The organism is uncultured Rothia sp. (assembly GCF_963507905.1).
In the GTDB taxonomy this organism is placed as follows: domain Bacteria; phylum Actinomycetota; class Actinomycetes; order Actinomycetales; family Micrococcaceae; genus Rothia.
In genome coordinates this window covers 1-57,671 of record NZ_CAUOUU010000001.1, presented here as the reverse complement: position 1 = coordinate 57,671, position 57,671 = coordinate 1, and the positions used below count along the sequence as shown (strand labels likewise).

Annotated in this window: 45 protein-coding genes (1 of these 45 running past the window's edge); 19 read left to right on the top strand and 26 right to left on the bottom strand. The window is 60.2% G+C overall.

Annotation, left to right across the window (positions count from 1 at the left end):
* The 4 genes from RQ593_RS00225 to RQ593_RS00210 all read left to right on the top strand — a co-directional run.
* Positions 1-2,977, top strand: partial view of an AAA domain-containing protein gene (locus RQ593_RS00225; RefSeq protein WP_311449480.1) — the 3' portion only. The gene continues 107 nt to the left of window position 1, outside the view; 2,977 of the gene's 3,084 nt are visible here — the last part of the coding sequence; its start codon lies beyond the left edge, outside the window; the stop codon is at positions 2,975-2,977.
* 565 nt (positions 2,978-3,542) lie between these two features.
* Positions 3,543-4,784, top strand: a complete 1,242-nt coding sequence (locus RQ593_RS00220; protein ID WP_049346255.1) for an MFS transporter — start codon at positions 3,543-3,545, stop codon at positions 4,782-4,784.
* Positions 4,785-5,025: 241 nt separating this feature from the next.
* A complete protein-coding gene (locus RQ593_RS00215) occupies positions 5,026-5,646 on the top strand; it encodes a recombinase RecJ (RefSeq protein ID WP_311449479.1) in 621 nt (206 codons plus the stop codon).
* 205 nt (positions 5,647-5,851) lie between these two features.
* Positions 5,852-6,583, top strand: coding sequence for a metal-dependent transcriptional regulator (locus RQ593_RS00210; protein ID WP_311449478.1), 732 nt, complete (start codon positions 5,852-5,854; stop codon positions 6,581-6,583).
* Positions 6,584-6,724: 141 nt separating this feature from the next.
* Here the strand turns inward: RQ593_RS00210 and RQ593_RS00205 are convergent, their stop codons facing one another.
* The 6 genes from RQ593_RS00205 to RQ593_RS00180 all read right to left on the bottom strand — a co-directional run bounded on the left by RQ593_RS00205 (position 6,725) and on the right by RQ593_RS00180 (position 13,524).
* Positions 6,725-7,603 carry a metal ABC transporter permease gene (locus RQ593_RS00205; protein ID WP_311449477.1) on the bottom strand — a complete coding sequence of 293 codons (879 nt, stop codon included), beginning with the start codon at positions 7,601-7,603 and terminating at the stop codon, positions 6,725-6,727.
* Complete coding sequence (locus RQ593_RS00200) at positions 7,604-8,425, bottom strand: metal ABC transporter ATP-binding protein (protein ID WP_311449476.1); 822 nt, start codon at positions 8,423-8,425, stop codon at positions 7,604-7,606.
* Positions 8,426-8,624: 199 nt separating this feature from the next.
* The gene (locus RQ593_RS00195; protein ID WP_311449475.1) at positions 8,625-9,587 is read right to left on the bottom strand and encodes a metal ABC transporter substrate-binding protein; all 963 of its coding nucleotides are present in this window, start codon (positions 9,585-9,587) and stop codon (positions 8,625-8,627) included.
* A 328-nt stretch (positions 9,588-9,915) separates the two neighbouring features.
* Complete coding sequence (locus RQ593_RS00190) at positions 9,916-10,716, bottom strand: exodeoxyribonuclease III (RefSeq protein WP_294639957.1); 801 nt, start codon at positions 10,714-10,716, stop codon at positions 9,916-9,918.
* 175 nt (positions 10,717-10,891) lie between these two features.
* Positions 10,892-11,695 carry an S-layer homology domain-containing protein gene (locus RQ593_RS00185; RefSeq protein WP_311449474.1) on the bottom strand — a complete coding sequence of 268 codons (804 nt, stop codon included), beginning with the start codon at positions 11,693-11,695 and terminating at the stop codon, positions 10,892-10,894.
* A gap of 500 nt (positions 11,696-12,195) precedes the next feature.
* Positions 12,196-13,524 (bottom strand): glycosyl hydrolase family 28-related protein, encoded by a 1,329-nt coding sequence (locus RQ593_RS00180; protein WP_311449473.1) that lies wholly within the window; start codon positions 13,522-13,524, stop codon positions 12,196-12,198.
* A 613-nt stretch (positions 13,525-14,137) separates the two neighbouring features.
* On the opposite strand from RQ593_RS00180, the gene RQ593_RS00175 reads away from it, so the two are divergent.
* From RQ593_RS00175 to RQ593_RS00165, 3 genes are read left to right on the top strand one after another with little or no spacing between them, the layout of a single operon-like run.
* Complete coding sequence (locus tag RQ593_RS00175) at positions 14,138-14,857, top strand: ABC transporter ATP-binding protein (RefSeq protein ID WP_311449472.1); 720 nt, start codon at positions 14,138-14,140, stop codon at positions 14,855-14,857.
* Positions 14,854-16,299 carry a hypothetical protein gene (locus RQ593_RS00170; RefSeq protein WP_311449471.1) on the top strand — a complete coding sequence of 482 codons (1,446 nt, stop codon included), beginning with the start codon at positions 14,854-14,856 and terminating at the stop codon, positions 16,297-16,299. The genes RQ593_RS00175 and RQ593_RS00170 overlap by 4 nt, the downstream gene beginning before the upstream one ends.
* On the top strand, positions 16,280-16,585 hold the full coding sequence (locus RQ593_RS00165) for a hypothetical protein (RefSeq protein ID WP_303978687.1): 306 nt from the start codon (positions 16,280-16,282) through the stop codon (positions 16,583-16,585). Before RQ593_RS00170 ends, RQ593_RS00165 begins: the two co-directional genes overlap by 20 nt.
* Before the next feature lie 119 nt (positions 16,586-16,704).
* Here RQ593_RS00165 and RQ593_RS00160 read toward each other — a convergent pair whose 3' ends face one another.
* From RQ593_RS00160 to RQ593_RS00090, 15 genes are all read right to left on the bottom strand, one after another.
* Positions 16,705-18,051, bottom strand: a complete 1,347-nt coding sequence (locus RQ593_RS00160; RefSeq protein WP_311449470.1) for a glycosyl hydrolase family 28-related protein — start codon at positions 18,049-18,051, stop codon at positions 16,705-16,707.
* Positions 18,052-18,638: 587 nt separating this feature from the next.
* Positions 18,639-19,637, bottom strand: a complete 999-nt coding sequence (locus tag RQ593_RS00155) for a bile acid:sodium symporter family protein (protein ID WP_371326370.1) — start codon at positions 19,635-19,637, stop codon at positions 18,639-18,641.
* Between the two features lie 192 nt (positions 19,638-19,829).
* Positions 19,830-21,446 carry a M48 family metallopeptidase gene (locus RQ593_RS00150; protein WP_049354057.1) on the bottom strand — a complete coding sequence of 539 codons (1,617 nt, stop codon included), beginning with the start codon at positions 21,444-21,446 and terminating at the stop codon, positions 19,830-19,832.
* 320 nt (positions 21,447-21,766) lie between these two features.
* A complete protein-coding gene (locus RQ593_RS00145; protein WP_311449469.1) occupies positions 21,767-22,903 on the bottom strand; it encodes an acetate kinase in 1,137 nt (378 codons plus the stop codon).
* An 822-nt stretch (positions 22,904-23,725) separates the two neighbouring features.
* Positions 23,726-26,656: a hypothetical protein gene (locus RQ593_RS00140; protein ID WP_311449468.1), complete on the bottom strand. Its 2,931-nt coding sequence runs from the start codon at positions 26,654-26,656 to the stop codon at positions 23,726-23,728.
* Positions 26,657-27,258: 602 nt separating this feature from the next.
* Positions 27,259-27,894, bottom strand: a complete 636-nt coding sequence (locus RQ593_RS00135) for a Fic family protein (RefSeq protein ID WP_311449467.1) — start codon at positions 27,892-27,894, stop codon at positions 27,259-27,261.
* Positions 27,895-27,896: 2 nt separating this feature from the next.
* The gene (locus tag RQ593_RS00130) at positions 27,897-28,163 is read right to left on the bottom strand and encodes an alpha-mannosidase (protein ID WP_311449466.1); all 267 of its coding nucleotides are present in this window, start codon (positions 28,161-28,163) and stop codon (positions 27,897-27,899) included.
* 67 nt (positions 28,164-28,230) lie between these two features.
* Positions 28,231-28,791 (bottom strand): zeta toxin family protein, encoded by a 561-nt coding sequence (locus tag RQ593_RS00125; protein ID WP_311449465.1) that lies wholly within the window; start codon positions 28,789-28,791, stop codon positions 28,231-28,233.
* 28 nt (positions 28,792-28,819) lie between these two features.
* On the bottom strand, positions 28,820-29,008 hold the full coding sequence (locus tag RQ593_RS00120) for a transcriptional regulator (protein WP_311449464.1): 189 nt from the start codon (positions 29,006-29,008) through the stop codon (positions 28,820-28,822).
* 89 nt (positions 29,009-29,097) lie between these two features.
* Positions 29,098-29,340: a hypothetical protein gene (locus RQ593_RS00115; protein ID WP_070643610.1), complete on the bottom strand. Its 243-nt coding sequence runs from the start codon at positions 29,338-29,340 to the stop codon at positions 29,098-29,100.
* Between the two features lie 930 nt (positions 29,341-30,270).
* Positions 30,271-31,551, bottom strand: coding sequence for a Fic family protein (locus tag RQ593_RS00110; RefSeq protein WP_311449463.1), 1,281 nt, complete (start codon positions 31,549-31,551; stop codon positions 30,271-30,273).
* Between the two features lie 160 nt (positions 31,552-31,711).
* Positions 31,712-32,800: a diacylglycerol kinase family protein gene (locus RQ593_RS00105; protein WP_311449462.1), complete on the bottom strand. Its 1,089-nt coding sequence runs from the start codon at positions 32,798-32,800 to the stop codon at positions 31,712-31,714.
* Between the two features lie 101 nt (positions 32,801-32,901).
* Complete coding sequence (gene serS, locus RQ593_RS00100; RefSeq protein ID WP_311449461.1) at positions 32,902-34,212, bottom strand: serine--tRNA ligase; 1,311 nt, start codon at positions 34,210-34,212, stop codon at positions 32,902-32,904.
* A 126-nt stretch (positions 34,213-34,338) separates the two neighbouring features.
* The gene (pheA, locus tag RQ593_RS00095) at positions 34,339-35,286 is read right to left on the bottom strand and encodes a prephenate dehydratase (RefSeq protein WP_311449460.1); all 948 of its coding nucleotides are present in this window, start codon (positions 35,284-35,286) and stop codon (positions 34,339-34,341) included.
* 170 nt (positions 35,287-35,456) lie between these two features.
* Positions 35,457-36,362 (bottom strand): fused MFS/spermidine synthase, encoded by a 906-nt coding sequence (locus RQ593_RS00090; RefSeq protein ID WP_311449459.1) that lies wholly within the window; start codon positions 36,360-36,362, stop codon positions 35,457-35,459.
* Between the two features lie 154 nt (positions 36,363-36,516).
* Here RQ593_RS00090 and RQ593_RS00085 point away from each other — a divergent pair, with 154 nt between their 5' ends.
* Both RQ593_RS00085 and pta read left to right on the top strand, forming a co-directional pair.
* Positions 36,517-37,140, top strand: coding sequence for a GNAT family N-acetyltransferase (locus RQ593_RS00085; protein WP_311449458.1), 624 nt, complete (start codon positions 36,517-36,519; stop codon positions 37,138-37,140).
* A gap of 194 nt (positions 37,141-37,334) precedes the next feature.
* Positions 37,335-39,425, top strand: a complete 2,091-nt coding sequence (gene pta / locus RQ593_RS00080; RefSeq protein ID WP_311449457.1) for a phosphate acetyltransferase — start codon at positions 37,335-37,337, stop codon at positions 39,423-39,425.
* Between the two features lie 146 nt (positions 39,426-39,571).
* Here pta and RQ593_RS00075 read toward each other — a convergent pair whose 3' ends face one another.
* Positions 39,572-40,009: a hypothetical protein gene (locus tag RQ593_RS00075; RefSeq protein ID WP_303950103.1), complete on the bottom strand. Its 438-nt coding sequence runs from the start codon at positions 40,007-40,009 to the stop codon at positions 39,572-39,574.
* Between the two features lie 337 nt (positions 40,010-40,346).
* Here RQ593_RS00075 and RQ593_RS00070 point away from each other — a divergent pair, with 337 nt between their 5' ends.
* The 7 genes from RQ593_RS00070 (at position 40,347) to RQ593_RS00040 (ending at position 50,095) form a co-directional block, all read left to right on the top strand.
* Positions 40,347-43,574 (top strand): DUF3427 domain-containing protein, encoded by a 3,228-nt coding sequence (locus RQ593_RS00070; protein WP_311449456.1) that lies wholly within the window; start codon positions 40,347-40,349, stop codon positions 43,572-43,574.
* 558 nt (positions 43,575-44,132) lie between these two features.
* Positions 44,133-44,843 carry a DUF6318 family protein gene (locus tag RQ593_RS00065; RefSeq protein WP_311449455.1) on the top strand — a complete coding sequence of 237 codons (711 nt, stop codon included), beginning with the start codon at positions 44,133-44,135 and terminating at the stop codon, positions 44,841-44,843.
* Positions 44,844-45,198: 355 nt separating this feature from the next.
* Positions 45,199-46,008: a hypothetical protein gene (locus RQ593_RS00060; RefSeq protein ID WP_311449454.1), complete on the top strand. Its 810-nt coding sequence runs from the start codon at positions 45,199-45,201 to the stop codon at positions 46,006-46,008.
* A gap of 278 nt (positions 46,009-46,286) precedes the next feature.
* On the top strand, positions 46,287-46,712 hold the full coding sequence (locus RQ593_RS00055; protein WP_311449453.1) for a metal-sensitive transcriptional regulator: 426 nt from the start codon (positions 46,287-46,289) through the stop codon (positions 46,710-46,712).
* A 63-nt stretch (positions 46,713-46,775) separates the two neighbouring features.
* Positions 46,776-46,991 carry a heavy-metal-associated domain-containing protein gene (locus tag RQ593_RS00050; protein ID WP_311449452.1) on the top strand — a complete coding sequence of 72 codons (216 nt, stop codon included), beginning with the start codon at positions 46,776-46,778 and terminating at the stop codon, positions 46,989-46,991.
* Positions 46,992-47,020: 29 nt separating this feature from the next.
* Positions 47,021-47,407, top strand: a complete 387-nt coding sequence (locus RQ593_RS00045; protein WP_005507683.1) for a hypothetical protein — start codon at positions 47,021-47,023, stop codon at positions 47,405-47,407.
* A 282-nt stretch (positions 47,408-47,689) separates the two neighbouring features.
* Entirely contained in the window at positions 47,690-50,095 is a 2,406-nt protein-coding gene (locus RQ593_RS00040) for a heavy metal translocating P-type ATPase (RefSeq protein WP_311449625.1), read from the top strand.
* 250 nt (positions 50,096-50,345) lie between these two features.
* Here the strand turns inward: RQ593_RS00040 and RQ593_RS00035 are convergent, their stop codons facing one another.
* The 3 genes from RQ593_RS00035 to RQ593_RS00025 form a co-directional block, all read right to left on the bottom strand.
* Positions 50,346-51,002 carry an NAD(P)H-dependent oxidoreductase gene (locus RQ593_RS00035; RefSeq protein ID WP_311449451.1) on the bottom strand — a complete coding sequence of 219 codons (657 nt, stop codon included), beginning with the start codon at positions 51,000-51,002 and terminating at the stop codon, positions 50,346-50,348.
* Between the two features lie 193 nt (positions 51,003-51,195).
* Positions 51,196-52,620: an MATE family efflux transporter gene (locus RQ593_RS00030; protein ID WP_311449450.1), complete on the bottom strand. Its 1,425-nt coding sequence runs from the start codon at positions 52,618-52,620 to the stop codon at positions 51,196-51,198.
* An 85-nt stretch (positions 52,621-52,705) separates the two neighbouring features.
* Complete coding sequence (locus RQ593_RS00025; protein ID WP_311449449.1) at positions 52,706-53,098, bottom strand: RNA-binding S4 domain-containing protein; 393 nt, start codon at positions 53,096-53,098, stop codon at positions 52,706-52,708.
* 292 nt (positions 53,099-53,390) lie between these two features.
* Between RQ593_RS00025 and RQ593_RS00020 the strand changes: the two genes are divergently transcribed.
* Entirely contained in the window at positions 53,391-54,218 is an 828-nt protein-coding gene (locus RQ593_RS00020; RefSeq protein WP_311449448.1) for a UDP pyrophosphate synthase, read from the top strand.
* A 109-nt stretch (positions 54,219-54,327) separates the two neighbouring features.
* Here the strand turns inward: RQ593_RS00020 and RQ593_RS00015 are convergent, their stop codons facing one another.
* The gene (locus tag RQ593_RS00015; protein WP_311449447.1) at positions 54,328-55,518 is read right to left on the bottom strand and encodes an ABC transporter permease; all 1,191 of its coding nucleotides are present in this window, start codon (positions 55,516-55,518) and stop codon (positions 54,328-54,330) included.
* A gap of 156 nt (positions 55,519-55,674) precedes the next feature.
* Between RQ593_RS00015 and RQ593_RS00010 the strand changes: the two genes are divergently transcribed.
* Both RQ593_RS00010 and RQ593_RS00005 read left to right on the top strand, forming a co-directional pair.
* Positions 55,675-56,298, top strand: a complete 624-nt coding sequence (locus tag RQ593_RS00010) for a TetR/AcrR family transcriptional regulator (protein WP_102033606.1) — start codon at positions 55,675-55,677, stop codon at positions 56,296-56,298.
* Positions 56,299-56,411: 113 nt separating this feature from the next.
* Complete coding sequence (locus RQ593_RS00005; protein WP_311449446.1) at positions 56,412-57,572, top strand: sucrase ferredoxin; 1,161 nt, start codon at positions 56,412-56,414, stop codon at positions 57,570-57,572.
* Positions 57,573-57,671: the final 99 nt, after the last annotated feature.

The window sequence follows — 57,671 nt, the reverse complement described above, 5'->3', positions numbered from 1 at the left end:
CGCCGAGAAGTCCGAGCGCGCCCGCGAGGCGTACCGCGAGTGCCTGCGAGTGCTGGCCGAAGATGGAGTGATCGGCGGTGAGCACGCGGGCGGCACAGCGCGCCCGGTACCCCTGGTAGCGACCTCCGCGGCGGGGCTGACCTACACGGTGGAGCTTGACCGTCTGGAGCACCCGACTGCGGACAGTACCGCACAAATCATCTGCACCCCGCACCTGGGTGAGGCGGCGCATCGGGCGCTGTTGCGCGGTGCCCTGGCGGCGCATCTGCTGACCGCCGGTGCCGCCGAGACTGCCACCGAGAGTGCCAAGAACGCGGTGCGCCTCGACCTCTGCCTGGAACACGGCGCGGAACCCGATTCGGAGCATACTGAGCATTCCTCCCCCACTGGTCAACCTCACCGGGTTGATTCGGCGCTTATTCTGCCGCTCATCCGCCTGCAGGAGCAGCGCCTCCTCTCGCTCACCCAGGCACTGAACGAGGGTGTGGAACCGGCGGAACTTGCCGAGCGCATCCCGTATTTTCTGACCTGCGGCGAGTGCCCGGCGTGCCTGAACGCATGCCTGAACATAGCGGCACCTCTTGCCCTCGCAACGGATGCCCCGGAACTCGTCACCGAATACGCTGCTGGAGACGACCCCGAAACCGAAGAGCATCTGGTCATGTACCGGGTGCCCGCCGCCGTGGAGAACGACAGCGAACAGTACCGCCTGCAATGCCTGCTAGATGCCCAGCTCGCCTCCCTCGAAGAGCACGCGGCGGAGCACGGCTGGGGCGCCGGTGAGCTTGAGGCGGCGATGCTACTGTCCATGACGAATTACCACCGCCGTGAGCGCGCCCCGTTCTGGCGTGAGCACATTCGCCGCCTGGAGGACGGCCCGACGGCGTGGGTGGCGAGCCGCGATTACGCGTACCTTGATCGGGTGCAGGTGCTTTCGGCGGAGCATGCCCATGCCCTTCTGAACACCCCCGCAGACCTGGAGGCGCTTGCCGCCGCCATGAAAGAGCCCACCGAGGTTGAGGACGCCCCCGGCTGGTATCGTGTGCGCGGCGCGCAGGTGCGCCTGTTGCGTGCGCGAATTGAGGCTGACCCGAGCCTGGTGATTGCGCCCTCTGACCGTGCGGTGTTTTGTGCGTATGAGGCGGGTCTGAGCCCGCAGATTGCGCTGGACCGTATGGAGTCGCAGCTGAATTATTTCCGTGCGTCGAATCCGGGTGAGCGTGTACCCGCCGAGTTGGCGGCGACGGGTTTCTTTGGCATGCGTGTGCTGGCGGTGGCGCAGGGCGGTTTCCGTGCTGGATCCGTGGATTCTGCGGATCCCGAAGAGGCTGCCGCTGAGTCCGGCAAGTCGACCGGCGAGTCGGCTGGCGCAGAGTCGGCTGGCGAGTTCTTGGAGGTGCTTCTGCAGGAGCGCATCCGTGTGAAGGATGAGCCGCACGGTGCCCTACCTTCGGGTATTGGTCCTGGCGATCCGGTGTCTACGGCGACGATTGAGGCGGCTCTGCAGGCCGATGTGCACGGGCTACTTTTCGATGGCGCCCTCATGCCGAGCGACCCCGTGCTTAATGGCCCCGTGCCCGGCGAGGATTCCGGGGCTTCCGATGCTCCCTCCTCGTCCCGCGCCCTGCCGAGCGTGCTCGATGCGGCGGCTTCGCTGACGGGGGTGGAGAGTGCCTCCACGGATTTGTTGTTCCGCCGCGCGCCGCGCCTGAAGAAGGGCGCCTCGAACGCCAAGAATGCAGAAAATCTACCCCTTGAGGTTGATTTTTCCGCCTCTGACCTGCCCACGGTGGATGCCGTGCACGCGGCGGTTCGCGCTCTCGACCATTCCTATGTGGCGGTTCAGGGCCCTCCGGGTGCGGGTAAGACCTTCCTCGCCTCGCATGTGATTGCGCGTCTGGTGGCTGAGGGTGCGAAGGTGGGCGTGGTGGCTCAGTCGCATGCGGTGATTGAGAATCTCATGTTGGCGTGCTGTGCCCGTGATGGTTTTGATGTTTCGCGTGCGGTGCGTCTGCGCGGTAAGTCGGTGACTCCGGACGCCCCGTGGTCTGAGGTGTCTGATTCTGAGCTGGTGGAGCTGATTTCTGGTGCGGGCGGCCTGCTGTTTGGCGGTACGGTGTGGGATTACGTGAGTGAGCGTCGCGTGCCTGCCGGGTCGCTAGATGTTCTGGTGGTTGATGAGGCGGGCCAGTTCTCGCTCACGAATACGGTGGCGGCGGCTCGTGCGGCTCGTTCGGTGCTGCTGTTGGGCGATCCGCAGCAGTTGCCGCAGGTGTCGACGGGTGTGCACCCGTACCCGGTGGACGTTTCGGCGTTGGGCTGGTTGTCTGACGGGGCGGCGGCGCTGGATCCTCGTTTTGGCTATTTCTTGGGTGAGTCGTGGCGTATGGATTCGGCGTTGTGCGAGCGGGTTTCGTGGCTGTCGTATGATGGCGCGTTGGCGAGCGCGGCGGCGACGGCTGGTCGCGCCCTGCGGGGTGTTGCGCCGGGTGTGGTGTCGTATCCGGTGGAGCATGCGGGTTGTTCGGTGCGTTCTGTACAGGAGGCGCAGGCGGTGGTGGATTGCGTGCGCGAGTTGTTGGGTCGTGAGTGGGTTCCGGCGGCTGGTGCTGAGCCGCGCCCGTTGGCGGCGGAGGATTGCATTGTGGTGGCGGCGTATAACGCGCAGGTTGATTGTGTGCGTGAGGCGCTGATTGCTGCTGGTTTGGCGGATTCTTCGGGTGCTGGTGTGCGTGTGGGCACGGTGGATAAGTTCCAGGGTCAGGAGGCTGCGGTGGTGTTGGTGTCGTTGGCGTCGTCGCGGGTTGATTCTGGGCGCGGTGCCGGGTTTGTGCTGTCGCCGAATCGTTTGAATGTGGCGGTGTCGCGCGGTCAGTGGCGGGCGGTGTTGGTGCATTCGCCGTGGGTGGCGCGTTCGGTGCCGCAGGATGTTGAGGAGGTGCTGGCCCTGTCGGGTTTCGCGGGCCTGGTGGAGTAGCGCCCCTAGCGCGGCCCTTATTCTGCGCTCTTCTACGCTCCCCCGCCCGCTGCGTTGCGGGGCTGACTGTAACAGGGTCTGACTGTAACAGAGTCTGGCAGTGTGGATTGGCGGAGCCTGGTTGCGGGTGTCTTTGGCGTGCCCTGATTCGGGTTCAGCCGGGTTTAGTCAGGGCTCAGCCGGGCGGAAGCACCAAGAATAAATTATAGTCAAACTAACCCTAATGTCAATACTCAAAATGGGGAAAGTTTTTCAACCAGTGTTCATGTATATGATTACCGTCTCTTATAGAATCTAAAGTATCGCGCGACACACTATTTGTGCGGGGGGGGGTGGCTCCCGATGAGCCGCCCCGTGCATCCTCAACCACCCCGTGATGACCGGCGGGCCCGTCATGACCGGCGGGCACAGGCGAAAACAAGTGAAAACAGACGAATACAGGCAGGCACAGCCGACTGTCGGGGTATTCACTCATACGATTGCGCGCTACGAATTGCGCACAACGAACTACGCACGACGGATTGCACACCGCGCGACACCATAAACCCCATCGTGGAGGTCCCCCATGAGTGTCAACACCGAACTACTCAAGAATAGAGATTTTCGAAATACTCTCTTCGCCATTGGAGCCAACCAGCTCTCAGACTCGATGAGCTATATCACCACGCCCATCATTATTTTGGCGCTGACCGGCTCCCCCGAGGCCGCGAGCATCACCCTCTTTGTCGCGGGTGTTCTCGCTACCTGCGCCGGAGCGATATCCGGAACGTGGGTTGACCGAATCGGTCCCTCAAAGTGCCTGGCACTGTCCTGTATCGGCCAGGCGCTGTCCTGGGTGGCGATTCTTCTCTACCTCGTTTTCAATGTCACCAATATTTACGTTTTGGTGATTACGATTTCTCTCGCCGCCATCATTTCCACCTTTGACTACCCGAGCGAGCAGTCCATCATCACCCGCGTGGTGCCCAAGGAACACCTGGGATACGCCTCCGGCATGGGTGAGACGCGCGAGTCCACCGCCAACCTGCTGGGCGGCCCGGTCGCCGGCATCATTATCGGTTTCTCGACCGTGCTCATGACCGCAGTTCACGCGGTCGTCAACCTGCTGGCATTCATCGTCGCACCCAAGAGCTACGGCGCTAGTCGGCAGCCCGCAGAAGAGGAGGAAGGTGAGAAAACCAGCTTCTGGCAGGACTCAAAAGCCGGTTTCGAGTACATCCTGAAGAACAAGGTACTGGTGTCCATCGCGTTCGTTTCAACGCTTGCGAACTTTGGAACGGTCGGTATTCCACTCACCTTCATCTACTACTACACCCTGGAGGGCGCACACCCGCTCTTCATCGGCATCTTTGCGAGCGCCTTCGGTGTGGGCGTGCTGCTCGGTTCATTCTTGGTCGGCCCGCTGACCGAGAAGTTCGCGCTCGGCCCACTCGGCATCACCTCCCTGGCCATCATGTCGGCATGCTACCTGTTGCTACCGGTGGTTCATTCGATGCTGTGGGCGGTGTGCCTGCTGATTGTGCTGGCGGGTATTGTGCTTCCCTCCTTCAATTCGAGCATCATTGCGTACATCAACGCATCCACCCCGGAGCACATGATCGGTCGCGTGCACTCGGTGCAGGGCATCCCGAATATGGCGCTGACCCCGCTGGCTGTTCTGCTGGCAGGCTTCCTCATTGTTGATTGGGGTATTACGTACACGGCGCTGTTCTACGCGGTGTTCATTTTCCTGTCGCTGGTGGTGATGGTATTCCAGAAGCCACTGCGTCAACTGCCTCATATCTCGCAGGTAACGAACGCACAGTAGTTCCACGGTAGCCCCGTCTATCAACTCCACTCAACGCCCCCGAAAGCGAATAATTCAACGTGCACTTGCATGAAAATTATTTTCCTTTCGGGGGTGTTCTACGTCCTTTCGAGGATTTCTACACACAGTGCACACTCACGATAATTCCCCTTATCAATGCGTATTTTTGGGGCTTTAAATGTTGCCGGTATTACGGCGAACCTTACGCCGCTTGTTGAAGGTTTTACGGCATAATAGGAAGGTGTTCGTTCTAACCTTTATTCAACGTTCCGCACAGCACTCACTCACTGCACTGTCGGACGAACTCGCAAAGCTCAACCCGCGTATTGCCTTCGCCCAGACATACCCTGACGAAATTCAGGGCGCCTTCGACCGCGCCAGCGACGCACTACACGCGGCGCTCATTGCCGCGCGCGATAACGGCTTCTGGGTCGGCATCGGAATCGGCGAGCTCAACATCCCCCGCTTCGCAGGCGCACTCGGCGCCGTCAGCACCACCGACTGCACCGGCGACGCCCTCGAATTCTCACGCCTCGCCGTCGAAGAAGCACAGGGAGGCGCACCCGTACGCTGCATCAGCGTCAGCGCCGACAACCGCCACCTCGCAGACCTCGCCGCAGGCTCCGCACGCCTGCTCTACCGCGTATGCGCCGACCGCACCGACGCCGAATGGCGCGTGGTCAACCTGCTCGTACCCGGCGTGCGCGGCCAGCAGAAAGCCGCCGCAACCGCACTCGGCATCACCACCCAGGCGGTCAGCCGCACCCTCGTCCGCTCCCTCTGGCATGAGGAGCAGGCGGCACGCGGTGCACTCATCGAGCTGCTGACCCGTATTGACCGTTCGCGCCGCCGCGCCACCTAAAGGCCGCCGCGCATCCCTCAATTCTTTCGCGCCTGCCAGCCTTTCGTACCTGCCAGCGCGGAACCGAACACACGATCCCGCCCGTGATGGTCGCCCCCTGCCAGGGGTGAACCGCCGGGCGGGACGCTCTTTAAGCCTGGATTTTCACCGCTTCCGCAACCATCATCCCGGCGGGCAAAACCCGAGAAAAGGTAAACTTATCTTTATGCCCCTTTCAGAACTTTCCGTCAGCACCCAGAACTACCTCAAGGAAATCTGGAGCCTCGAAGAATGGACCAAAACCCCTGCCACCGCATCCGCCCTGGCAGAGCGCATGGGCCTGCGCATTTCTTCGGTATCTGACGGCCTCAAGCGCCTCGCCGCCGCCGACCTGATCGAGCATCAGCCCTACGGCGCTATTGAGCTCACCGAAACCGGCCGCTCCTACGCGCTGGCAATGATTCGCCGCCACCGCCTCATTGAGACGTTCCTCGTGGAGACTCTCGGCTACACCTGGGACCGTGTGCACGACGAGGCGGAGGTTCTGGAGCACGCGGTATCCGACTTCATGGTGGACCGCATCGACACCCTGCTGGGGCACCCGGCCCGCGACCCGCACGGCGACCCAATCCCCGACTCTTCGGGGCACATTAGTTTTCCGCAGACCGTGCCGCTGAGCCAGTGCGAACCCGGCGAAACGGTCGTGCTCGAACGCATTAACGATGACGACCCGCGCCTGCTGCGTTACCTGCAGGGCCACGGTTTTGTGCCCGGTGTGCGCCTGCACATTGAGGAGGGAGCACCCTTCTCTGAGGCGGTGAACGTGAGCGTGGTTGGTGCCGGTTCCGGCAACCTGCACGAGACGGACGCAGCCGGTGCGGTAAAGCCCGGCGGCACGATTATTCCGTTGGGTGCGGAGGCGACCGCCTCCCTGTTCGTGTCCCGCACGGTACGTTAGAGGTGCTCCTAGAAACTTCAGATGATAGCAATAGGCGGAAAGCCCCACGGTGGGGCTTTCCGCCTATTGCTGTATGTGGTGAGTGTATTCAGTGAGCTTACTTAGGAAGCTGAGGGCTCAGCTTCCGTCGCTACCGGGGTTTCAGGCGCCGTCACGCTCTGTTGCCGTCACGCTGAGCCGGCGGGCGCGCATCCTGCCCAGCAGACCGTAGCGCGGGGCGAACACGTACGCCAGGGCAAACAGCAGACCCTGCGTGACGACCACAGCACCGCCGGGGGATACATCCGCGTGGTAGCTGGCGTACAGGCCGGTCAGCGTGCCCACCAGGGACACGCCCACGCTCACCGCGAGCATGGGTACGAACCGGTCAGTGATCAGGCGCGCGGTGGAGCCGGGGATGACGAGCATCGCCACGACCAGCACCACACCCACAATCTGCAACGCCACCACGGAAGTCAGCGCCAGCATAATCAGCAGCAGCGCGCCGAGCAGACGCGGACGCAACCCAACCGCCTGCGCAAAGCCCGGGTCGAAGGCGTACAGCACGAAGTCACGGCGCTTCACCAGCAACACAGCGGCAACAATCACCGCGAGGATAGCGACCTGCCAGACGTCCAACCAGGACACACCCAGCACGTTACCGAAGAGAATGTGGTTCAGGTCGGTATTCGACGGCGTCACCGAAATCAGCACCAGACCAAACGCGAACATGGTCGTAAACACGATGCCGATCGCGGCGTCCTCGCGCACGCGGCCGCTGCGCCGCACCCCGCCGATGAGCGCCACCGCCACGAGCGCGGCAATGACCGCACCCACCGCGAAGGGCGCACCGAAAATGTAGGCGAGCACCACGCCGGGCAGCACCGCGTGCGAGATTGCGTCGCCCATGAGCGACCAGCCGAGCAGCACGAGCCAACACGAGAGCAGGGCGCAGACGGCGGCGGCAATCACGGTGACCACGAATGCGCGGAGCATGAAGGGCAGGGTCAGCGGCTCCACCAGAAAGTTGAGGATGTCCATTTAGTTCTTCCCTTCCGCAGAGCTGTTCGCAGTAGAGCCGGAGGTAGTAGCGCTGGCGGCAGTCGGCGCACCGGCGTTCACTTCCATGCCGAAGGCACGCACCAGGTTCTCGGGGGCGAGCACCTTCTCGGGGGTGTCGTGCATCAGAATCTCACCGCGTAGCAGTAGCGCCTCGTCGGCAAACTGGCGCAGGGTCGCCAAGTCGTGCGTGGACACCAGCACGGTCGCGCCCTCGTCGCGCAGCTGTTCGATAACCTGAATGAGCATCGCCTCGCTACGCTTGTCCACACCGGCGAAGGGCTCATCCAGCAGCAGCAACTGGGCACCCTGGGCGATAGCGCGTGCCACGAAGGCGCGCTTACGCTGGCCGCCCGAGAGCGCCCCAATCTGACGGTCGGCAAGGTCGGTCAGTTCCACGCGGGCGAGCGCCTCATCCACGGCGGCACGGTCTGCGGCACGCAGGCGGCGGGTGATGCCGAGGTTGCGGTAGCGCCCCATGCTGACGACCTCGCGCACGGAGATGGGGAAGGTCCAGTCGATCTCTTCGCTCTGCGGCACGTAGCTGACGAGTCCGGCGCGGTGGTGCGCGTTCTTGCCGCGACCGCCACGGTGACCGCCGACGGGCTGCCCGTCGAGGGTGATGCTGCCGGCGTGCACGGGCACGACCCCCATGATGGCTTTGAAGAGGGTGGATTTGCCGGAGCCGTTCATACCGATCAGGCCGCAGATACGCCCGGTGTCCAGGGTGAAGGATGCGCCGGTGAGGGCACGGACTGGCCCGTAGTTCACGTGCACATTTTCGCAGCTGAGAAGAGTGCTCATTCCTGTGTTCTTTCTGGTGGTCACCGTATGCGTGCGGCGGGTGTACTTGCTTGTGTGGTGGTGAGTGGGTGGGTGTGAGTGGGCGCTGTGTGAACGAGTGTTAACGGCGTGGGAGGAGCGGAGCCGTGAAGGCGACCGCCCCTCCTATCCTATCGGGGGTTTGGGGTTTACCCGGGTTTATGCCGGGCTTATTCGGGGTTTAGGAGTTGCCCTTGAGGCCCGCCACGATGGTGCGTGCGTCGTAGCGGATCATGTCCAGGTAGGTGGGCACGGGGCCGTTCGCCTCCGAGAGCGAGTCCACGTAGAGTACGCCGCCGAATCGTGCGCCGGTGGCGTCGGCTACCTGGCGCATCGGGTTGTCAGAGACAGTGGATTCGCAGAAGACTGCGGGCACCTGATTCTGGCGCACGTAGTCAATTGCGGAGGAAATCTGCGAGGGGGTCGCCTGCTGTTCGGAGTTGACCGCCCAAATGTACTTTTCCTTCAGGCCCGCGTCTGCCGCCAGGTAGGAGAAGGCGCCTTCGCAGGTGACCAGTGCGCGCTGGTTCTCGGGCAGGGTGGAGATTTCCTTGACGAGCTCGTCACGCACGTCCTGCAGCTGCTTCTTGTAGGCTTCGCCGCGGGACTTGTAGTCGGCGGCGTGGGCCGGGTCGAGGGCGCTAAATTCGCGAATCATCACGTCCACGTACTTCTGCACGTTGCTGGGGCTCATCCAGGCGTGGGGGTTGGGCTTGCCCGCGTAGGCGTCCTCGGTAATGGAGATGGGCGTGACGCCCTCGGAGACGGTCACGTGCTTGGCGTGGGATTCTTCAACGAACTTGGCGAACCAGGATTCGAGGTTCAGGCCGTTGTCAAGCACCAGGTCGGCAGCGTGCGCCTTCTTCAAGTCGGAGGGGGTGGGCTCGTACTCGTGAATCTCTGCGCCGGGCTTGGTGAGGGATTCCACGTTCAGGTCGTCGCCTGCCACATTGCGGGCGATGTCTGCGAGCACGGTGAAAGTGGTGAGCACGGTCTTCTTGCCGCTACTGCTCTTAGCGCCATCGGTGGTGCTGGCAGTGGTGCCGCAACCGGTAAGCACGAGTAGCAAGGTGAGTGCGAGGGCGGCGCAGAGCGCCTGGACGAGGCGGCGTGCGTTGCTGCCTGCGGGGGTGAAAGCGTTCATGAGGCATCCTTCATTGGAAGTCACGGGTTTGAGCATGTGGTTGATGTGTGGAATTTGCCGCGCCGGGGCAACAGGGACACGGTGTGTCTGCGCAGGCATCATAATGCGCTTTTGCCTGTCGTCCCGGGCGGAATTTAACAATAGTTCGGCAAGCCGAACTTTTCAACTAAGCCACACAGAAAACCCGAAATATCGACAGAAACACAGGGACAGACACACAAGGGCAGGCGCACAGGGACAGAAGCACCGGCAGATACAGCAAGGAGGCGAGGGTCCCCTCCCCCGCCTCCCTACTACACGCGGTTTTACGGCAAGCTATGCGCTCGGCTTAGTCGGCAATCTCAACCACGACCGGCGTGTGGTCGCTTGCGCCTTCACCGGCGCGCTCCACCTTATCGATCCAGGCGCGTTCCACCCGTGCGGCGAGCGCGGGCGAGAACAGCTGGAAGTCAATACGCATGCCCTCGTCCTTGGTGAAGCGGCCCGCCTGGTAGTCCCAGTAGGTGTACTCGCCCGGGGTGTGCGGGCGCACTACATCCACCATGCCCTCATCGAGTAGGGCGGCGAAGGCGCGGCGTTCAGGTTCGGACACGTGGGTCATTTCGTTGCGCAGGAAGAAGTCAATATCCCACACGTCGGTGTCTTCGGGGGCGACGTTCCAGTCACCGACCAGGGCGAGCTGCGCCTGCGGGTTGGCAGCCAGTTCGTTGTGCACGTTCTGGCGGAGCGCCTCCATCCAGCGGAGCTTGTAGTCCATGTGCGGATCGGTCAGGCCGCGGCCATTGGGCACGTAGAGGCTCCAGATGCGCACGCCGCCGCAGGTCGCACCGATAGCGCGCGCCTCCAGCACCTCAGGCTCGCCAGGCTTGCCGAAGTGCGGCTGGTTATCGAAGCCGCGCTGCACGTCTTCGAGGCCAACTCGGGAGGCGATTGCCACGCCATTCCACTGATTCAGGCCGAAGTGCGCAACCTCGTAGCCCATGAATTCGAAGAGGTCGAAGGGGAAGGTTTCGTCTTTGGTTTTGGTTTCTTGCAGGGCGAGCACGTCAACGTCGTGTTCGTCGAGCCAGTCTTCAACGCGGTTTTCGCGGGCGCGGATTGAGTTGATGTTCCAGGTGGCAATCTTCATGCCTTCTAGCTTAGCGGGTATCGCGTTCCCGCCTTGTAAGAGCGTCCCGATACAGCACACCGCCCGCCTGCGCAACCCATTGGGTCGCACCGGCGGGCGGTGAATATGTGTGCTAGTCAGCACTGAATCTAGTCAGCACTAAAGCTAGTCGGCATTACTCCTAGTCAACGGCTTCCTAGTCAACGGCGGGAGTACCCACAACCTTCAGGCCCTTATCGCCGTACGCCTTGAGCATGTACAGGGCGTCGGAGAAGTACAGGGGGCTGGCGGGGTCCACCACGTCTACTGCGCCGTCACCGTCGCGGTCGACTTCGGGGTAGGCGCCGAGCGTGCGGGCTGCCCAACGGTTTTCGGTCTTGAACTGCTCAACCTTCTTAGCTTCGGCACGTAGCGGGCGGCGGATCTGGCGCAGGCGTGCGGCACCGTCGGGGCTACCTGCGGCGCGGTAGAGGAACGCGGCGAGGGTGTTGCGGGTGGCGTAGTCATCCGGGTGGAAGAGCCCGTCATCCCAGCCGGAGGTGATGCCCGCGTCCGCCGCCCAAATGTACGCGGCGTAGTCGGGGTCGGTGGTTGCCACGTCCTTGTAGGGGGAGGTCTTGGGCAGGTTCTTGACGGTCGGGGATCCCGCCATCCGGTAGAGCATGCGCACGAGTTGGCCGCGGGTGACGGTTGCGGTGCTGTGGCGGCGGGTGACGGTGTATTCTTCGCTGTCGAGGTAGCCGTGGCAGACCGCCCACACGCCGGGGGTGGCGTTCATGGTGCCGACAAAGGTGGCGACGCATTCTAGGTATGCGGGGTCGTCCTTGGGCTGCTGTGCCTTGATGACGAGCTGCAGGTTCACTGCGGGTTCTGCGGCGGCAGGCTGTGCGCTCACCGCGGAGGTGACTGGTACGGCACCGAGGGCGAGTGCGAGGGTGAGGGCAAGGGTGCGGCGTGCGCGGGGAGCGGGTGTGAGTGCTCGGGAGATAACCGAAAACATGGGTTGTCCTTATGTAATTGTGGTTGGGAACCGGCCGGAAGGAACCGGTTTTTAGGGTCGATTTTGGGGTCGCCAACATGGAGCGAATAAGAGAAGGGGAAAGGGGTGCGTTGAGGAATAGTGAGAAGCGGCAATGAATAGGGTCTGACGTGCGGCGATGCGGCTTTGTCCTACACTGAGGGGACTGTCACCGAGGGGACTGTTCCGCGTCGTGAGGACACGTCTGTGGTGGTGCACAGTGAATGGACTGTTTTACACCGCCATAGAAAGTTTAAAGTACATATTGATATTTTATTCAATATTTAATTGAGACTTTTATCAACTAAAAATTAAACATTGTTCTAAACAACAAAGCAGCTGCGAATGGTATGTATTCCATTCGCAGCTGCTTTGATTTTTAGCTGATATATCGCGGTATAACGCGCCCACTAGGGCACACGCCCCTGCATTACGATTCACAGAAAAGTCCCGAACCGGTTCGGGCGTGTCTACCAGCCCCGCTAACCGCGCATCACGTTGTAGGCTTCCTTGGTGAGCTGACCGGCGGGCGAGGTGGAGTGACGCAGCTCTTCGACCTCAATAACCACATTCGCGCCGATTGCGCCGGTAATGTACACGCGGCGGCCAAGCATATTGCCGTCACCGATACGGTCGTCCTTGGCGGTGCCTTCGGTGATGCGCAGGTCGTAAATCTTGTTTTCAATGTAGAAGCCGTACAGGGAGGCGGGCTTCTCCGGCGGGTTGTAGGAGACGGGCGCGACCATGCGGGTACCGCGCGCGTTGCGGCCGATGTACCAGTTGGCTGCCTCGTCGGCGCGGGCGGCACCGCTGACGGTGCCTGCCCAGCTGGAGCCTTCTGCTTCGCATCCGATGAAGATGTTGTGCGCCCACTCAATAATCCAGCCGTGACCCGCGTTGGAGCGGGCGGTGCAGCCGATGAACATGTTGCGTTCGCCCTGCACGATCCAGCCTGCGCCGGCGTGGCGGGTGGCGGGCTCGTAGAGGGCGTCCTTGTTGCTGGTGCGGTGGTTGCTGTTGCTGGAGCAGTTCTCGAATTTCGCCTGCGCCGCGTACACCTCGATACCGGCGTAGGAGCCGCCGCTGAGGTTCGCTTCGGCAACGTCTACGCCGCGTAGCTTGTTGTCTGCTGCACCGGAGTTCAGGCCTTCGTTGGGGCGGCGAGGGTGGCCGGCGGGCTTGCCGAGCAGCAGGCCCTGGTTGAGGGTGCGGCGGATGGTCACATCGTCAATTTTCATGCCCTGGTCGTCCAGACCGAGCACGGCAACGCCGATGGCGGTGTCCCAGACTTCCACGCCGGCGATAACGGGCACGATGTCCGGCTCGTTGAGCTGGTCGCCGGTCAGGTGGGTGTGGAAGATGACGCCGGCGACGTTGTTCAGCGGGGCGGTGTGCGCGTCGAGCGGGTAGCTGTTGATGGGGGTGTTGGCGGCGTTGGTGCGGATGTGCAGGTTGCGCACGCCCATGCGCATGGGCTTGTTGGCGTTGTAGTTGCCGTAAACGGGGGTGGTGTAGCTGCCGACGTGGAACACGCCGGTGTATTCGGTGTGGCCGTTGGCGGTGGCGGGGATGGCGCGGTCGGAGTGCGCGATGACGACGGTTGAGGAGCCGTAGCCGAAGATTTCGACGCGGTGTTTGATGTCGATGAAGGGGTAGGAGACGCGGTAGATGCCGCGGGGTAGTTCTACGGATCCGCCGCCGCGTGCGGCGACGTCGTCGACGGCTCGCTGGATGGCTGCGGTGGAGTCTTTGGCACCGGTGGGGTCTGCGCCGTAGTTGATGGCGTTGATGCTCATGGGCGTATCGGGCATGAGGGTCTCAATTCTTTCGATGGGTACCGCGTTCGGTGCTGAAGGCGGCGTGGTGAGTGAATCGAGTGAATACGGCTGTATGCGGTGAATACGGTGTTGAAGTTGAGTGTGTCTTCGCAGGTGCGTTGGTGTGTTCGGGTCTGTGCACCGGTAGACCTGTTCCTGCTCAAGGGTACCGCATTGGGCGTGTGGAGGCGACGACCGGGCGCTGTGATACCCGCTCCCCTGCCCCGTTTTTCTACGGTTTTTCAACGGTTTTTCGGCTGTTTTGTGGGCGGGTTAAACGCCGAGGGGCGGGGATTACTCCCCCCTCAGACGTTTAACGCCTCATGAGAAAATTTTTTAGTTAGATAGTGTCGTGATACACACCTAAATATATTACACTTAAGTGCATGAGCCCAGCCTGGCGTACGACCAGACTGGACCTATCTGTATTCGGGCCGATCACGGCAGACAACACGGTCTGAAGCAGTAAAAATGTCGACAGCATCCACTGTTCAGGTTCCGTGCGGGCATCGTTGATTGCACGACCGCAGGCGCATTGAGCACCCCGGCATAACTTGGCAATCACCGAATAATTTCTGATCAACACACAACGAAGGGTGTGACAAAAATGCTTCTTGACGCGCACGATATTACCTACGCGTACGGGGCTGGGAAACCCGCCCTCACCGACGTTCAGCTCCAAGTCTCTTCCGGAGAGATTCATGGATTGATTGGACCTAACGGCTCTGGAAAATCCACGCTCATGAAACTGATAAGTAACCTTCTACACTCCAAGAAGGGCAATATTCAGATTAGCGGTCATGAACACCAGAGCCTTGCTGCTCGCACCTCCTTGATGTACCTGGCAAGCAACGACTACCTGCCGGAATTTCTGACCGGTCTGGAATACCTGCGTTTTATCCACTCTCTGTACAAGGAGAAAGTGGATGAGAATGCTGTAGAGGAGTACTTTAAGCGTTACCAGATGATAGGTCGACAGCACGACCTGATGGAAGATTACTCCCACGGTATGCGCAAGAAAACTCAGCTCATTGCAGCGTTGCTATTGCGTCGACCTCTCACTCTCATTGATGAGACGCTTAACGGAATCGACATCGATGCAATTTACACCTTTGAACGCGATATGCGTACATTACGCAATGAAGGATGCGGAATCCTGCTGTGCAGCCACGACTTCACGCTTCTAGAAAGGTGCGCAGACCGTGTTACCTTCCTCCACCGCGGAGTAGTGCTCGAGGACGACGCTACCGATGTTCTTCTAGAACGCTATGGAACTCTCGATGCTATGGTCCGAAAAACTGTGGATGAAATCGAGGGGGACCTATGAGGTTCAGTGCGGTTCATCAGCTCGTCCATTTTTATTTCCTCTTCCTGCGCCGCCGTGTTTTAGGAAGGGGAGTTCTGGCAAATCGACCAATTCGTTACACCGCGTTTTTTGGTGTCTTAGCACTATACGCAGGATATGTTCTGCTGAGTATCAGTGTTGTTAGGCAAACATTTAATAACCCGGAAATAATAGCGCCGATTCTGGAAGGAATGGGTATCTCATCTGTTTTTTGGGTTGCCGCATTTTACACAATTGTGCGAATCCTATTCCTGAAAGCAGATGAGCTAACAGAACTGACATACACTCTTCCCGCGACCAATAAGGAACGCCTGATTGCGAGTGTTGTATTCGAGATGCTTCTTGTCGGAACAGCTACTATTGCTCTTTCAAGTGCGCTGGCTATTGCTTGTAGCATTGTCGTGGGGTGGAAAGCTGCGGAGCTCTTCCTGTTGGGTGTTGTGTCACCAGCTCTTGTTACTTACCTGATCCTGCTAGTAATTCATTTGGGAGTAGAGCGACTCCTTGCCCTCGTGGGAATGGCACGTTTGCGCGGTCTTGTGATTCCTGCTCTTCTTGTGGGTCTTATGGCTATTGCATTTAGCATGATGCGTGACCAAAGTGTGGAGTACATGCGGATTCGTTTGCTTGAAGATACTGCCCCATGGGTGCCCCAGCTGGCGTTTCTCCGTATTGAGGAAGCTATCGGAGGGGTACTAGGAGCAGCGGGTGCTGTACTCGCCTTGCTAGGAGTATGTGGACTGCTACTAGCTTTAGCTATAGCAATTGCGCCGAAGGACTACACCCCGCTCAGGAGCTACTTCCTTGCGCTACCTGGAAGTCTTGCGAGTACTCGATTGGGCACTTTGGTGCTGATGCAGTTCCGTAGCTTCGAGAACCAGTTTGTGCTGGTATCTGCTGTGGTGGCAGCTTTCGCAATTCCTTGGAAGAGTTGGAATGCGCCTCCGGCGTACATTATGCTCCCGGCTTTCTTGGGAATCTACGCGTACGCATCTTCTGAACCCCTGCGTCGCCTTACTCCGTTCCGCCAATCGGCAGGTGTGTTTTACCTTCAGCTGATCGGTTCGCAGGCAACTATCATGCTTGCGCTAGGTGCAGTTCTTGGAACGGTTTATCTAGCGCAAGGGGGTCAGCTATCAGCTATCTTGAGTGTTTTTGGATTTGGGCTGATGTCCATCGTCATGACTAATCTCGTGGGTATTATCTTCCCGCCAGAAAAGGGAAACCCATTCTCTGTGGTTATTGGTGTGATTCTTCTGCTATCGGTCGTTGCAACTTTTGCTGTGGGTCTGAATATGTTTGGGCTCCCGACGGAGGTTAACGTGACCATTATTGCGGTGCTTCTTGGATTCGCCGTGTTCTTTAGTGTCTTGGGAATTTCCCGCAATGAAAAAGGAGTGCGCCATGAAATGGTTCACCTATAGTATTTCTTCGCTTGCTACTGCTGCAGTAGCCACTGTAGCGGTAGTCATCGGAAGCACCATCTATACGCTCTTTAGCCTAGGCGAGAATAGCTCTATGGGAGAGGCGTTCTTTGGCACGATACGCTTGCAATCAGAGGCGGTCCCGGACGGAGGAGTTCGCATGCAAATGAGCATGGTAAATCCTGCGCCCGTGGTGGTGACGCTTATTCTCTTGACGCTCTTTATCTTCGCCGTAGTTGTGGCGTATAACCGACCGTCGGCACGCCGCGCTCAGTCTGAAAAATAACCTATTACAGGACCAGCAATAATGCTTGAGGGGCGGGGATTACTCCCCGCCCCTCAAGCGTATGCGTTTTAAGATTTTGTGATTACGAGCCTCAGCCCGCAGAGCCTAACCCGTGAGGGTTAGCCCATGAACACGCCGTTGCCGCGCTTCTCCAGCTGCTTCGGCGCGAAAGTCGCGTGGCGAATATGATCCACCTCAATGAGCACGTTATCGCCCATAGCGCCGGTCACGTGAACACGGCGGCCGACCATGTTGTTCTCACCAATACGGTCATCCTTCGCGGACGCAGTCGTAATGTGCATATCGCGAATGTTGTTCTCAATGTAGAAACCGTACAGGGAAGCCTTCGCCCAGCTGTAAGGGTTGTGCGAACGAGGAGCCACAAAACGGCTACCGCGTGCGTTACGGCCAATGTACCAGTTCGCCGCCTCGTCACCTCGGGCAGCGCCGGTAACAGCATCCTGGAAGCTGGAAGACTCACCCAGGCAGCCAATGAACTGGTTGTTACCCCACTCCACGAGCCAGCCGTGACCGGCGTTCTCCTGGGCGGTGCAGCCAATGAACATGTTGCGGGTGCCCTGAATGAACCAGCCCGCACCCACGTGGCGGGTCTTCACCTCGTACAGGGCGTTCTTACCCATGTTGCGCTTGTTGAACCAGCTGGTGGACGCCTCGAACTTGGACTGAGAAGTGTAAATCTCGATACCCGCGTAGGTGCCGAAGCTCATGTTTGCGTCAGAGACGTCAATCATGGAGAACTTGTTATCTGCCGCGCCGGGGGTGTCACCCTCACGGCGGCGCAGCGGGTGGCCGACAGGCTTGCCGACCAGCAGGCCCTGACGCAGGGTCTGGCGGATGCGGATCTTGTCAATCTTCATGCCCTGGTCGTCCAGACCCAGGATCGCAACGCCGATAGCGGTGTCCCAGATTTCGATGTTGGACAGGGTGGGCACTGCGTCCGGCTCACCGGGGTTAGCATCCGCAATGCGAGTGTGGAAGATGACGCCTGCAACGTTGTCAACGGGCTGGGTGTGCTTCTCCAGGAAAATCTGGTTGCTCTTAGAATCCAGCGGCAGGTTGTACTTGTTGGTGCGGATGAACAGGTCACGCACGCCCATACGCATGGGCTTGTTCTGGTTGGTGCCACCGCTCATGGGGGTGGTGTAGCTACCGGTGTGGAAAACGCCGGTGCATTCGTAGCTACCGTTCTTAGACGACGGGATGCTCTTGTCGGTGAAAGCGACGATTCGGGTTGCCTGACCGTGGCCGAAAATCTCGACGCGGTGCTTCATTTCGATGAAGGGGTAGGAGACGCGGTACATGCCGCCGGGAATCTCCACGGAGCCGCCGCCCTGCGCAGCAACATCATCGATAGCCTTCTGGATAGCACTAGTGGAATCTCGTACGCCGGTGGGGTCAGCGTTGTACTTGGAATCGCATACGTTCACGCTCATGATGGTAGCCATGGAGTGTCCTCTTTCTTGGCGGATACAAACAGCGATTAGCGCATAGATAGAATCTAAGCGCGTCATTAAGCTGAGTGTATCCAGTTGTGTTTGAGTGAATAAATGGTTTTGAGCTTCCTTCCGGTTGAGTGAGTGAATCTCTTCCGATGTGGGATGCGGGCGGGGAGTGAATCCGCTGCATCAACGCTCGTGGGCGGTGTGAGGGAGTGAATCTCAACCGTTCCCATGTGAGTCATAAATTCTTGCATACAGGATGCGAATCTGTCTAACCCACGACAAAACATTCTAGGGCAAATTTGGGGCTTTTTCGCCGCTCAACGCCCGATAGTGTTGATTGTCTCCTCGGTCACTTTTATGCAGTGGAGTGCACATACCCCACAAAAACCCAACTGACCAGTACAAATACCACATTTTGCACACAAATGCACTAGTCAGGGAATTTTTGGCAGTGCGCGCCACATCACTTCATAAACCGATTGATACGGCCCAAAGTCCCCCATTAAAACCCCTCATCAGAGGCTTATCTCACAGACTCAGAGGCCCCCAATAGCACCCGCCGAGCACCCCGGCAGATAGGGTTCAAGCCCCTACTGAACTTCCTTTGCGGAGGCTGCACCCACCACATCCAGGCGCGCATAGCGGCCCGCAAGCCAGGTACAAATCATCAACTGAACCTGATGGAAAATCATGATCGGCAGCATCATCAGGCCCAGCGAGCCCGCACCAAAAATAATAATCGCCATCGGCAGGCCAGCCGCCAGCGACTTCTTCGAACCGCAGAACTGAATCGTAATACGGTCGGCACGGTTGAAGCCCAGGCGCTTAGCCAACTGGTCAGTCAGCCACAGCATAAACACCACAATAATCGCCATGAGCACGACCAGCAGCACAATCTGCCACCACGCCACGCGCGTCCACACGCCCTGCACCACCGAAGCGGAAAACGCCGAATACACAATCATCATGACCGAGAACTTATCCAGCCACTTGGTCGTCGGCTTCTTAGCGAACTCCCCCACCCAGCGGCGCGTCAGCTGACCGAGCACGAACGGCAGGAACAGCTGAATGGCGATATCCAGGAAGACCGTTCCAGAGAACTCAATATGGCCCGTGTTCATCAGTAGCATGGCGAGCAGCGGGGTCGCCACCACGCCCACAATCGAAGAGAGCGAAGCGCTCACAATCGCCGCCGCCACGTTACCACCCGCAATCGAGGTGAACGCAATCGACGCCTGCACGGTCGAGGGCACAAAGGTCAAGAACAGGATGCCCATGTACAGCCCATCGCCGAGCACAAAACGCAGTGGTGAAAGCGCCAAACCGACCAGCGGGAACAGCACGAACGTGCAGCTGAGAATCATCAGGTGCAGACGCCAGTGGGTCAGGCCGCGAATAGCCTCCGCGGTGGAGAGGCGAGCGCCGTACAGGTAGAACAGCAGGGCGACCGCGAACTTCGTTCCGGTGCTGAACCATTCGGCGAAGTCGCCGCGCGCCGGCACAATAATTGCGAGGATGACCGCGCTAATGAGCATGGTCAGCAGCGGGTCGAGCTTGATAGAGCGAAGTGATGAAAGCATGCTGTCCATTCTATGCCTGCGGCATGCAGCGGATGCCGTGGCGGGCGCACCTTCTCACCTGGGGGTCACGCAGGGAGAGCTTAGGAGTGTGCAGGAGGCGGTTAACAGCCGAACCCGCCGGAGTGCGTTAGCACCCCGGCGGGTTCGTGAAGGTTATTGAGCTGTGCGGCTCAGATGAGACGTTCAGAGTAGGCTCAGCGGCTACTTCTTATCACCGTCGAAGCCGTAACCGTACGAGCCACCCTCAGAGGAGTTGTTGCCGTACTGGCCGTAACCGTACTGCTCAGGAGCAGGCTGGCCATTAGAGGGCTGCTCAGGGGCGGACTGGCCTGCACCGTTCTGGGTTGCACCGTTCTGGCCTGCGGCAGGCTGGCCTGCGGCAGGCTGACCGAAGCCAGGCTGCTGACCGTAGGCGGGCTGACCCGGTGCGGGCATCTGCGGGCCACCGGGAGCACCCGGTGCCGGCACGCCACCGGCGGCAGCGTACGCATCCCAACGCTGGCCGTGGAAGGCACGAGCCTGCTCGGTGAGCCAGCCAGCGAACAGCGTAGAGTTCGCATCGAACTCGGGGGCGTTCTCGGGCTTGGAGTACACGTCCACGGTTTCCAGGGTGTGGTCAGCCCAGGTGTCCTGGTGCTCACGCATGAACTCGGTGGACTGAATCGGGTCAGGCCACATGTGCACCGGCTCAGACGCCGGAATCAGCACAGGAACGCGCGGTGCGGCATCCTTGACCGGGTTCTCCGTCGGGCGCCAGAACAGGCGGCCCGGCTGGGTGCGGTCACGCAGCGCGTGCGCACGCCACGTGAGGATGGGGTGGCTTGCCAGCAGGTTCACGTACCAGACGGCAAGACCGCGGTCGGTCACGGCACGGTCGGCAAGCTCATCGAAGTTGACCTGCTTGTTCAGGTACTTACCTGCCGCAAGCACCTTGACGGCACCCTCAGCGCCCTCGGGGCAGAAGCGGTAGCCGAAGTTGTCGGCGGTGTATTCCTGCGAGCGGGACAGCGCACTCGACAGCACCGGAATCTGGTTGAACAGCGTAGTGAAAATCAGACGGAAATAACCGACGTGACCTGCGGCGATGTGGCCCACCTCGTGGCCAATGATGAAGCGCAGCGCCTCCGGATCACGGGACTTACCACCGATCTCGAACAGGTCAGAGTACAGGCAGATGTAGCGGCGGAAGCCGTGACCTGCCGCGAAAGCATTCATCACGCCGTTACCGAGGATGACGTACGCGTCCGGCACGCGGCGCAGACCCGCCGCCTCCGCTGCTTCGGCGAGCATCTGGTACGCCTCAGGGAACTGGGTCGGGGTGATGCGCACACCGCGAACACGCTGCTGCGCGTAGTAGATTGCACGAACGATAAAGATGGCAATCGGGCCCAGGATGAGCAGGCCAACCGTCTGGAAAATCAGGTCTTCCAGGCTCGCGGAGGTGCTGCCGGAAGGTACTCGAACCGAGCCTTCACCGGTTGAGCTGAAGACGTAACGCATCATCGAGCTGAACAGGTCAGCCAGCGCCATGAACAGCACAATGTAGCCGACCGCGGTGACCGCGTAGGCGGCGACCAGCCACGGAATTTCGGAGGGGTGACGCAGCGCGTGCAGCACCTTCGGCGGCAGCATCGACTGGTAGGCGAAGAGCTTCGGCTGGGGCAGGGGGCTGACCGGCTTCTGGCGCTCGTCTTCGGGGAGCCAGCCGGCGGAGAGGTCCTGCGGGAGGGGCTCACCGGGGGCGTGGAATGCCTGCTGGCCGGGCTGGGCGTTGAACTGTCCGCCGGGCTGCTGGTGGTTTTCAGGGGGTTGAGTCATGTCTCGTCCGCTTCGTATCGAGTGTTATCTGATTCCACTCTATCGTTTTTGGGCACTTACTAGTGAATGTGAATGCGCTTTTTCTCATAGAATGCCCATTCGCGACGCTACAGTACGCCACAGCATCGAAATGCACAGCGCCGGAATACACCGCATCGGAATGCGCAGTGCCGGGGCGCGCAGTGCAGCGGTGCTCAGTGCAGAGACTCAGAGGCGCGCAGCCTTGCGGGCATAAGAAATCCGCCGCAACACCCGTACAGGACGGGTGCCGCGGCGGATAACGTTACGCTGAGCCGCCTACACGGCGGGGTGCGTGGGGCTTAGAGGCTCTTGACGAGTTCCTCGGTAGCCTCAGCGATAGCCTTCTCCTCGTTGGTGGGGATGACCAGCACCTTGATAGCGGAATCCTCGGTGGAAATCACGCGCGGCTCGGGGGAACGCTTAGCGTTCTCCTCCTCGTTGTACTTGATGCCGAGAGCGCCGAGGCGGTCCAGGACCAGCTTGCGGAAGTCGCCGGAGTTCTCACCGATACCTGCGGTGAAGATCAGTGCCTGCGCGCCGCCGACAACCAGGTTGTAGCCGCCAATGTACTTCATCAGGCGGTAGGAGGTCATGTCCAGTGCGAGCTGTGCACGCTCGTCGCCGGACTGTGCAGCCTCAACGACCTTACGCATGTCGTTGGAGCCAGCCAGTGCGAGCAGGCCGGACTCCTTGTTCAGGATGGTGTCCAGGCGTTCACCGTCAATGCCTTCACGGGACAGGATGGTGGTCAGTGCCGAGGGGTCGATGTCGCCGGAGCGGGTACCCATGATCAGGCCGGCCAGGGGGGTGTAGCCCATGGAGGTGTCGACGGACTTGCCGCCCTTCACAGCGGTCACGGACGCGCCGTTACCGAGGTGTGCGACAATGCCGTTGAACTCGTCGCGTGCAATGCCGAGCATGTCAGCTGCAACGTGGGAGACGTACTCGTGGCTGGTGCCGTGGAAGCCGTAGCGGCGGATGCTGTACTTGTCAGCCAGGTCGTAGGGGATTGCGTAGCGCCATGCTTCTTCGGGCATGGTGGAGTGGAACGCGGTGTCGAAGATAGCGACCTGCGGCAGGGAGGGCCACTTGTGCATTGCTGCGCGCATGCCCTGAGCGTGTGCGGGGTTGTGCAGCGGTGCCAGCGGGGAGAGGTCGTCGATCTGCTGGACAACTTCCTCGGTCAGCAGGGTGGGGTGGGTGAACTTCTCTGCACCCTGCACCACGCGGTGGCCGACTGCCTGCAGCTCACGGCCGTGCAGGACGGGCTCAAGCTTCTCGGACATGATATCGAATGCGACTTCGTGGTTGGGCACGTCGGTGCCGATGTTTTCGACGAGGCCGGAGATCAGCATCTGCTCTGCCTCGGGCAGGGAGGTGTCACGCACCTGGTACTTCAGGGAGGAAGAACCGGCGTTCACAACGAGAATAAGCATGAAAGTATCTTCTTTCGTAGTTTTCTTTTCTGCTCCATTCTCGCACTTTTCGAGCCTGCGTGCGAGACGGCCCCGACCGTGTTTTTAACGGGGGGTTTTTACTAGGGGTGACATCGAGGGGCAGGAGGCGGGGGTTTGGTGGGGTGGAGAGAACGCCTGGAGGATAGGTTAAGGTATGACCTAATTACTGGTGGTGTTTTCAGAGCTTAGGTATAGTTGGGGTTAGCAAGGTAAAGCAAGATCCCTGACGTAGTTGCTGCAAGGCAATGAGGTATAACGGGTGAGCCGTAGCGGGGTGTACCGGTGGATCCTGGTCGAAGCTACGGACCTTGCGCATAAGGCACCCTCAGCGGGTGCCTTTTTTGTGCGCCGAGCCTGACTCCGACCGCGCATGACTGAAACGGTTGCGGGGTAGGTATAACCTCCGTATAGTGGGGGTTGTCAGGATAAAACGACGGATTACCGCCTACGGGCCCAGGGATGAAGGCTCTAAGGGGCAAGCTGGAGGACTCCGGCCGAACTTACCGCTCCTGACACATAAGGCACCCGTTGAGGGTGCCTTTTCTGTTTAACTACAGCTCAGGGGAGGGGACGCACTCTGGTGCGGCCCCTCCCCTGTTTCTTATGCTCGTGGGCTATTCTTCGTCGTCATCAACGGCGGGTAAGTCCAGCGGTGTCGCCTCGCGGTCAGGTGTGCACAGTGTGGCGCCGTACTCGTTCAGAAGTGCCACCGACGAATCGGTCCAGGCTATAGGTTTGGCCCTATAGATTCGCATTTCGTCCTCGATAGTTCTTGGAGAAAAACGTAGTACTTGGGTCAGCTCACGCATCTAAATTCACCACTTCTTTGAAGCAATCAAGGTTAGAGCGCGAGTGAAGGACAATCACAACCTGCTTGTCACTGCCCTCGATAGCGCACGCCATCGATTCGAGCTCAGTGCGCTCCTCTGACGGAGTGAGACTCTTCAAGGTCTCATCAAGCAACACAAGCCGGGCAGCGCCTTCACGTAACACGGAACGCGCAAGCATGAGCCCGCTCGAATTCGATGCTTCAGATGCGAACGGATCGATATCCGGTACGATTACCACTTCGCCTTGGGGATACCGGCGGTATAGAGCATCAAGCATGACGGACTTGCCCGCGCCAGTTGGTCCAATCAAGGCAACCATAGAACACCCAGAGTCAAGAACACTCTCAAGCAGAGCCAGGTCAGCAGACCGCACGGGCGGATAAGAACGGTCGGCCCGGTACTCTTCAAGCATCCGAACACGCTCCGCAGTCAAGCTGACTACACCAACCTGTTGCAGCGTCTCCACCGTAGATTGGATGCCAGATGACAGAGTTACTGCAAAATATATTACGACCGCGGGAGTAACCACTGAGTTCGATTCTTCGACCATCAGTGCCAATACCACTGCAGAAACATTCAGTGACAACACAAGCGACTGAATCAGTCCCGTACGCAGTGCGTAGGCGTTCGCCAGCTGAATCGAGCTGCTGACGTATGCAGCCTCCGAATGAGCGTAGGCTTCTTCTCCAGCCCGACGCAGCCCTGCACTGACGGGCGCAGCGTGTAAGCCAGCCTGGGCACCAGCCACCCCGATGAAGTCACCTCGGCGATTGGCAGCCGTCGTCGAGGCAGGGAGAATCCACTTTGAACCCTGACGCATAGCAAGCATCGCTAGGGGTGCTACCGCCAACACAGCAATCATGAACAGCGGGGCGCCGGCCACCGCGCCTCCGATGAGCATAAAGGTCTGTAGAATGACCATAAATACCGAACCCAGGGCGCTAGGCACCGACATCTGAAGGTCGGAGAAGTCTTCACCCATCCGCCCCATGACCGCACCGCTTGTTCTAGGAGTAGCGAATCGATCGAGCCTGCGTATAACCCGGTCGTGCAAATCGCTCAGCCTAGCGATGGGAGCCCAGTAGAGCGGGCCAAAGAACATGACGGACCCAACAATTGCTGCCAGTGCGCAAGCAGCTGACACTCCAGCAACCTGAGCAGACAGCCCATCACTGTGAGCAATCGTCATTGCAAAAGCAACTTCGGATCCGCTCAAGAGTAGGGCGCCACACGTAATCCACACCAAATGCGGTCCAAACAACAACAGGGCCGATCGTCGGAATGTGGCACGCTTCGGCTCAGGGTCAGGAAGGTCCTGTCCCTCGCTCACATCCGTCGAACCAGCATCTGCCTCCTTAGCTGCCCCGGGGCTATGAGCCTGCAACTCAAGAGGGTCTACCCTCGCATCATTGCCGGGGGTGAAGGCACTCGGTACGTACTCCTCCGAGCTTGCCAGAAGTGTGCACGTTGGCACGCACTCTAAGATCCTCTCGGCAACCACTTCTCGTGTTACAGGATCAAGCGCTGCGAACGTATCGTCCAAAATTAGCCAGTCCGGTTTGTCTGCCAAAACGATAGCGACAGCAGCACGGTGTCTCTCTCCTGACGACAAGGTTGTTGCGTCTTGCCAGAACCGCCCGATCACATCCTCACTGAGCCCCATACCTAAAGCGAGGCTAGTGAACCGGGATACCTGATGTGGCGAAGCAGAAGCTCGCCACGCTGACAACACCGAATGGGATATTTCCGGGTTGCGTGGTACGAAAGCGGAATCGGGGGTGGTCACGGATGTGCGCAATGCTTCAGCGCGCTCAGACGTAGCTGCAAGCACCTCTCTAGAATTTGAAGGCTGCCCCACCAAGTCCTGCTGTTTAACCGTGCAATTTGGAGACGACTCGAGCTTGTCGAGCTCACGCATCATTGGCACAGCGAGCCGAATAACCCGATAGTTTACGATGTTGTTCTGCACCGCTGCGTACAGGTAGCGGGCTGCCAAAATAATTCCAATACCGAAATGAGCGGATGGCCAGAGCCACGCGCCGAGAACCGCAACCACAGCGAGCACCGCAGTTAGTGCTCCCCGTTCAAGGAATCCATTCAGGATCTGCAACGGGACTCGTCTGTGCAGAAGCTGCTCTTCGGTGTTTCGGATGCTAGCGACCTTATCCAGGGCGGTACCCCAGCTGGGGATGCTTTGCCCTCGAGGCAGCGCGTTTGCTACACGCTGGATCCACTGCCTACGCTCTCCCTCTAGAGCGACGTACTGTTCCCATAGTCGGCCCACCAAGTTGATGAGACGGACGCTGACGAATACCAATCCAGTGATGAGCAACGCAGCGATGGCGCCGCTTGCACCATATAGCGCGAGCGAAGCCGCGAGAAAGGCAATAATCTGAACGGTTGAAACGGCGAAATCAACAACGAAGGCAAACTGGCTGATCTGTCCTGGGTATGTGAGAACATGCCCGTGAGCTTCCGGCGGATGGGATGACCTACTAAAGATGTCCCGGAAACGGCGGTATGTGAGCTGTCGAACCGCGATTGTGAGAATAAGCTCTTGGCGTTCCTTCACCCAGTACCCTAGGCTTTCAGCCAGGAAAGCGAAGATGAGTAACCAAATAGCACTGCCTGGGGTCCTCTCACCTGACGTTACCCGGCCGATACCTGCCGTAATCATCAGAGCCCCTGCAACATTCAGTAGGCCAGCGGTGAAGACGGTGAAACTCGTGCTCGTTGGCGCGAATATCAAAGCAAGCCAGCGGATCCGTCTCGGCAGGTTCCGCGCTATCCTTTGATAGCGTACATACAAGTGCGCGATGGGCATGTCTCTCAGATGCAGGCTAGGAGCGCTCTGTGCTTCGCCCCGTCGCTTGTGATTGATCACCATTACGTTTCCAGTCATTCGGTATTCGAGTTCAGGTGTACGGCCTCGTTAATAAGTTCGTCGTTCGGAAAACGGGCTTGGAGGTCGTTGAGAGCTACCTGGACATCTATGCTCGGATCGAGAGCAGTCCGAGCCTGCATGAGCAAAAGCTCTACCTCAGCCTTCGACTTCGCATCGAGTTGCGCCTGCGCGGCGCGGAATCTGGCTTGCACAGTCCATTCGGGCGTTTCCGCCTCATATGATGCGCGTAGCATGTCCAGGACAGCCTCATCATCCCCAAGATTTGCTGCTTTCGCATACTCGTCTCTTGCGCGACGAGGGGCCCCTAATTGCATAAGGATGAACCCGAGAAGTCGGTGCGCTTCAGGCATGCTTGGGTCGAGCTCAACCGTCTATAATGAACAGCCAACGTCGGCTGAGGTGTTGCCTTCTCGGGCACGCACTGAAATTGGGTACGAGGCAAATATACAACAATTTGACCAAAATCCAACATATAAGCGTGTCTGTCGGGCTCATCCCCGCGCGTGCGGGGAACACCTGCCGCCTTACCAATAAGGTGGCGGGCATCCACGCGTTAATGCCCTCATCGGGTAGCTGCCCAAGGTGTTTTAGCACCCTGACTAGGTATCACGCGGCACAGTGATGATGCTGAACAGCTGATGCAGCTCCTCCGGATGCACCTCAAAATACCCGCGATCCGGGCCGCTAAACATGGAACTCTGGTTCCAGCCGCGGCGGCCAGCACGCACATAATCAAACCGGAAATTACTACGCGCCGCCACATGATTCATAAAAATGCGAGTCGCACGACCATTACCCTCACGGAAAGGGTGCGCATGGTTCAGGTGCGCGAAAATCGCGGCGGCAGCCTCCACAAATTCCTGATGGTTCAGGCTCGCCCAGTCAGTCGCACGGCTAGTAGTGAAAACGTAGTCGAGGTACCGGTCAATGCTCAAGGGCCCGCGCTGAACGCTCGCGAAAGCACTCACGCCCTTAGACATATCTACGGTGCGGTACTCTCCCGCCCAGTCGTACACGTCCTGGAAGAGGTAGCGGTGAATGGCCTTGAGGTGCTCCGCGTCGAAGGTGTGGGCGATGAGCTCGGGGTTCTTGGTGAGCTCGTAGCCTCGTCGGGTGATGACGCGGTGCTCGTAGAGCGAAAGCGCCGCGGGGTCCTTGATGCCCGGCTTGTTCCGCATGACGTGCTGGTAGGGTTCGGGGTAGAAGTACGCCGCCCAGTTCTGCTGATGACTCATGACTATTCGCCCTCCTCTGCGTGCTGGCCCACGTTTTGGCTTGTCAGCACCTGGTAGGCGAGCGCTTTCGCTAGTGCCTGCCGGTCGTATTCTTCTGCGGTGATTCGCCCGAGCTCGTAGTCGATGAGTAGCGTGACGTCTTCGCGGGTGGGGTTGTCGCCTTCAAGCCAGGATGAGGTGAGGGGCTGCATGACGTTGCGGCGCTGCTCTTCGGTGAGCGGCTCGAATAGTTCGGGGTAGCGCAGGTGCAGGTCAAAATGATCTGACACTGTATGTTCCTTTCTTGACCTTCACGGATCGCCCTCACGGCTGGGTTGTGAGGGTGGGAGGTGACGGTTAGCTGAGGTGCAGACCGTATCTCGGCTCGTCGAGCAACACCTTGGAACCGGCACGCCAGTACACCGGTTCGTACCAGTGGGTGTTGTCGAAGACCCGCAGGGTATCCACAGAGGAGGCGAGCACCTGCAGGTTCGCGTGGGAGCTGTCGTAGCGGCGGCGGATATCTGCCTCGTCAACACCGTGCCCGCCCTTGGCAACGCGGGCGGCGACCCGGTCCACGGCGGTGTCGGCGCTGTTGAGCGTCACGTACAGTAGGGTCACCTCGTACCCTTGGGCGTGGGCGCGGTCGATGAGGTTCTGGAAGGATTTGGCGTTACCCGCAAGGGTGGTTTCCTGGTGGATGGACTCACCGGCCGCGAGCGCTTGGCGCAGGTCCTGCACAGTGTCTCGCATGGCGCGGGCGGCGTCGGCGGGGTTGCGCCAGTCGCCTCCTGCAGCGCGGAGTATCTCATCGGCGTTGAGGCGGCGGGTGTCACCGAAAATCTGCGGGTTGGTGCGGTAGAGGGTGCTCTTACCGGCTCCGTTGACTCCGCCGATGATGATGTATTGGGGCTTCATGTGCGGCTCCTTAGACTGCCTAAACGGCTTAGACGACGAAGTTCTCGTCAGCGAGAACAATGCGCTGCTTCTGCTGCAGGGAGTAGGTCTGCAGGGCGAGGTAGAAGCGGCGTTTTTCGTCGTCGTCTTCGGCCTCGATAAGCGGGGTGAAGACCTCTGAGCTGTTGTCTACGAGGTACTTGTGGAGCGCCTCAAAATCGGGGGTGTTGTCTTCCATGGTTATTGCCTTTCCGGAAGTGAGTCGACGGGCTGGTACTGCCCGGTTGCGTTGGGTTCGGTGGAAGAGTTCGTTTCTTGAACTTTTGCCTAGTCGGCAGGCTTTTCCACTGCCTGCTTCTTCTCTCGTCGGCGGCGACCCCACTCCCCAAATTCGGGGCGGCTCGTGTACTCGGTATTCCACGCCTCCGCGGTAGCCGGCAACCAAATTCTCTTATTGCTGTGCGACATAAAATCGGGCTCGGGCAGCTCGCCTCGGCGGAGCAGACCCGCAGGAGTCATACCCAGAAAACGCGCCATTTCATTGACGCCTACAATCAGCATGCGATCCATTAGGTGGGTCCTTTCGTTAGTCTTCGCTGCGGTGGCGACGGATATACCATGCGCATGCATGGAGTACGGCTGCTAGTGCAAGCATTCCAAAGGTAATAGCGGATACGACCGGGTAAGTCGGAAGCGATACTACTGTGCAGATAATGGCGATAGCGTAGGGAAAAACGGTATACAGAGTTTTCATCTTGTGATGCTTATGATGCTTAGAAAGTACCGGCTCTTCCCGATATTTCCCTCGCAGCTTCACCTTTCATTGTGTGGCTGGTTAGTGCGGGGCGCATCTCCCATACTCTTGGAAGGCACCTCGTATATTCCAGCCTAACCCAGGTACCGAAAACAGGCACTGCCCGCGGTCATTCTGGGGAGGGCACCGCAAAAATGACCGTTTGCGTTGCTAGAGATTCCCGCGCTTGGTAACCTTGAGGTACAAGTTAAAACTCATCTCGTACGCTCTGCGCAAGTTACCGTGCTACTCATCATGTAAGTGATGAGTTCCTATCAGACTTGTTCTGTGTAGGGAGGGGAAAGGGTGAGGCTGCGGGGGGAAGCCTGTTTGGCCGAAGCCGTGGACCTTGTCATGGGTATGAGGCGTGGTCCCCATAGGGTAGCGCCTCATAACGCTTTAAGGGCGAACCTTTAGGGGTTCGCCTTTTTTGTGCGCCGAACCTAGACCCCGACCCCGCATGACTGAAACGGTTGCGGGGCAGAAGTAACCTCCGTATAGTGGGGGTTGTCAGGATAAAACGACGGATTACCGCCCTCCGGGGCCCAGGGATGAAGGCGCTAAGGTATGAAAGCTGGAGTATTCCGGCCGTTCTTGGCGATCCTGACGCATAAAGGCACCTTACGAGGTGCCTTTTCGTTTAACTACAGCTCAGGGGAGGGGACGCACTCCGGTGCGTCCCCTCCCCCGTTTCTTCTGCCCGTGGGCTATTCTTCGTCGTCATCAACGGCGGGTAGACCCAGCAGGGCGGTTCCCGCCTCGGTGAGCGACCAGCGCATCGTACGGCCAGCCTTCACACCCTCAACAAACCCAAGCCCCTGCAACAGTTTGAGCCTATCGCGCAGAGTCGGCGCCGTAACACCCAGCGCATCCTGCAATTCGCTTGAGGTAGGCGCAACCGGCGCACGGAAAATCTGCACCTGCCCCAGCAGGTACAGCAGCCGCAGCACATCATCACGCTTCTTCGAAGTCAGCCCGGGGGTGCCACCCGTCCAGGTGCGGCTGCCCTCCAGCTCAGCGATACGCCTGCCAAGAGCACGCCACGCACGGTCGCGTGACTCCAGTTCGTCTACCAGGTGCTCCTGAGCCTGCTCGATCAGCCCCAGAAAAACGTGCAGAAAACCGGTCACCTCACCGTAGTTGAGGGGTTCTTCCGCCGCGCTAAACGCCTTGTAGTAGCGGCTCTTCTGAATGTTGAGAGTGCTCGGCAGAGTGAGGGTCGTCAGCCGGGTGAGCGTCTGCCCCAGGTGGGACACCAGCAGGTACCTGCCCAGGCGGCCGTTGCCGTCGTAGAAAGGATGCGTGTACTCCACCATGAAATGTGCGGCGATTGCGGAGAATAGCGCCGGCACGTTCGGGTTGAGGGCGTGGTCAAGCGCCACCTGAACGTTAGCGGTGATGGTCGCTTCACTGTCGGGGGCGCGGTGAATTTCGCGGGTGTTGTCGTGAATAACCACGGGTTTGGTGCGGAATAGCGCCCCGTCTGGGCGGTCTTCTTCCGCGAGGTGCCCTTCGAGTAGCGTGTCGTAGAGGCTACGTACCTGCTCAACTGTGGAGGGTGGGCGGTCTGCCCCCAGGTCTTTGAGGAGGTTCACGAATTCGACGGCGCGCTTAGCGCGGGGGTCCTCACTGTCGCCGGAGGTAAGCGCCTCAGAGATGAGCTGGCGTGTGGTGTGTACACCTTCGATGCGGTCGGACGCCACGATACTGCGTACTGCCAGGTCGAGTAGGTAGCTCTGCATGGCGATGCTGGGCAGTTGGGAGCTCAGCTGTTCGATGTGCCGTTCACGGCGCATGATGCGTTCGAAGGATGCGAGCGTGGTGCGGTCTGCCAGGTAGAACAGGGGGTGCTCCCCTACCGTGAATTCGTTGAGGAGGTGGGTGGAGTGGCCGTTGCGGCGTGCCTGCAGTTCGGTTTGTGCGGCGGCTTTGCCGCGTTCGTGAAAGATGCTTTTGAGGGTGCGGTACCTTGTGCTGGTGGTGTTCACGGGTGCCCTCCTTGATGGTGTAAAAAATCGCGGTTTTTTTCATTATCCTCCCGATTTTCAGGAAATAATGAAAAAATCCGCGATTTCTTTCATAATTCAGGTCACAAACGGGTGATTAGGGTGCTAGACAGGATTCCGCCTTACACCTTCACTACGCCCGCTAGAGCACCTCTGGGTGGACCGCCACCTCCACGGCGGCAGGCAGCACGCGCGCACTAATACGGTACGCCGACGGTGCCGGGTCGCCATCCACCTCAACAGGCTGCGCACCATCCGGGAACTCCAACACCGCTTCAGACCCCACCAGGTGACGAATCACCGGCAGCTCAATACGCGGCGAACCCAGAATCGTGCGGCGCGTAACCTTCGCCATCAGCAGCCCCCACTCCACCAGATTACGCGGCGACGCCACAATCACCTCAAGATTGCCGTCATTCACATCCGTCATATCCGCCAGGCGAATACCACCCTGCAGGCGGCCACAATTCGCGATCAGCACCGACCGCATCGGCAGAGTACGGAACGGCGCACCATCCACGCTGATACGCACCGGGTGCGACCTGCCCAGCATGTGCTTCATGCCGGACTGCACGTACGCAACCCACCCGAACTTCGCCTTAATGTCCTCGTTCGTGTCGTTCATGACGAGCGCGTCAAAGCCTGCACCACTCATCACAAAGAACGTGTGTTCGGTTTCTTCGCCGGGGGTGCTCGTCGTCGTCATCTCAATCGCATCAACACTCTGACCTGCACCGTTGAGCGCAATATTCACACACGCCGCCACGTCACTGACCGGAATATACAGGTTACGCGCCAGCAGGTTACCGGTACCCATCGGCAGAATACCCAGGCGCGGTTTGGTCCCCTCATGATGCGCCAGCGCCGCCGCCACAGCACGCACCGTACCGTCACCACCGGCAGCAATGAGCCGGTCAACACCCTCAGCGATCAGCTCGCGGGCAGCCTCGGAACCGGGCTCGTCCACGCGGGTGGTGCGCACCAGCGGCTGCGGGTGGCCGTTCGCCGCGAGGGTACGTTCCAGAATCTCGATAGCCGCCGCAGCGCCGGGCTTGCTGGGGTTGTACACCACGCCCACGCGCTGCGCCTCACCGGTGGGCAGGGTCGGCAGAACGCCGAAGGGAGCACCCAATTCGATAGCGCGTCGGCGCGCTTCACGGCGGGCACGAGTGACGGAGGCGGTCAGCGCCGCCGCCGCGGAAACACCAAGAAGTTTACGGTATAGAGGCATAGTTCTTAGATTACCGGGATACGCGAAAACCCGCCCACCGTTTACGCGGTGAGCGGGTTTTTTAGCTGGTTATGAGATTACTCAGCGGGCGGGGTTTTCCCTTACTCAGCAGCTACTACCGGGATGACCTCGGCGCCACCCATGTACGGGCGAAGAGCCTCCGGAATACGGACAGAACCGTCAGCCTGCTGGTGAGTCTCCAGGATGGCAACCACCCAGCGGGTCGTCGCCAGGGTGCCGTTCAGGGTCGCTACGGAGCGGGTGCGGCCCTTACGCACGTTGCCTGCCTCGTCCACGGTGTCCGGGGTGCGCTCGCGGATGTTCAGGCGGCGCGCCTGGTAGGTGGTGCAGTTCGAGGTGGAGGTCAGCTCACGGTAGGTGCCCTGGGTCGGGACCCACGCCTCGCAGTCGAACTTGCGGGCTGCGGAGGTACCCAGGTCGCCTGCAGCGGTGTCAATCACGCGGTATGCCAGGCCGCAACGCTGCAGCATTTCCTCTTCGAGGGACAGCAGCTTCTCGTGCATCTCTTCTGCCTGCTCGATGGGGCAGTAGACGAACATTTCAGCCTTGTTGAACTGGTGCACGCGAATGATGCCGCGGGTGTCCTTACCTGCGGAGCCAGCCTCGCGGCGGTAGCAGGAGGACCAGCCGAGGTACTTCTTCGCGCCCTTCTCGAAGTCGAGAATTTCGTCGGTGTGGTAGCCGGCGAGCGCCACCTCGGAGGTGCCGACCAGGTACAGGTCGTCGCGTTCGAGGCGGTAGATTTCGTCGTCGTGCTTGACGTTGAAGCCGGTGCCGTTCATGATTTCGGGGCGTACCAGGGTGGGGGTGGTCATCATGGTGAAGCCGTGCTCGGTTGCGAGGTCGAGCGCCATCCACATGAGTGCCTGCTCGAGGCGTGCTACCTGGCCCTTGAGGAAGTAGAAGCGTGCGCCGGAGACCTTTGCGCCGCGTGCCATGTCGATGCCGTCGACGAGTTCGCCGATTTCGAGGTGGTCGCGCGGTTCGAAGCCGTCAGCTGCGAAGTCGCGGGGGGTGCCGACTTCCTTGACGACTACGTAGTCGTCTTCGCCGCCGACGGGTACGCCGTCGATGATGAGGTTTTCGATGCTGCTGATCAGTTCCTCGTATTCGGCGGTTTTCGCTTCGGAGGCTGCCTTTGCTTCGTTGACGCGGGCTGCCAGTTCCTTGGCCTGTGCGACGAGGGCGGGCTTTTCTTCCTTGGGGGCCTTTGCGACGGTCTTGCCGAAGGCGTTCTGCTCGGCGCGCAGGTTCTCGTATTCGCCGATGAGTGCGCGGCGTGCGGTGTCGGCTTCGAGGATGCGGTCGACGTGGGTTTCGTCCTTGCCGCGTGCTCGCTGGGAGGCGCGGAAGACGTCGGGGTTTTCGCGGAGGAGGTTAATATCAATCACTGTTTTATCCTACCTAATCTTGCGGTGGGTTGTGGGCGGGGTTTGCGCTGGTGGGGCGCGGGTAGGTGCGGGGGTGGCTAGCGGCGGGCGGCTGGTGGTGCCGCCGGGCTGTTGAGGATGCCGCCGCTAGTGGCGCTGCAGGTGTGCGGGGCGGCCGTTGGGGAAGAGCGACTCGACCCATTCGTGTGCGGCGTCGAAAGAGCCGTCGGAGTGAATACTGTCGACTTCGGTGTTTTCGTGGTCGGCGCGCGGGTAGGAGCCGAGGAATTTCAGCGTTGGGGAGACGCGGTGCAGGCCGCGCAGGGCATCGCGCATGCGTGCCTCGTAGATGTGGCCGTCGGCGTCGATGCTGAACGAGTAGGAGCCCATGCCTTCGCCGGTGGGGCGCGATTCGATGCGGGAGAGGTTCACCCCGCGTACCGCGAACTGTTCGAGCAGTTCGAGCAGGGCACCGGCGCGGTTGGTGGGCAGCGGCACGGTCAGGGTGGTCTTGTCGGAGCCGGTCGGTTCGGGGATGTCGGCGGTGCGGGAGAGCAGCACGAAGCGGGTTACGGCGTTCTTGTTGTCGCCGATGTTGTCCTGCAGTACGTGCAGTTCCGGGTGGTAGTTCAGCAGCGCCGGGGAGCAGATTGCCGCATCGTAGGTGCAGCCCTCTTCGAGCAGGCCGACAGCCGCCGCCGCGGTGGAGGAGCCGGGCAGGTAGGCGGCGGTGGGCACGTTCTCCTGCGCCCAGCCGCGCACCTGCGCCCAGGCGTGCGAGTGGGTGGAAATGGTCTTAACGTCCTCAATGCTGATGGGCTTCGCGGCGACCAGCACGAAGCGGATCGGCACGAGCACCTCGCGGATAATGCGTACACCCTCGCTGGCTGCGATAGCGTCCAGGGTGGCGCTCACGCCGCCCTCCACGGAGTTTTCGATGGGCACCATGGCGGCGTCCACCTCGCCCGCGTTCAGGCGTGCGAGCGCGTCGGGCACGCTGGTGGCGGGGATGCGTTCGGCGTCGGATGCGCCGGGGACGCTCAGCAGGGCGGATTCGGTGAAGGTGCCGGAGGGGCCAAGGTAGGTGTATCGCATGCCACTATAGTAGCGTCTGCCGTGGAGGGGGCGCCGAATTCGGTGATAGGTTACGGTCTTTGGCGGTAGTTAAAAACCCCCACCAAAGTCACTAACCTATGGTCGAAAAACTTAGGTTATGGCCAGAAAACCTGAGCCGCCCCCGAAAACCTATACCGCGGCTGAAACCGCTACCTCACGAACTGGCGAACCCGCGCGGTGTCCCAGTACTGGGCGGGCACGCCTCCACCCATGAGCTCACGGGCGATAGCGGCAGCCTGCACGGAACCAGCCTCCGGCAGGGGCGCGTGGGAACCGGCAATAATGACGTTGCCGCGGCGGCGGCCCTTCAACATTGCCGAATCCGCCACAATGCACACGTACTCGAACACCTCAAGCAGGGCGGACGCCTCCGCGCGGGCACCGGTCAGCGCCGGCCCATCACCGCAATTGAGGATGTACAGGCCGCCGGGTGCCAGCGACTCGGCAACGGTGCGGGTGAACTCGACGGTGGTCAGCGCCTCGGGCGTGGTGTCCCCGGCGAATACGTCACGAATCACCACGTCACGGGATGCGGGCGCGAAGGTCGCGGTGACGGCACCCGCCTCACCCACACGAATCTTCACGCGCGGCGCCTTGGGGATGTCGAACCAGGCACGCACATACTCGGCGAGCTTGGCGTCCAGCTCAACGACCGTGTTGCGGCTCGTCGGGTACAGGTCAGCGAAGTAGCGCGCCATGGAGCACGCGCCGCCGCCCAGGTGGGTGATGCGCAGCTTCGCGACGTCCAGGTGCTCCTCCACATGCGAGGAGACGACCGCCGCGATCCAGCGTATGTACTCAAAATCCAGCTGGCGGGGCTCACCCACAATCACGTGGGAAGACTGCACACCATTAATGAGCAGCAGCCAGCCGTCGGCGTGGTAGCCGTCGGGGACCAGCTCCGCCTCACCCGTAGAGATCGGGTACACGCCAGCGGCGGCACCCTGCACGGGGGTGTTCTCGGTATCGTCGATGCGGTTCTTCTGGTTCTTCTGCTGCTTCTGGGTTTTCTGTGCCTTCTGGCTTTTCTTGGGTGCCCTGCTCTTTTTCGCCATACCCACTAGCCTAACCGACACGACTCAAAGCAACAGCGCCGCCCAATAGCCACTACCCCCTAGCCGCCCCCACATAGCTACCGCCAGCACGCCCCTAGCGTACGCACCCGCGAAGGACCGCCTCCACAGGGGCAGGCTGAGTAGACTAGAACCCATGGGATTTGTATGTCAGGGCCGCTACGCGCTCGCACCGATTGAACCGACCGACGCCGAAAAATACGTCAACCTGCAGCTGGACTGCATGGAACAAACCTACGACCCGATCTACTTTGACGCGCTCGGGGAAAGCTTCACCGCCCGCCACCGCGCCGAACGCGACGAATACCTCGAAGACTTCCACCGCCACCTCGCCTCCCCCACCGTGCGCGGCTTCTTCGCCTACGAGGTGCCCGGCTGGACCTCCGACGGTGGACTCTCCTGCTCCATCGGCGCACGCATCGACTGGGATAAGCCGGTCGGCGTGGCACTCTCCCTATGCGAACAATCCGCCTGGGAACTCGAACGCGCCGATACCCTCCCCGAACTGCCCGCAGGCACCCGCAAACTCACGCACCTGTACACCCTCAACCACACGCACGGCACCGGGCTCGGTCGGGCGCTCTACGACTCCGTCATCTACCCGGACGAAAACTCCTACCTGTGGGTCATGGCAGAAAACGAACGAGCGCTCTCCTTCTACGAGCACCTCGGCTACCAGCGCAACAGCATCGAATTCGAAGCACGCGGCATCTGGGCGCCCGGCCACAGCGTACGGTACGCGCGCATCCTCAACCCCTAAACCACACACCGCAACAGGGGAACAGCCCGCCCACATGACGCAGCGCACCGCACACCCTGTTAGGCACCACCCCCACAACGCCTTAAGATAGAAGATGACCTATAAGCTCGACGCACCCGCGCACAGGAGCACATACACCCCTGCGCAGCCGCGGGACCCAGCGCCGAACATCCGCATAGAAGGAAAGTAAAACTATGACCACCGGTCTTTACCTCTCCGCTATGTCCCAGAACTCGGGCAAGTCCCTCGTCGCCCTGGGCCTAGCAGACTCCCTCATCAAGCGCGCAGACCGCGTCGGCTTCTTCCGCCCCGTCTTCGACGGCGCAACCATCGCCGACGACCCCATGGCACGCCTCATCCGTGAGCACTTCGGCCTGACCGAAGAGCAGGTCGGCGGCGCAGTCTCCATGACCGACGCACTCGCACTTATCGCAGAAGGCGACACCGAAGAGATCTCCGCACGCGCAGTCTCCGCCTACGAGAAGGTCGCAGCACACAGCGACGTCGTAATCGTCGACGGCGTCTACCTGCCCGCCAACGCGCTCTCAGTCGAATTCGACCTGAACGTCCAGATCGCACGTGACCTCGGCCTGCCCGTCGTCGCAATCGTCGGCGCACAGGAAGCAACCGTCGAAGAAGCAGTCACCGCAGTCGACGTGGCACGCACCGAGCTGCTCGCCTCCAAGGCAGACCTGCTCGCCATCATCGTCGGCCGTGCAGAACCCGAACTGCGCGAAGAAATCGAGAAGTCCGTCAAGCGCGGCGACGCAAACCTGCCCGTCTACGTACTGCCCGAAATCCCCGAGCTGAACGCACCCACCGTCGGTGAAGTTGCCGAGGCCCTCAAGCTCGACACCGAAGGCATCAAGGCAGAAGACCTCAGCCGCGATATTCACGGCATCAAGGTCGCAGCAATGAACGTCTCCAACTTCCTGAACCAGTTCGTCGACGGCGACTTCGTGATTGTCCCCGGCGACCGTGCAGACATCGTTGCAGCAACCCTCGCATCCGCACTGGCACCGACCTTCCCGGCGCCCTCCGGCGTGCTGCTCACCGGCGGCCTGGACGCGCTGCCCGGCAAGAACACCGCAGTCGGCTCCCTCATCGACAACGCGCCGTTCCCCGTGCTGTCCACCACCAAGGACACCTTCAAGTCTGCACGCGCAGTCTCCCGCGTCCGTGGCGCCCTCGAAAGCGGCCACCAGCGCAAGCTCGCAGCAGCAATGGGTGGCTGGGACGAGCACGTCAACAAGGACGAACTGCTCGCACGCCTCGAAATTGAGCGCCCCGCATCCATGACCCCGCTGCGCTTCCTGCACAACCTCATCGAGACCGCACGCGCAAACCGCCGCTCCGTGGTCCTGCCCGAGGGCTACGACGTGCGTATCCTGCGTGCCGCCGAGATCATTGCACGCCGCGACTTCTGCGACCTGATCCTGCTCGGCAACCCCGCCAAGATTGCAGAGATTTGCCAGGCTGAGGGTATTGAGCTGCCCAGCTCGATCCGCATCATCGACATCGAGAACAACGAGTACACCGAAGACTTCGCAGCAACCTACGCTGAGCTGCGTGCACACAAGGGCGTCACCATCGAGGCTGCTCGCGAGCGCATGACCGACCCCTCGTACTTCGGCACCATGCTCGTCTACAAGGGCATCGCCGACGGCATGGTTTCCGGTGCAGTGAACACCACCGCGAACACCATCCGCCCCTCGCTCGAGTTCATCAAGACCCGCCCCGGCACCAAGATCGTGTCCTCCGTCTTCCTGATGCTGATGGAAGACCGCGTTCTGGTCTACGGCGACTGCGCAGTGAACCCGAACCCCAACGCAGAGCAGCTCGCCGACATCGCGAAGGCATCCGCGGAGACTGCACGCCAGTTCGGCGTGACCCCCAAGGTTGCTATGCTGTCCTACTCGACCGGCACCTCCGGCGCTGGCGCAGATGTGGACGTTGTGCGCGAGGCAACCGAGCTCGTGCGCGCATCGAACCCCGACTTCGCGGTCGAGGGCCCGATCCAGTACGACGCTGCATCGAACATGTCCATTGCGTCGACCAAGCTGCCCGGCAGCGAGGTTGCTGGTCAGGCTACCGTGTTCGTCTTCCCCGACCTGAACACCGGTAACAACACCTACAAGGCTGTTCAGCAGTCTTCGGGTGCTGCCGCTGTGGGCCCGGTTCTGCAGGGTCTGCGTAAGCCCGTGAACGACCTGTCGCGCGGTACCACCGTTGAGGACATCATCAACACCGTTGCGATCACCGCAATTCAGGCACAGAGCCTGTAAGGTGCACGCGGCGCTGTAGCGTGAAGGTTGCGGCGTTCCGTTGATATAGAAATCTCCCGCACTGGGGGGCATGCCTTGGAGGTGTGCTCCACCCGGTGCGGGAGATTTTTTGTAATTACAGGGTTTCTTGTAGTGCCATTCCCCGGTTAGTCCTTACGGGTGCGGTCAAGGCGCACATAGTTGATCACGCCAAGAACAGCCATACCCACGGCGACCAGCACCGGGTCGAGGGCGGGCGGGAAGAGCCAGGTGAGCCCCGCCTCCACGGTGTAGGCGATGAGGCGGCAGACAAGGTAGGTACACACCGCCACGAAGAGCGCGTAGGCGACGATGATGCCGACCGGGCGGGGCTCGTAGCCTTCTCGTCGGGCGCGCAGAGCGGCACCCAGGGCGTTACCCAGATACAGGGCGAGAGCACCGACGACGACCGCGGCGGTGAGGGCACCGTCGAGGAGCGTGCGCGGGGTCAACGGTGCGGTGCCTGCCTCAGAGAAGAGGTTGAGGATGCGCACCGCGGCGTAGGCGTAGCAGAAGATGACTGCCGCGCGGATGGTGAGGGGTAGGTTAGTCCAGAAGGTTTTCATGCGGCCCCTTTCGAGGTGGAGGGCGGGCTTCTGTCTGGGTGTTACCCCAAGGATACCTAAGAACGCCGGCCTGTGATGCGAATCAATAGCGTTTGGGCTGGTGTGTTCTGCGTGCGGGGCGGGGTGATTGCTGCGCCGAGTTTAATCGCCGAGAAGCCACATGTGTTTCGAAAAGCAACATGTTACGTGGCTTCTCGAAACACATGTGGCTTTTCGAGGAAAGGCGTATGGGGGGAGCCGCCAGGATTTTTGTAATTACAGGATTCCACCACCCCTCCCCCGTGAACCGGTGACCACCCAAGCAGCAGCAAACCGCCCGTGCTGCTAGGCTGCTGCTATGACCACGACTGACGAAACTCTCCCCCTGGGACTCTACGAACACCTCAAGAGCGCATCGCTCATGAGCCGCGCTATCCCCGAAGGCGCGCAATGGCAGGAAGAAATCCTCGAAAAGGACGACTACAACATCCCCGAACTGCTCACCCAGTTCTTCGCCACCCAGCTGGCTCCCGCCCTCGAAAGCCTCAAAACCCCCGCAGACCAGGTGGAACTCATCAACCGAATGATGGAGCTCCTGCCGCAGGATGCCGAAGAGCAGAACGATTCGTTGCTGACCGATGACGACAGCAACGTAATTCAGATGCGCGAGCTCGCCCTCACTGACGCAAAAACTACGCGCCCCGATATTCCCCTGAGCGACGTCGCTCTGATGACGAATACTTCTAAAGACCTGAATCTCAATACTGAAATTCAGAAAGAATTAGAAAGTGCAGACCGTGTAGATTTGCTCTGCTCATTTCTTAAAATGTCCGGCGTTAATAGTTTGAGTGAGCAGCTTAAAGCTATTAAAAATCGTGGTATTCCTTTCCGCATTATTACCACCACCTACATGGGCGCGACCGACCGCAAGGCTATTGACCGCCTCGTTGAAGAGTACGGTGCGGAGGTGAAAATCAGCTACCAGGGCGACAGCACCCGCCTGCACGCCAAGGCCTGGCTGTTCCACCGCAATACCGGCATGTCCACCGGCTATGTGGGTAGCTCGAACCTGTCCAGCGCCGCGCTCACTGACGGCCTGGAGTGGAATGTGCGTATCTCAAGCCCGATTACTCCCGGCCTGATCCGCCAGTTTGAAGGCCTGTTCGAGAGCTACTGGAAGAGCGGTGATTTTACCCTCTATACCGCTACTGACCAGGAGAAACAGGAGCTCGACACCGCCCTGGCCAAGGCCGATATTACCGGCCGCAAGAGCAAGGGCCTGGAGTACGATATCGACTCGTCCCTGCTGGATGTGCACCCGTTCCCGCATCAGGCGCGTATGCTCGAAGAAATGCAGAACGCTCGTTCTAAGGGACGTCACCGCAACCTCGCCGTGGCCGCAACTGGCACCGGCAAGACCGTATTCTCTGCCCTGGATTACAGGCGCCTCTGCGAGCAGTCCGGCAAAAAGCTGAAGCTGCTTTTCATTGCGCACCGAAAAGAAATTCTTGACCAGGCGCGCCGCACTTTCGGCGACGTCATGCTTAAAGGTAATTTCGGTGAGCTCCTGACCGGCGGCAAAAAGCCCGAATATAACGAGGCCGTTTTTGCGACCATTCAAACTTTGTCGGGTGCAACTCTTGAGAATTATGCACCGGACTATTTTGACGTCATCATCATGGACGAGTGTCACCACATTAAGGCCGCCAGCTGGGACAAGGTTTTCAACTATTTTGAGCCCCGCGAATTTATTGGCCTGACCGCAACCCCCGAACGAGAAGACGGGGTGAACATCGCCGACAAGTACTTCGGCGGCTACGTGGCGACCTCAATTCGTCTGTGGGACGCACTCGAAGACCACCTCCTCGTGCCCTTCCAGTACTTCGGCATTGCCGACGGCACCGACCTGCGCCGTATCGACGTTCGAAGCGGCAAATACGACGAAAACGCCTTGGAAAACCTGTACACCAAGGGCGAGGCTGAACGCCGCCTACGCATCATCGTGGAGGAGCTGCGCCAGAAGGTCGACAACCCCCTGCGCATGAAGGCGCTCGGGTTCTGCGTGAGCGTGAAGCACGCCGAATACATGGCGCAGAAGTTTAACGAGGTGGGTATTCCCGCCGACTTCTTGGTCGGTACAGATTCCGCCGAGCGCCGCGCCGAGGTCATGAACAACCTTGCAGACGACAGCCACGAGCTGACCACGATCTTCACCGTGGACCTGTTCAATGAGGGCGTCGATATTCCGAGCGTCGACACCCTCCTGATGCTGCGCCCCACTCAGTCGCTCACGCTCTTCCTGCAGCAGTTGGGCCGCGGTCTGCGCCGTGCACCGTTGAAGTCTGTTCTGACGGTCCTCGACTTCGTGGGACACCAGAACAAGAACTTCATGGTTCACAGTAAGTACCGCGCCTTTGTGCGGCAGGGCGCCCTGACCGAGCAGGACATTAAGAGCCCCGAACTGCCGGCCGGTTGCCACTTCCACCTGGATGAGCTGACCCAGAAGCAGGTCATCCAGAAGATTCGTGAGTCCCTGCGCATGAACCAGAACGCCCTTATCGACACGGCGAAGAGCTACCTGGAAGATATGCGGCGAAACTCCGCGGGCACCGATATTGACCCCACCGTCATTGACTTCATCAACCGCTACAGCATGGGTCTGCCCCAGATTTACGGCCGTAGCAGCAAGGTGCCCCTGCCCGGTATTACTAAGCCTGTTGCAACGACCTGGACCAGCCTCAAGGCCGCGAGTGGACTGTACCCCGACCTGGTGGTTCCCTTCCAGGACAACGTGGCCGTCGAGACGAATAAGCGCGTCAAGGCACTCACACACGTGCACGACACGTTCCGCATTAACGCATACCTGGAGCTACTGAACACGGACATCCTGGAACAGGACATGACCGATGAACAGCGCCGCCACGCATGGATGCTCCTGTTCTCCATCTGGCCGAAGGCCAAGTGGGACGGTTCCTCTGAGAAGTTCAGCCTCGACGAGGGTCTGGCGACTCTGCGTAAGAACCGCGGCATGCTGCAGGAGATGGAGAGCGTCTGGAACTTTAACGCCGGTACGGATACCACCTCCACCCTGCCGCTCTTTGAAGGCGAAGGTATCCCCCTGCGCACTCACGCCTACTACTCTCGCGAGGAGTTGTTTGCTGGTCTGGGTGGTCAGGAGGAGAACTTCAAGGTACCCGGCGGCGTGGTCAACGGTGTTGTGCCCTTCGACCCGACGAATACCACCGCGCTACTGGTGACGTTGGAAAAGTCTGAAAAGCACTTCTCCCCGGCCACCATGTATAAGGACTACGCCATCAGCACTGACGAGTTCGCGTGGGATTCGCAGAGCGCGACAACCCCCGAAAGTCCGACGGGTCAGCTCTTCCAACACCATGAGGAGCGAGGCCGACGCATCGTGCTCTTCGCCCGCCAGCACAGGGAGAATAGGCTCGGCCCCGAACCCTACATGTGCCTGGGCACCGTGAAGTACATTTCTCACGAGGGTTCCAAGCCGATGCATATTCGCTGGTCGTTGGACCGACCGATGCCGGCGTCCATGTTCCAGATCGCGAAGATTGCCTCGTAGGCTCTGAATAACCGCAGCAGGCGGCCCCGAATGTTTGAATATTCAGGGCCGCCTGCTTTTTAGACCGAGGTTTTCGATAGGTTAGTGTCTTCTCCGTGGGTCTTTAACCCGCAGTGAAGACACTAACCTATCGACGAAAAGGCTAAGGCATAACCCATAACCAGCTCTCACCTACCTGGCGCAGCCGGAGATTCGGTCATGGGTTACGGATTTGTGCCATAGGTTAGTGTCTTTGGTCGTAGTTAAAAGCCATGGTCGAAGACGCTAAACCATGGCACAAATTCTGCTGAGGCGGCGCCTCCGCGGGCGCAGAGATATTTGATGCATAAAACATTGAGAAGCCCGAATAATGACCAACCACCGCCACCATCCTCAAAAGAATGCAAACGACGGCAAACATGCGGTAGGGTGGTAACTGTAGTACTCAATAACGCACCGATGCGCTTAATGGGCGAGCTACGGGGCTGTTTTCCTTCCGGCAGTCAGCTTGACCTGTGAATAACGGCCCGACATGCACATATGCATCACACCATCACCGACGATAGGAGCGTATCTTCTATGGATTCGACCATTTTCAACCGCCGCACCCTGCTGGGCGGCGGCGCACTTGTGGGCCTGGGTGCCCTGCTTGCGGCATGTGGCCAGCAGGCAAATAACGAGGCGGCAGCTACCGCCTCCGCAGCGCCGAGCGAAACCGTCTCGGCGTCTGCGGCGGCATCTGAGTCGCCTTCGGCAAGCGCAACCCCGTCTACTGTTCGAGGCTACTCGGGCGGCTCGAAGGCGCCCAACGGGGAGTACCGCCCGGCGGATAAGTACGGTCCGGCACAGAATGTGCCGAAGCCTACTGAGCCTGAAGACGGGTACCGTGAGAAGTCTGTTGAAGGTATGCGTAAGACTTTGGATGCCTGGGTCAAATGGGGTAATTATGGCGTGCAGACTGGTGATTATTCGATGGCTCGTCAGTTTGTGTCGCCGACTTTTAAGAGCGAGTTGGAGGCTTATGAGGGTGTCGAGAGGCTTTACCAGCATGGTGGTTGGGTGATTGATGGTATTGAAAGCTTGACTGCTGATGGCGCGCCGTGGTCTGAGGACGGGGAGACTTATTTTTGGAAGGCTTACCATGTCTGGGAAAAGGAGATTTATGTCGCGGCTGATGGTAGTTGGCGCTCTTGGACCAATGAAGATAAAACTAACGACACTTATAAAATTGAGCTAAAGCACAACGGTCAAAAATGGGAGCTTATTGGGTATGTAAAGGTTGAAGATTAAAATGAAGCAGTGGCATAAAATTCTCTTCCTCCCTTTTGTAAGCATACAAATATTTCAACTTAGTATTCTCCCCTCATTTGCAGATGTAAAAACGAGTGAATGTTCATCAAATAATACTGCTAGCATATGCCAAGAGAAAATTCCTCCTAAAGAAATGGTTGGAAATGAAAATACGGAAAGAACAGGAAGCGCTTCAGATATTGATTCCGTTACAAACCAGCCAGTAACGCCTGCCCCCGAAACAGATACGACAAAACGGCGCGAGGGATTTTATGTTACATCTTATAAAGACAACCCCAACAATTTCTTCTGCACCACGCTAGACGGACGAGTAGGGCATGTTGGATATACAAACATGACCGTAGACGAAAACGGAATTCCTATCGACCGTGGTGGAAGCAGACATAGTCCTTCTTCTGCTAGCTGCATTCCCAACGATACCCGCACCCTGACCAGTGCCGACAGCCCGGGTCCCGCCGGCCCGACCTACGAAGAAGTTATGGAGGAAATCCGCCACGCTGCAGAGTCGCTAGAGCCGGGCAAGCCGACCCTGCACCAGTCCTACAACAACCCCGCAGGAACCGGCCGAGCAGAAGGGGACCCCAACGTCTACAAGGGCGACCAGATCAACTTCTACGTCGATGATGGAGGCCCCTACCGTCTGGAAGCAGACATGCTCGCCGGACACGTCGAAATTGAGCTCATGCCCTCCTCCTATGTCATCGAGTACGGCAACGGAGATACAGATACCAACTACACAGCGGGCAAACCGGTCACCACCTACCCTCGTGAGCGTCCGCGTCAGACGGATACCAGCTACGCCTACAAGCGTTCGGGTAACTTCCACGCGTATGCGACCGTGCATTACACGGCTCGTTTCCGTGTGGATGGTGGTCCGTGGCAGATGATGATGGTGACCCCGCAGGCGACCAGTGACCCGTTGCTGGTGCGTGTGTGGTGGGTTGATGTGGGACGCGTAGCCGGTGACTGCAGCTATGACGACACTCGTTGGGGCTGCAAGAACGACCCGACGATGGGCAAGAAAGATAACCCGAACCCGCGTCTGCGCAAGGCCGATATTCGTACCGGTCAGCGCTGGCACCTGAACGATAACGGTGACGGGGACACGGAGTATTCGTTGCACCGTGACTGGCCCGACATGTAAATCAGCCCCGTGGGTCTTATGCTGAGAAGCCACATGTGTTTCGAAAAGCCACTTCTTTGGTGGCTTCTCGAAACACATGTGGCTTTTCGCCGTTCATAAGGGAGGACCGGGGGAACTTTCGATAGGTTAGTGTCTTCGCCGCGGGTCTTTAACCCGCATTAAAGTCACTAACCTATCGAAGAATCCCCCTATCGACGAGCCCCCCCCCCGCACCCTCACCGCGTAACAGTCCGTAACGCCCCCTTGCAATATACCCCCCTAGGGTATATACTGGAGTCATGGAAACCACCAACAACCAGTGCTGCCACAGCACATCCGACCAGGTCAGCACCGCATCCGGCGCCCCCACTGAGGAACCCACCAAGGCACACACCGGCGCATGCTGCGGCGGCGAGGCGCCCGAAACCCAGCACGGTTACGCCTCCAACAAAGAGGCGCACCTCAAGCGCCTGCGCCGCATCGAAGGGCAGGTCCGCGGCATCGCCCGCATGGTCGACGAAGATAAATACTGCATCGACATCCTCACCCAGGTTGCCGCGGTCTCCAAGGCACTCCACGCCGTCTCCCTGAACCTGCTCGAAGAGCACATCGGCCACTGCGTGACCGGCGCCGCCGTCGAATCCGAACGCACCGGCGACCCGACCATCGCAGAGGCCAAGGTCAAAGAGGCAACCGCCGCGATCTCCCGCCTCATGCGCAGCTAAACGCCCCGCACCTAAACACCGGGCGGACCCAAGTTTTCAACCCATTATCGAAAGGAACTCATCATGAGCACCACCACCGTTAAGGCAACCGGCCTGACCTGCAACCACTGCGCTATGAGCGTCAGCGAAGAGATCAGCGAAGTTCCCGGCGTGACCGGCGTGAACGTGGACGTCGTCAAGGACGGCATCTCCACCGTGACCATTGAGCACGAGGGCACCCTCAACACCCAGGCTGTTGCAGACGCTATCGTAGAGGCTGGCTTCACCCCCGCCGTCTAGCGCGGCAGCCGGCTCGATTAGGAGTCATCATGGCTTACCCTCCGCAGTACATTGCGATGGTTGTTGGCGCGGTCCGCACCCTTGTCGGCGCCGAAAACATGCACCTGCGCGACGCGATCACCCGCGTGGCCAGGCAGATGAATCTGGATGCGGCGCTGGTCGATTCGTGGGTGAAGCAGAGCCCCGAATACACGGCGCGTGAGGATGCGCCCGGTGCGGCGCGACGTAGCGGCACGAGCGCGAATAAGCGTTCCGCCGAGCACGAGCAGGGCGTGAAGGCGCGTGAGAAGGCGAACGCTTCGCCGTTCCCGCGGGCTGCCGTGAAGCGTGCCTACGGTGTGTCTGATCGTGGCGCGAAGGTGACCGGTATTCGTCCGCATACGAGCAGGCCGGATGGTCTGCCCGGCGACCACTGAGCCGCCACAGCCTTACTCCCACCGCAGCTTTCGCCCTCGCGCGCGTTCGATGCCGCGTCCCGATACTGCACCATACACCGTCCGGGGCGGGGTCCTTCGGGGCCCCTCCCCCGGCTTGGTGTACCTTTTTTCTACCCTCCCGTTTTTGAGTTTTGAGGAAGTATTGTGTCTTCTACACAGCCTTCAACAAGCACCCGTGAGCCCTCATCACAGAGTGAGCGTTCTCTTTTTAATTCTACCGGAACGACCGTAAAATCAACGGAGTCAACCCGAATCATCCACGTGGATATTCAGGGTATGACCTGTGCATCCTGCGTGGGTCGTGTGGAGCGTAAGCTCCGCAAAATCCCCGGCGTTGACCCGGCGGTGAACCTGCCGCTGGAGTCGGCGCGCGTTATTGTGCCCGAGGGTGTGAGCGACGAGCAGATTGTTGAGACCATCAACAATGCCGGCTACACGGCGCACCTCAAGAACGGGCCGCGCGCGGGCGCTGGAACGAACGCGAGCGCATCCGGCGGCGGCAACCAGCACAGCACCCCGAGCATGAATGGCGGCTTCACTGACCGCATTATTTATGCGGCGATTTTGGGTGTGCCGATTTTCTTGATTTCGATGTTCCCGTCGTTCCAGTTCCCGAATTGGGGTTGGGTTGTGGCGGTTCTGACGGCACCGGTTGCGTTTTGGTGTGCTGCGCCGTTCCACCGGGCGGCGCTTATTAATGCGCGTCATGGCTCGTCCACGATGGATACGCTGGTGTCTCTTGGCGTGGTGTTGGCGTATTTCTATTCGCTGGCGCAGCTGCTCATGAACCCGGCGTTGACGGCGCATGTGCATCATGCGGGCGGTAGTTTCTGGTCGATGTTTACCGGCAACCATGCGCCGCTGTATTTTGATTCGGCGTCCATGGTGACGCTGTTCTTGCTGATTGGCCGCGCGATTGAGCACCGCACTCGCAACCGTTCTTCGGAGGCGCTGCGCACCCTGCTGAGTATGGGTGCGAAGGAGGCGACTCTGCTGCGCACCGATAAGCAGGGCGTGACGAAGCAGGTTCAGGTTCCGGTGGAGGACCTCATGCCGGATGACCTGTTCTTGGTGCGCCCGGGTGAGAAGATTGCCACGGACGGCGTGGTGGTTGAGGGTTCGTCGGCGGTGGATGCGTCCCTGTTGACGGGTGAGTCTGTGCCGGTTGAGGTGCATCCGGGTGATGCGGTCACGGGTGCGACGGTGAATACGTCTGGTTCGTTGACGGTGCGCGCCACCCGTGTGGGCGCTGAGACGACTCTGGCGAAGATGGGCGAGCTGGTGGCGAGCGCGCAGGAGACGAAGGCTCCGATTGCTCGCTTGGCGGATCGTGTTTCTGCAGTGTTTGTGCCGGTGGTTTTGGTGATTTCGGTGCTGACCCTGGTCGGTTGGTGGCTGGTTTCTGGTGACGGTGCGGCGGCGTTTAATGCGGCGGTGACGGTACTGGTGGTGGCGTGCCCGTGCGCTTTGGGTTTGGCTACTCCGACGGCGTTGCTGGCGGGTACGGGTCGCGGCTGGCAGTTGGGCATTTTGATTCGTAATGCGCAGGTGTTGGAGGCGACGAGCACGGTTGATCGCGTGGTGCTGGATAAGACCGGTACGGTGACGACTGGTGAGATGTCTGTGGCATTCTACGGCACCTTTGGTGACTATGAGTCGGCGGGTGACTTGTCCGGTATTTCGCCGGATTCTGCCGGTTCCAAGAACGATCGTTCCCTGTCTGTTTTGCGTGATGCCGCCGCCGTGGAGGCGCTGAGTGAGCACCCGATTGCCCGCGCGATTGCCGGTTTTGCCCGTGAGCAGGGCGTGCTGGCAGAGGGCGCTTCGGCGCCGAGCGTGAGCGGCTTTGAGGGTGTTCCCGGAGGCGTGCGCGGCGTGCTGAGCGGCGCGGGTGAAGGCGCTGAGAGTGGCGCCTCCCAGCTGGTTGTGGTGGGTACTCCCGAGTACCTGCAGGCGGCGGGTGCGCTGCTGAGTGAGGCTCAGTTGGCTCTGCTGGATCAGGCTCGCCGGGCGGGTCTGACGACGGTGGTTGTCGCCCGCGGCGAGGCCCCGAATGATGAGGCCCCGAACGGTGAGGCCCTGAGCAGTGCCTCCGCTCTGCAGCCGGTCGGCATGATTTCGGTTGCCGACACCCCCAAGCCGGAGGCCGCCGAGACCATGGCGCAGCTGCGCGAGCTCGGTCTGGAGCCCATCCTGCTCACCGGTGATGCCCCGCAGGTTGCGCAGGCGGTCGCCTCGCAGGTCGGTATTTCGGCCGAGAACGTGTACGCCGGCGTGACCCCCGAGGGTAAGTCGCAGGTGGTGCGCCAGTTGCAGGAGGCCGGTCACCGCGTGGCGATGGTTGGCGACGGCGTGAACGACGCCCCGGCGCTGGCTCTTGCTGAGCTGGGCATTGCGATGGGTTCGGGCACGGACGTTGCCGCGGAGGCAGCCGATATTGTGCTGACCCGTTCGGATGTTGCTTCGGTGGTCACGGCGCTGCGTCTCTCCCGCGCTACGCTGCGCACCATTAAGTCGAACCTGTTCTGGGCGTTCGCCTACAATTCGGCGGCTATTCCGGTTGCCGTGGCGGGCCTGCTGAACCCGATGATTGCGGCTGCGGCAATGGCGTTTAGTTCGGTGTTTGTGGTGCTGAATTCTATGCGTCTGACGGCGTTTAGGAAGTAGCGTTCCGCCGCTATACGGGCTGGCACGGTTATACAGGCTGAATCGCCCCACGCGATTTCAAACGAAAAATTCAAAAGCGCATCTTACCGTGCTTTTCGCGCGGTAAAAATATAAAGAAATGCACCGCCCGTGTAAAGGCGGTGCATTTCTTTATATTTAGTTTTCATGGGCGGCGGCTTGAACATCTAGCTCAAACGCTTAGCTCAAGCGCCCGCCCGAAAACCCGAGCCTCAACAGCCCGGCAAAAACCTTACGCCCAGGTGACCAGGTCCTCGATGGAGCGGCGGCTCTTCGGCGCAATCTCGTGGGCGCGGTAACCGAAGGTCACAGCCACGGACACACCGAACTCCTCCGGGTCGAACAAGCCAGCAGAAGCCAGCAGCTCGTTCACTGCATCGTAGTCCATACCCTCGATGGGGCAGGAGTCGATGCCGAGCATTGCGGCGCCGGTCATCATGTTGCCCAGGGCGATGTAGGTCTGCTTGGATGCCCAGTCGAAGAGCGCGCGGTCGTCTTCCAGAACCTTAATGCAGTTCTTCTGGAAGTCACTGTAGCGCTCGAGTGCGGCCTCCATCTGCTCCTCGGTGAGGTTGCGGCCTTCGAGGGTGCGGCGCATCCACGGGGTGTCGTAGCGCAGGCCCTTCTTCGCGAGCAGCACGACCAGGTGGCTTGCGTCATCAAGCTGACCGACCATGCCCCAGGCGATCGGCTTGAGCTTTTCGCGCAGTTCGGGGTCCTGGATGACCAGGAACTTCCACGGCTCGGTGCCGACGGAGCTGGGCGACAGGCGCGCAAATTCGAGGATTGCGGCGAAGTCTTCGTCGCTGACGCGGCGGTCGGGGTCGTAGGCGCGGGTTGCGCGGCGGCGGGCGAAAATTTCGAGGGCTTCTTCGCGGGTTACGGTCACGGTTTCATCCTTTGCATGAGGGTTTCAATACCCTGTCATGCTACACCTGCGGAGGGTGCGGGCGGTCTAAATGTGGCGAGTTACGCCCGCAGGAAATACGCCCGCGAGCGCCGGGGTCGTATTGCCGGTGTCATGTTAGCGGGCGTAAGAATCCGATGGGCTGGCACCCCGAGCGTCCCCTATGATGCCCCTACTAGGCACCGGCTTTCATCCACACATCCGAGCGGGCGCGGCGACCGAAAATGACCGCGCGGATTCCTTGGAAGTACAGAATATACGCCGCCCACAAGCCGCAATACCCGGCGAGCGCATCCATGGTGCCGGCGCCGACAGCCCAGTGCAGGCCGAGCATGACGGGCACGTACATCACGAGCATTATGAAGCAGCCGATTGCCAGGTATTTCACGTCCTGCGCGCCCATGAGGATGCCGTCCAGGGTGAACACGTACGCGGCGATGGGCTGACCGAGCGCAATGATGACGGTGGCGATGGTGAAGAGGAACGCAACTTGCGCATCCTGCGTGAAAATCCAGGAGCCGAAGAAGCCGATAAGCGGGCAGATCAGGCCGGTGATGACGCCGTAGATGAGGCTCATGCGGAGCAGCCGGTTTTTCAACTGGCGCACCTTCGCACGTTCGGATTCTACGTTGAGGTCGCGTTCGCCGAGTTCCTTGCCGAGTAGCGCTTGGGCGGCGATGGCGAGGGAGTCCAGGGCGTAGAGGAAGAGGTTAAATACGCCCATGCCGAGCTGGTAGGCGGCGGTGTGTTCGGTGCCGAATCGTGCCACGACGAACACGGTCAGCAGGGAGGCGATACGCATGGACAGGGTGCGCAGCATAAGCCAGGAGCCAAGCGAGAGCACCGAGCGCATGCCGGCTACGTCGGGTGCCCAGGGGACGGCGTGTTCGCGGGTGCCGCGCATCATGACCGCCCCGAGCGCGGCAGCCATACCCCACTGGGTGAGGGAGGTGCCGGTCGCCGAACCGGCAACACCCCAGCCGACCGGGTAGATGAGCAACCAGTTCAGCACAATGTTCACGAGTGTGCCGACCGTGGCGACTTTGAGCGGGGTGACGGTGTCTTGCAGTCCGCGGAGCATGCCGACCTGCGCGAGGATAATCATCATCGGCGGAATGCCCCACAGCGAGTGGTGCAGGTAGTCGAGGGCGTAGCTCATGGTTTCGTCGGTCGCGCCGAGGCCGCGCAGCAGCGGGTCTGCGAAGGCGTATCCGGCAATCATGAGGAGCATGCCGAGGCCGAAGGCGACCCACACGCCGTCCACGCCGATCTGCCAGGCGCGGCGCAGGTTCTTCTCGCCGAAGGCGCGCGCCACGGCGGGCGTGACGGAGTAGGCGAGAAAGTTCATGAGGCCCACGACCGTGGTGACGAGCGTGGCGGCGATGCTCATGCCCGCAAGTTCTGCCTTGCCGAGCTGGCCGATGAGGGCGGAGTCGGTGAGCACGAAGATGGGTTCGGCGATGAGCGCGCCGAAGGCGGGTACGGCGAGGGCGAGGATGCGCCGGTTCAGCGAAGGCTCGGAGGTGTTCGCGGCGGCATTCGCGCTGGGGTTCACGGCGTTCTGACCGGACGCGTTGTTCGGGTGCTTCTGTGTGCTCATCCTTCTAGGCTACTCCCCGCCGCCGCGGCGGGTGCCTGCGCGCGGGGCGGGGTGCACTCTGCGAGATAGGCGTGCGAGATGCGCTTTAGGTGCCTCGGCCGCGCAGTTCGTCGAGGGCGCGGCGTTCCTTCTTGGTGGGGCGGCCGCTGCCTCGTTCGCGTTTGGCGACCGGGGGCATGGAGAGGTAGGCGGGGCGAGGGCCGGAGAGGTCTTCGTAGCAGGTGACGGCAATGGGGGCGCCTACGCGTTTGACGAGGAGTTTTTCGACTTTGAAGACGCGTTCCCAGCCGGGGTAGCGCACGCGCACCACGTCGCCTTTTTTGAGTTTTTGGGAGGGTTTGGCGGGGGCGTCGTTAACGCGCACGTGGCCGCCTTTGCATTCGTCGGCGGCGAGGGAGCGGGTTTTAAAGATGCGCACCGACCAGAGCCAGAGGTCGAGTCTGGCGCTGGTTAGTGTGGTGGTGTCTTCTGCGGTCATGTGTTCATTGTGGCGCGAGGCGGGCGGGGCACCAAATCAGGTGCACCGACCTATCCTGCGCAATCTCACCGTAATCTCACCAGGCAAATCCGCAACCGGCACCAAACCCGCCATGCGGCAGAAAATTTTCTATTGCACGCACCAGCCTATTGAGCACAAACCCGCATCCACTAGGGGTATTGTTAAGTCACCTTCTCAAGAAGTGTTCTCAAGGCCACCTAGTTCGCGTGGTCTACGGGGGGGGTTGTGGCCGCGACGCCACGGGCTCCCCGTAACAGATTGGATATACACCATGTCAGCTTTGAAAAAGCTTCTGGCGGCTGCCCTCATCAGCGCTGTGCTGTCTTCTTGCTCCTTCGGCCCTTCTCTAGAGAAGGACGAAAGTGCCCGCGCGATTTTCGACGCAGAAAATGACCAGGTAATCCTACCCCTGGACGCATACGACACCACCGGCAAAGACGAATACTTTACCAAAGCCCTTGAGCTCGCCCGCAAAAAGTGCTTTGCCGAACACGGGCAACACTACAAGATGTTTGTCCGCACCGAGGGATCCGGCAGGAACCTGGGCAGGACCTACGGAATCTGGAACGTTGAGTACGCCCAAAAATACGGCCTCCACAAGAGCGAAGACTCGAATACGCTGGACCTGTCTTCCCCTGCACCCTCATCCGACCCCGGGAAGGATGTCAGCACCGAATGCTATCAGCGCGCCAGCGATGAGATGAAGCAAATTGGAGAGATACCCTTCGGCTCCGCCACGTATAGGCGTGTGGAGACTGACGTTCGAAACGCCGCTGGGGATAGACAGCTCAAAAAATCCCTCGACGACGAATGGAAGCGATGCGTCAAGGACAAGGGCCTCACCCCCGATAGTGAGGTGACCGTCAAGGAAGAAAAGAACATTCCTCAGAGCACCACCCCCTCAGAAGAGGAAATTCGAATCGCCGTCATCCAGGCACAGTGCAATCAGGATGTAGGCCGTTCACAGAAGCTCTACGACCTGGAAGCGCAGTACCAGAAGCCGCTCGTCGCCAAGAACCAGGCAGCCCTGGAGAATGAGCTTAAAGAATTCAAGCGCCGGGACGAGCAGTTCAAGCAGTACGTGCTCGACAACCAGTAACAGCGAATAACAGCCGGTAATAGTCGGTGTGCCGAAAGGGTGTGTGCCGTGTTCAGTGAACGCGGCGCACACCCTTCTTACGTTGTACCGGCGACCCAACCCGCGGCGCTTATGCCTCCACCGTTGCGGTGCGGCGCTCCTTGAGACCCCAGCCAATCACGCCGGTCAGCAGACCGAACGCAATCCAGGAACCGAGCACCAGCCACTGGCCACTCGTTGCGGCCTCCGGGAAGTACGCAATCGAACGCAGCAGCGTCGAGGAGGCACCCGGAACCATCATCTGGCCAATCTGACCCCACGCACCGGGCAGGAACGCGCTCGGCATGGACGCACCCGAAATGGGGTTACCGATGAACATGGTCACCACGGCGCCCAGACCCAGGCCAGCGGCGGGAACCAGCAGGGCACCCATACCGATCATGAAGGATGCGGTAGCCAGGTAGGTTGCGCCGAATGCGGCCCACAGGGTTGCGAAGTCACCGGGGATGAAACCGAACCAGGTGCTCAGAATCAGGGCGGTCAGCGCACCGGCGATGACGGCGTACAGGGTTGCGGTGGCGAAGCGGCGCCAGGTGCCGTTCACGCGCAGGGCTGAGAACGAACCGCCCAAAATACCGCCAATGACCAGCGGGAACGCGGAGATAGCGATACCGGAACCGGAGGAGTCACCCTCGCTCAGGGGCACCACGGCGGTGGTCTTCACAGCCATGGCGGATGCCTGCTCGGCCTGCGCCTTCATCTGCTCCAGCTGGGCGGCGGCTTGCGCACCCTGCTCACCGCCGGCCTGCACCGCCTGGGTGAGTGCCTCGGTCTTGGCGGCGAGTACCTTCTGCTGAATCTGCGCGTTCAGCTGGGTAGCAACGCCGTTGAGCATCTGGGTTGCTGCGGCGTTCGCGGCGGGGGCGGTCAGCACCTCGGGTGCGGCACCTTCGGTGAAAACGATTGCGCCGTAGGTTTCGCGCTGCTTGATCTGCTGCTCGGCCTCTTCGCGGGATGATGCCTGCTTCAGTTCGAAGGTCTCGATGCCCTTGTCTTTGAGGGACTGTTCGAACTGGCTGACGGTTACCTCGGGGCCCGCGATGGAGACGGGCAGGTTTTTGGTTTCCATGGTTTTGGTGGGCCAGGTGAAGGCGAGGATAACGAGCGAAACGATCAGGGATGCCAGCAGCGAGGTGCTGATGACTTTGATCCAGGAGGAACGCTCGGGGGTTTCTGCCAGGGTCTTGGTGGTTTCGGTGGTAATGGGGTTGGCGGCGCTCACCGATTCTGCGGTGACTGCGGTGGTGGGTTCGTTGCTCATGACAACCTCCAAACAAAATGCTTGTTTCGTTTACGAGTCAGAACTCTACTCCCGTTTTTGACCGAGCGCAAACACAATAGCCATTTTGTTTACAAAGTCACAAAAAGAATTTCCATTGTGTTTGTAAGTTTTACGCCAACTCCCTAGACTGGAACCATGCCCCGACTAACAGACGCCACCAAAGCCGCACGCCGGGCCCAAATCATCGAAGCTGCCGTTAGCTGCTTCCTCGAAAAGGGCTACACCAACACCTCCATGAGCGACATCATCAAAGCCTCCGGGCTGTCCTCCGGGTCCATCTACTCGCACTTCACTGGCAAAGAAGACATCCTCGTCACCGCCATCAACGAGCGCCTCGAAAACGTCAAAAATCTCTACGCCGCACTCCCCGAAGGCGCAGGCCCCCAGGACATTCTCGAGACCATCTACACCAACCAGATGGTTAACGAGAACTTCTCCGCCATGCTGCGTATCCGCCTTGAATCGCTTCACGCACCCGAAATCGCCAGGGCAACCGCAGACATCATTCCCCTGCTACAGAGCATCATCATAAAGACCCTCACCCCCTGGGCCGCTGAACAGCTGAGCGTTCTGCACGAGATTAACCCCGATCCGGCACAGCGCACCCCCGAGCAGGAGTCGCTCATCACCGATTACGCCCGCGACACCGCAGACGCCTTCATGATGGTTTTTCAGGGGTACATGCTCCGTTCCTTCCTCGGTAGCTCCGACGAGAAGGACCACCTCTACCGCGTCGCTTTGGCACTCCTTCCCGAGTAGCTAACCGCCTGATAATCCCTAAAAATCACCCTTGAACGGTTGTCTTTCAGCATTTAGACCGCGCAGAGGCAACATAGGTCATCCACATCCTGCAGGCGTAGAATCGAGGAATTATGACTGAATCCTGCACCCCCGCAACCCCCGAGCCACGCACCAGTGACCCCGCCGAGCTGAACAACCTGCGTGCCGCACACGCCGACGAGCTGTCTTCGCGTACCCGCGCCACGAGCATCCCGGCGGACTCCTGCTCCCTCTACGACGACGAAGCACTCGGCGGCACCGCCGGACGCGCCACCGCCTGGCTGGCGCTCGAACACGTGGGCCAATGGGGGCGCGACGTGCTGGACGGATCCGCCCTCGGCGAGGAGCTTTCGGAGGCGTTGGGCGAGGCAGTCTCGCAGGCGGGTTTGAAGTTCCTGCTGATCCGCCAGGCGGGCAGGGCAGGGCGTGTACTGCACGGCGCGCCGGATGCATCCGGCAACCCGACCCACCGGGTGCTCTACGCGCTCTGCACCCCGGGTGAGGAGAAGCTCTACTCGTTCAGCGTGAGCACCCCCGAACAGTTGCTCGACCTGCCCCTGGGCAACCCCCAGGAGTTGATTCAGGCGACCGGTGCGGAGCTCATGGGATCCCCCGCCATTCTCGTGTGCACCCACTCCAAGCGTGACCGCTGCTGCGCCCTGCGTGGTCGCCCCATTGCGGCGCACCTGGCGGATATCCTGCCGGGTAATGCGGTCTGGGAGTGCTCGCATACTGGCGGTCACCGTTTTGCCCCGGTCGGCATTATGCTGCCCACCGGCTACACCTACGGTCGCCTCTCGGAGCCTTCGGCGCTGGCGGCGTACCTGTCGCTGACGGGTCGTTCCATTCCGTCGCTGCACGGTCTGCGAGGCCGCAGCACGGATACCCCGGTGGAGCAGGCGGCGGAGGTTGCCGTACGCCTCGAGCTGGAGAAAAAGGGTGAAGAAGTAACCTCTGGCGGTTTGGTTTCACGTGAAACATCGGGGCGGGAGGCGTTCATTGCACTCCGCGAGGCGGGCATCGATGTGAACGTCGAGACAAGCACTGAGTTCTCCCCTGAATTTTTTGCGATGTTCTCCTCTAAAGATTTCTCCGAGCATCCCACTATGGAGGCGGCACTCACCTCCCACACCGACGGACGCACCTGGGTCACCTTCTTTGAGCGGGTCACCCTTGAGCCGCGCCCCAACTCCTGCGGCAAGGGTCCCTCGGATGCGTTCAGCCGCGAGCTGCGCGGGCTGTATCAGCTCTAGCACCCGCGCATAATTAGACAGCGCAAAGCCCCGGCGGGCACCTTTGAACTGCCTCCCGTTTCTTGGACACCAAAACTAAAGTCCAAGAAACGGGAGGCT

Coding starts and splice junctions, on each gene's coding strand:
- pta (WP_311449457.1), top strand. CDS start 37,335: ATGACCACCGGTCTTTACCTCTCCGCTATGTCCCAGAACTCGGGCAAG.
- RQ593_RS00070 (WP_311449456.1), top strand. CDS start 40,347: ATGACCACGACTGACGAAACTCTCCCCCTGGGACTCTACGAACACCTC.
- RQ593_RS00115 (WP_070643610.1), bottom strand. CDS start 29,340: ATGGATCGCATGCTGATTGTAGGCGTCAATGAAATGGCGCGTTTTCTG.
- RQ593_RS00220 (WP_049346255.1), top strand. CDS start 3,543: ATGAGTGTCAACACCGAACTACTCAAGAATAGAGATTTTCGAAATACT.
- RQ593_RS00170 (WP_311449471.1), top strand. CDS start 14,854: ATGAGGTTCAGTGCGGTTCATCAGCTCGTCCATTTTTATTTCCTCTTC.
- RQ593_RS00025 (WP_311449449.1), bottom strand. CDS start 53,098: ATGACCGCAGAAGACACCACCACACTAACCAGCGCCAGACTCGACCTC.
- RQ593_RS00155 (WP_371326370.1), bottom strand. CDS start 19,637: ATGGACAGCATGCTTTCATCACTTCGCTCTATCAAGCTCGACCCGCTG.
- RQ593_RS00015 (WP_311449447.1), bottom strand. CDS start 55,518: ATGAGCAACGAACCCACCACCGCAGTCACCGCAGAATCGGTGAGCGCC.
- RQ593_RS00120 (WP_311449464.1), bottom strand. CDS start 29,008: ATGGAAGACAACACCCCCGATTTTGAGGCGCTCCACAAGTACCTCGTA.
- RQ593_RS00190 (WP_294639957.1), bottom strand. CDS start 10,716: ATGAAGATTGCCACCTGGAACATCAACTCAATCCGCGCCCGCGAAAAC.
- RQ593_RS00085 (WP_311449458.1), top strand. CDS start 36,517: ATGGGATTTGTATGTCAGGGCCGCTACGCGCTCGCACCGATTGAACCG.
- RQ593_RS00200 (WP_311449476.1), bottom strand. CDS start 8,425: ATGAGCACTCTTCTCAGCTGCGAAAATGTGCACGTGAACTACGGGCCA.
- RQ593_RS00075 (WP_303950103.1), bottom strand. CDS start 40,009: ATGAAAACCTTCTGGACTAACCTACCCCTCACCATCCGCGCGGCAGTC.
- RQ593_RS00125 (WP_311449465.1), bottom strand. CDS start 28,791: ATGAAGCCCCAATACATCATCATCGGCGGAGTCAACGGAGCCGGTAAG.
- RQ593_RS00210 (WP_311449478.1), top strand. CDS start 5,852: ATGCCCCTTTCAGAACTTTCCGTCAGCACCCAGAACTACCTCAAGGAA.
- RQ593_RS00150 (WP_049354057.1), bottom strand. CDS start 21,446: ATGACTCAACCCCCTGAAAACCACCAGCAGCCCGGCGGACAGTTCAAC.
- RQ593_RS00050 (WP_311449452.1), top strand. CDS start 46,776: ATGAGCACCACCACCGTTAAGGCAACCGGCCTGACCTGCAACCACTGC.
- RQ593_RS00045 (WP_005507683.1), top strand. CDS start 47,021: ATGGCTTACCCTCCGCAGTACATTGCGATGGTTGTTGGCGCGGTCCGC.
- RQ593_RS00030 (WP_311449450.1), bottom strand. CDS start 52,620: ATGAGCACACAGAAGCACCCGAACAACGCGTCCGGTCAGAACGCCGTG.
- RQ593_RS00020 (WP_311449448.1), top strand. CDS start 53,391: ATGTCAGCTTTGAAAAAGCTTCTGGCGGCTGCCCTCATCAGCGCTGTG.
- RQ593_RS00005 (WP_311449446.1), top strand. CDS start 56,412: ATGACTGAATCCTGCACCCCCGCAACCCCCGAGCCACGCACCAGTGAC.
- RQ593_RS00090 (WP_311449459.1), bottom strand. CDS start 36,362: ATGGCGAAAAAGAGCAGGGCACCCAAGAAAAGCCAGAAGGCACAGAAA.
- RQ593_RS00175 (WP_311449472.1), top strand. CDS start 14,138: ATGCTTCTTGACGCGCACGATATTACCTACGCGTACGGGGCTGGGAAA.
- RQ593_RS00205 (WP_311449477.1), bottom strand. CDS start 7,603: ATGGACATCCTCAACTTTCTGGTGGAGCCGCTGACCCTGCCCTTCATG.
- RQ593_RS00065 (WP_311449455.1), top strand. CDS start 44,133: ATGGATTCGACCATTTTCAACCGCCGCACCCTGCTGGGCGGCGGCGCA.
- RQ593_RS00060 (WP_311449454.1), top strand. CDS start 45,199: ATGACCGTAGACGAAAACGGAATTCCTATCGACCGTGGTGGAAGCAGA.
- RQ593_RS00160 (WP_311449470.1), bottom strand. CDS start 18,051: ATGGCTACCATCATGAGCGTGAACGTATGCGATTCCAAGTACAACGCT.
- RQ593_RS00135 (WP_311449467.1), bottom strand. CDS start 27,894: ATGAGTCATCAGCAGAACTGGGCGGCGTACTTCTACCCCGAACCCTAC.
- pheA (WP_311449460.1), bottom strand. CDS start 35,286: ATGCGATACACCTACCTTGGCCCCTCCGGCACCTTCACCGAATCCGCC.
- RQ593_RS00195 (WP_311449475.1), bottom strand. CDS start 9,587: ATGAACGCTTTCACCCCCGCAGGCAGCAACGCACGCCGCCTCGTCCAG.
- RQ593_RS00180 (WP_311449473.1), bottom strand. CDS start 13,524: ATGCCCGATACGCCCATGAGCATCAACGCCATCAACTACGGCGCAGAC.
- RQ593_RS00145 (WP_311449469.1), bottom strand. CDS start 22,903: ATGCTTATTCTCGTTGTGAACGCCGGTTCTTCCTCCCTGAAGTACCAG.
- RQ593_RS00140 (WP_311449468.1), bottom strand. CDS start 26,656: ATGACTGGAAACGTAATGGTGATCAATCACAAGCGACGGGGCGAAGCA.
- RQ593_RS00185 (WP_311449474.1), bottom strand. CDS start 11,695: ATGTTTTCGGTTATCTCCCGAGCACTCACACCCGCTCCCCGCGCACGC.
- RQ593_RS00105 (WP_311449462.1), bottom strand. CDS start 32,800: ATGCCTCTATACCGTAAACTTCTTGGTGTTTCCGCGGCGGCGGCGCTG.
- RQ593_RS00055 (WP_311449453.1), top strand. CDS start 46,287: ATGGAAACCACCAACAACCAGTGCTGCCACAGCACATCCGACCAGGTC.
- RQ593_RS00165 (WP_303978687.1), top strand. CDS start 16,280: ATGAAATGGTTCACCTATAGTATTTCTTCGCTTGCTACTGCTGCAGTA.
- RQ593_RS00010 (WP_102033606.1), top strand. CDS start 55,675: ATGCCCCGACTAACAGACGCCACCAAAGCCGCACGCCGGGCCCAAATC.